The 56,542-nt window shown below is 68.6% G+C and carries 51 protein-coding genes (1 of these 51 only partly in view); 36 read left to right on the top strand and 15 right to left on the bottom strand.

Annotation, left to right across the window (positions count from 1 at the left end):
* The 3 genes from IEW34_RS03890 to IEW34_RS03880 form a co-directional block, all read left to right on the top strand.
* Window positions 1–229, top strand: the 3' portion of a protein-coding gene (locus IEW34_RS03890) for a VOC family protein (RefSeq protein WP_188607769.1). Its footprint begins 194 nt before the window's first position; only the last 229 of its 423 coding nucleotides appear in the window; its start codon lies off the left edge, out of view; its stop codon occupies window positions 227–229.
* Window positions 230–314: 85 nt separating this feature from the next.
* Window positions 315–1,715, top strand: coding sequence for a dihydrolipoyl dehydrogenase (gene lpdA, locus IEW34_RS03885; protein WP_188607768.1), 1,401 nt, complete (start codon window positions 315–317; stop codon window positions 1,713–1,715).
* A gap of 51 nt (window positions 1,716–1,766) precedes the next feature.
* Window positions 1,767–2,303, top strand: a complete 537-nt coding sequence (locus IEW34_RS03880; protein WP_188607767.1) for a hypothetical protein — start codon at window positions 1,767–1,769, stop codon at window positions 2,301–2,303.
* A gap of 38 nt (window positions 2,304–2,341) precedes the next feature.
* Here IEW34_RS03880 and IEW34_RS03875 read toward each other — a convergent pair whose 3' ends face one another.
* The gene (locus tag IEW34_RS03875; RefSeq protein ID WP_188607766.1) at window positions 2,342–3,280 is read right to left on the bottom strand and encodes a tyrosine recombinase XerC; all 939 of its coding nucleotides are present in this window, start codon (window positions 3,278–3,280) and stop codon (window positions 2,342–2,344) included.
* A 259-nt stretch (window positions 3,281–3,539) separates the two neighbouring features.
* On the opposite strand from IEW34_RS03875, the gene IEW34_RS03870 reads away from it, so the two are divergent.
* The 13 genes from IEW34_RS03870 to IEW34_RS03810 all read left to right on the top strand — a co-directional run bounded on the left by IEW34_RS03870 (window position 3,540) and on the right by IEW34_RS03810 (window position 16,438).
* Entirely contained in the window at window positions 3,540–5,759 is a 2,220-nt protein-coding gene (locus IEW34_RS03870; RefSeq protein ID WP_188607982.1) for a primosomal protein N', read from the top strand.
* Between the two features lie 329 nt (window positions 5,760–6,088).
* The gene (locus IEW34_RS03865) at window positions 6,089–6,664 is read left to right on the top strand and encodes a F0F1 ATP synthase subunit delta (RefSeq protein WP_188607765.1); all 576 of its coding nucleotides are present in this window, start codon (window positions 6,089–6,091) and stop codon (window positions 6,662–6,664) included.
* Window positions 6,664–8,193 (top strand): F0F1 ATP synthase subunit alpha, encoded by a 1,530-nt coding sequence (gene atpA / locus IEW34_RS03860; RefSeq protein WP_188607764.1) that lies wholly within the window; start codon window positions 6,664–6,666, stop codon window positions 8,191–8,193. The genes IEW34_RS03865 and atpA overlap by 1 nt, the downstream gene beginning before the upstream one ends.
* 100 nt (window positions 8,194–8,293) lie before the next feature.
* Window positions 8,294–9,181, top strand: coding sequence for a F0F1 ATP synthase subunit gamma (locus IEW34_RS03855; protein WP_188607763.1), 888 nt, complete (start codon window positions 8,294–8,296; stop codon window positions 9,179–9,181).
* Window positions 9,182–9,294: 113 nt separating this feature from the next.
* Window positions 9,295–9,708: an organic hydroperoxide resistance protein gene (locus IEW34_RS03850; RefSeq protein ID WP_188607762.1), complete on the top strand. Its 414-nt coding sequence runs from the start codon at window positions 9,295–9,297 to the stop codon at window positions 9,706–9,708.
* A gap of 35 nt (window positions 9,709–9,743) precedes the next feature.
* Window positions 9,744–11,192, top strand: a complete 1,449-nt coding sequence (gene atpD, locus IEW34_RS03845) for a F0F1 ATP synthase subunit beta (RefSeq protein ID WP_188607761.1) — start codon at window positions 9,744–9,746, stop codon at window positions 11,190–11,192.
* A gap of 258 nt (window positions 11,193–11,450) precedes the next feature.
* A complete protein-coding gene (locus IEW34_RS03840) occupies window positions 11,451–11,852 on the top strand; it encodes a F0F1 ATP synthase subunit epsilon (protein ID WP_188607760.1) in 402 nt (133 codons plus the stop codon).
* A gap of 134 nt (window positions 11,853–11,986) precedes the next feature.
* Complete coding sequence (locus IEW34_RS03835; RefSeq protein ID WP_188607759.1) at window positions 11,987–12,727, top strand: heme ABC transporter permease; 741 nt, start codon at window positions 11,987–11,989, stop codon at window positions 12,725–12,727.
* A complete protein-coding gene (gene ccmD / locus IEW34_RS03830; RefSeq protein ID WP_188607758.1) occupies window positions 12,724–12,945 on the top strand; it encodes a heme exporter protein CcmD in 222 nt (73 codons plus the stop codon). The genes IEW34_RS03835 and ccmD overlap by 4 nt, the downstream gene beginning before the upstream one ends.
* Window positions 12,942–13,565, top strand: a complete 624-nt coding sequence (locus IEW34_RS03825) for a DsbE family thiol:disulfide interchange protein (RefSeq protein ID WP_188607757.1) — start codon at window positions 12,942–12,944, stop codon at window positions 13,563–13,565. Before ccmD ends, IEW34_RS03825 begins: the two co-directional genes overlap by 4 nt.
* A 180-nt stretch (window positions 13,566–13,745) precedes the next feature.
* Entirely contained in the window at window positions 13,746–14,045 is a 300-nt protein-coding gene (locus tag IEW34_RS03820) for an HdeA/HdeB family chaperone (RefSeq protein WP_188607756.1), read from the top strand.
* A gap of 14 nt (window positions 14,046–14,059) precedes the next feature.
* Entirely contained in the window at window positions 14,060–14,353 is a 294-nt protein-coding gene (locus IEW34_RS03815; RefSeq protein WP_188607755.1) for an HdeA/HdeB family chaperone, read from the top strand.
* Between the two features lie 336 nt (window positions 14,354–14,689).
* Window positions 14,690–16,438 (top strand): N-acyl-D-amino-acid deacylase family protein, encoded by a 1,749-nt coding sequence (locus IEW34_RS03810; RefSeq protein ID WP_188607754.1) that lies wholly within the window; start codon window positions 14,690–14,692, stop codon window positions 16,436–16,438.
* Window positions 16,439–16,541: 103 nt separating this feature from the next.
* Here IEW34_RS03810 and IEW34_RS03805 read toward each other — a convergent pair whose 3' ends face one another.
* Window positions 16,542–17,027 (bottom strand): SRPBCC family protein, encoded by a 486-nt coding sequence (locus IEW34_RS03805; RefSeq protein WP_188607753.1) that lies wholly within the window; start codon window positions 17,025–17,027, stop codon window positions 16,542–16,544.
* 159 nt (window positions 17,028–17,186) lie between these two features.
* On the opposite strand from IEW34_RS03805, the gene bla reads away from it, so the two are divergent.
* Window positions 17,187–18,071 (top strand): class A beta-lactamase, encoded by an 885-nt coding sequence (bla, locus tag IEW34_RS03800; protein WP_188607752.1) that lies wholly within the window; start codon window positions 17,187–17,189, stop codon window positions 18,069–18,071.
* A gap of 120 nt (window positions 18,072–18,191) precedes the next feature.
* On the opposite strand, the gene IEW34_RS03795 is transcribed toward bla, so the two are convergent.
* On the bottom strand, window positions 18,192–18,884 hold the full coding sequence (locus IEW34_RS03795; protein WP_188607751.1) for a glutathione S-transferase family protein: 693 nt from the start codon (window positions 18,882–18,884) through the stop codon (window positions 18,192–18,194).
* A 323-nt stretch (window positions 18,885–19,207) separates the two neighbouring features.
* Here IEW34_RS03795 and IEW34_RS03790 point away from each other — a divergent pair, with 323 nt between their 5' ends.
* On the top strand, window positions 19,208–20,218 hold the full coding sequence (locus IEW34_RS03790) for a UDP-glucuronic acid decarboxylase family protein (RefSeq protein WP_188607750.1): 1,011 nt from the start codon (window positions 19,208–19,210) through the stop codon (window positions 20,216–20,218).
* Window positions 20,219–20,240: 22 nt separating this feature from the next.
* Window positions 20,241–21,251: a UDP-glucose 4-epimerase GalE gene (gene galE, locus IEW34_RS03785; protein WP_188607749.1), complete on the top strand. Its 1,011-nt coding sequence runs from the start codon at window positions 20,241–20,243 to the stop codon at window positions 21,249–21,251.
* A 41-nt stretch (window positions 21,252–21,292) separates the two neighbouring features.
* On the opposite strand, the gene IEW34_RS03780 is transcribed toward galE, so the two are convergent.
* Window positions 21,293–21,940: a class I SAM-dependent methyltransferase gene (locus IEW34_RS03780; protein WP_188607748.1), complete on the bottom strand. Its 648-nt coding sequence runs from the start codon at window positions 21,938–21,940 to the stop codon at window positions 21,293–21,295.
* A gap of 879 nt (window positions 21,941–22,819) precedes the next feature.
* Between IEW34_RS03780 and IEW34_RS03775 the strand changes: the two genes are divergently transcribed.
* The 3 genes from IEW34_RS03775 (at window position 22,820) to IEW34_RS03765 (ending at window position 29,248) form a co-directional block, all read left to right on the top strand.
* Complete coding sequence (locus tag IEW34_RS03775) at window positions 22,820–26,095, top strand: class I SAM-dependent methyltransferase (RefSeq protein WP_210324434.1); 3,276 nt, start codon at window positions 22,820–22,822, stop codon at window positions 26,093–26,095.
* Between the two features lie 278 nt (window positions 26,096–26,373).
* Window positions 26,374–27,045: a class I SAM-dependent methyltransferase gene (locus tag IEW34_RS03770; RefSeq protein ID WP_188607746.1), complete on the top strand. Its 672-nt coding sequence runs from the start codon at window positions 26,374–26,376 to the stop codon at window positions 27,043–27,045.
* Window positions 27,032–29,248, top strand: coding sequence for a glycosyltransferase (locus tag IEW34_RS03765; RefSeq protein WP_188607745.1), 2,217 nt, complete (start codon window positions 27,032–27,034; stop codon window positions 29,246–29,248). Before IEW34_RS03770 ends, IEW34_RS03765 begins: the two co-directional genes overlap by 14 nt.
* A gap of 17 nt (window positions 29,249–29,265) precedes the next feature.
* Here the strand turns inward: IEW34_RS03765 and IEW34_RS03760 are convergent, their stop codons facing one another.
* Window positions 29,266–30,933, bottom strand: a complete 1,668-nt coding sequence (locus IEW34_RS03760) for a class I SAM-dependent methyltransferase (protein ID WP_188607744.1) — start codon at window positions 30,931–30,933, stop codon at window positions 29,266–29,268.
* Between the two features lie 489 nt (window positions 30,934–31,422).
* On the opposite strand from IEW34_RS03760, the gene IEW34_RS30895 reads away from it, so the two are divergent.
* The 8 genes from IEW34_RS30895 (at window position 31,423) to IEW34_RS03720 (ending at window position 39,904) form a co-directional block, all read left to right on the top strand.
* A complete protein-coding gene (locus IEW34_RS30895) occupies window positions 31,423–32,592 on the top strand; it encodes a calcium-binding protein (RefSeq protein WP_188607743.1) in 1,170 nt (389 codons plus the stop codon).
* Between the two features lie 275 nt (window positions 32,593–32,867).
* Window positions 32,868–33,335, top strand: coding sequence for a hypothetical protein (locus tag IEW34_RS03750; protein ID WP_188607742.1), 468 nt, complete (start codon window positions 32,868–32,870; stop codon window positions 33,333–33,335).
* 20 nt (window positions 33,336–33,355) lie between these two features.
* Entirely contained in the window at window positions 33,356–35,350 is a 1,995-nt protein-coding gene (locus IEW34_RS03745) for a glycosyltransferase (protein WP_188607741.1), read from the top strand.
* Window positions 35,351–35,595: 245 nt separating this feature from the next.
* Window positions 35,596–35,985, top strand: coding sequence for a COG4315 family predicted lipoprotein (locus IEW34_RS03740; protein WP_188607740.1), 390 nt, complete (start codon window positions 35,596–35,598; stop codon window positions 35,983–35,985).
* 201 nt (window positions 35,986–36,186) lie between these two features.
* Window positions 36,187–36,696 (top strand): sigma-70 family RNA polymerase sigma factor, encoded by a 510-nt coding sequence (locus tag IEW34_RS03735; protein ID WP_188607739.1) that lies wholly within the window; start codon window positions 36,187–36,189, stop codon window positions 36,694–36,696.
* Window positions 36,693–37,493, top strand: a complete 801-nt coding sequence (locus tag IEW34_RS03730) for an anti-sigma factor family protein (protein WP_188607738.1) — start codon at window positions 36,693–36,695, stop codon at window positions 37,491–37,493. The genes IEW34_RS03735 and IEW34_RS03730 overlap by 4 nt, the downstream gene beginning before the upstream one ends.
* A gap of 68 nt (window positions 37,494–37,561) precedes the next feature.
* A complete protein-coding gene (locus IEW34_RS03725; RefSeq protein ID WP_188607737.1) occupies window positions 37,562–38,374 on the top strand; it encodes a helix-turn-helix domain-containing protein in 813 nt (270 codons plus the stop codon).
* Between the two features lie 132 nt (window positions 38,375–38,506).
* A complete protein-coding gene (locus tag IEW34_RS03720) occupies window positions 38,507–39,904 on the top strand; it encodes an MATE family efflux transporter (RefSeq protein WP_188607736.1) in 1,398 nt (465 codons plus the stop codon).
* On the opposite strand, the gene ubiG is transcribed toward IEW34_RS03720, so the two are convergent.
* Window positions 39,891–40,658 (bottom strand): bifunctional 2-polyprenyl-6-hydroxyphenol methylase/3-demethylubiquinol 3-O-methyltransferase UbiG, encoded by a 768-nt coding sequence (gene ubiG / locus IEW34_RS03715; protein ID WP_188607981.1) that lies wholly within the window; start codon window positions 40,656–40,658, stop codon window positions 39,891–39,893. The genes IEW34_RS03720 and ubiG overlap by 14 nt on opposite strands.
* Before the next feature lie 174 nt (window positions 40,659–40,832).
* Between ubiG and IEW34_RS03710 the strand changes: the two genes are divergently transcribed.
* Window positions 40,833–41,822: a lipid A biosynthesis lauroyl acyltransferase gene (locus tag IEW34_RS03710; RefSeq protein WP_280516255.1), complete on the top strand. Its 990-nt coding sequence runs from the start codon at window positions 40,833–40,835 to the stop codon at window positions 41,820–41,822.
* Between the two features lie 12 nt (window positions 41,823–41,834).
* Here IEW34_RS03710 and IEW34_RS03705 read toward each other — a convergent pair whose 3' ends face one another.
* The 7 genes from IEW34_RS03705 to thpR form a co-directional block, all read right to left on the bottom strand.
* The gene (locus IEW34_RS03705) at window positions 41,835–43,274 is read right to left on the bottom strand and encodes an aldehyde dehydrogenase family protein (protein WP_188607735.1); all 1,440 of its coding nucleotides are present in this window, start codon (window positions 43,272–43,274) and stop codon (window positions 41,835–41,837) included.
* A gap of 715 nt (window positions 43,275–43,989) precedes the next feature.
* Entirely contained in the window at window positions 43,990–44,142 is a 153-nt protein-coding gene (locus IEW34_RS30265) for a hypothetical protein (protein WP_210324433.1), read from the bottom strand.
* 31 nt (window positions 44,143–44,173) lie between these two features.
* The gene (locus tag IEW34_RS03700) at window positions 44,174–44,314 is read right to left on the bottom strand and encodes a hypothetical protein (RefSeq protein ID WP_188607734.1); all 141 of its coding nucleotides are present in this window, start codon (window positions 44,312–44,314) and stop codon (window positions 44,174–44,176) included.
* Between the two features lie 105 nt (window positions 44,315–44,419).
* Window positions 44,420–46,324 (bottom strand): molecular chaperone HtpG, encoded by a 1,905-nt coding sequence (gene htpG / locus IEW34_RS03695; protein WP_188607733.1) that lies wholly within the window; start codon window positions 46,322–46,324, stop codon window positions 44,420–44,422.
* Between the two features lie 378 nt (window positions 46,325–46,702).
* Window positions 46,703–47,272: an invasion associated locus B family protein gene (locus IEW34_RS03690; protein WP_244641743.1), complete on the bottom strand. Its 570-nt coding sequence runs from the start codon at window positions 47,270–47,272 to the stop codon at window positions 46,703–46,705.
* Between the two features lie 114 nt (window positions 47,273–47,386).
* Window positions 47,387–47,785, bottom strand: a complete 399-nt coding sequence (locus IEW34_RS03685; protein WP_244641741.1) for a YkvA family protein — start codon at window positions 47,783–47,785, stop codon at window positions 47,387–47,389.
* Window positions 47,786–47,883: 98 nt separating this feature from the next.
* A complete protein-coding gene (gene thpR / locus IEW34_RS03680; RefSeq protein WP_188607732.1) occupies window positions 47,884–48,417 on the bottom strand; it encodes an RNA 2',3'-cyclic phosphodiesterase in 534 nt (177 codons plus the stop codon).
* A gap of 257 nt (window positions 48,418–48,674) precedes the next feature.
* Between thpR and IEW34_RS03675 the strand changes: the two genes are divergently transcribed.
* The gene (locus IEW34_RS03675; RefSeq protein WP_188607731.1) at window positions 48,675–49,598 is read left to right on the top strand and encodes a protein-L-isoaspartate O-methyltransferase family protein; all 924 of its coding nucleotides are present in this window, start codon (window positions 48,675–48,677) and stop codon (window positions 49,596–49,598) included.
* A 19-nt stretch (window positions 49,599–49,617) separates the two neighbouring features.
* Here IEW34_RS03675 and IEW34_RS03670 read toward each other — a convergent pair whose 3' ends face one another.
* Window positions 49,618–50,235: an arylesterase gene (locus tag IEW34_RS03670; protein WP_244641739.1), complete on the bottom strand. Its 618-nt coding sequence runs from the start codon at window positions 50,233–50,235 to the stop codon at window positions 49,618–49,620.
* Window positions 50,236–50,440: 205 nt separating this feature from the next.
* Here IEW34_RS03670 and IEW34_RS03665 point away from each other — a divergent pair, with 205 nt between their 5' ends.
* The 3 genes from IEW34_RS03665 (at window position 50,441) to IEW34_RS03655 (ending at window position 54,922) form a co-directional block, all read left to right on the top strand.
* Entirely contained in the window at window positions 50,441–51,166 is a 726-nt protein-coding gene (locus IEW34_RS03665; RefSeq protein ID WP_244641786.1) for an ABC transporter ATP-binding protein, read from the top strand.
* On the top strand, window positions 51,163–53,748 hold the full coding sequence (locus IEW34_RS03660) for an ABC transporter permease (RefSeq protein WP_244641737.1): 2,586 nt from the start codon (window positions 51,163–51,165) through the stop codon (window positions 53,746–53,748). The genes IEW34_RS03665 and IEW34_RS03660 overlap by 4 nt, the downstream gene beginning before the upstream one ends.
* Before the next feature lie 391 nt (window positions 53,749–54,139).
* Window positions 54,140–54,922 (top strand): Bax inhibitor-1/YccA family protein, encoded by a 783-nt coding sequence (locus IEW34_RS03655; protein ID WP_188607729.1) that lies wholly within the window; start codon window positions 54,140–54,142, stop codon window positions 54,920–54,922.
* A gap of 111 nt (window positions 54,923–55,033) precedes the next feature.
* Here IEW34_RS03655 and IEW34_RS03650 read toward each other — a convergent pair whose 3' ends face one another.
* Window positions 55,034–55,447, bottom strand: a complete 414-nt coding sequence (locus tag IEW34_RS03650) for a DUF2794 domain-containing protein (RefSeq protein ID WP_188607728.1) — start codon at window positions 55,445–55,447, stop codon at window positions 55,034–55,036.
* A 725-nt stretch (window positions 55,448–56,172) separates the two neighbouring features.
* On the opposite strand from IEW34_RS03650, the gene IEW34_RS03645 reads away from it, so the two are divergent.
* Window positions 56,173–56,478, top strand: a complete 306-nt coding sequence (locus tag IEW34_RS03645) for a hypothetical protein (protein WP_188607998.1) — start codon at window positions 56,173–56,175, stop codon at window positions 56,476–56,478.
* Window positions 56,479–56,542 lie beyond the last annotated feature (64 nt).

Genomic DNA, 56,542 nt, shown 5'->3' with positions numbered 1-56,542 from the left:
GGAGTTCGGCCGCGACGTGCTCTCGCCGCCGAGCCTGGGCGGAGCCAGCATGGCCGTCGCCATCGCCGTGGCGCAGCCGGCCGACGTCGACGCCGCAATCGCGCGGGCCGAGACTGCGGGGGCCACCGTCGTCATGCCCGCTTGCGATGCGCCCTGGGGCGCGCGCTACGGGCGCCTGCGCGATCCCTTCGGCCACGTCTGGGAATTCAACGCGCCGCTTCCGTCCTGACCGATCCGTTCAGATTTGCCGTGTGCCGCAGGGTTCCGCCGGAAAACCGCGGGGCACCCCGAAACTTGCTTAGGAACAACCCTGCATGTCCTACGACCTCATCGTCATCGGCTCCGGGCCGGCCGGCTACGTATGCGCCATCCGCGCGGCCCAGCTCGGGCTCAAGACCGCCGTGGTCGAAAAGGAGAAGACCTTCGGCGGCACCTGCCTCAACATCGGCTGCATCCCGTCGAAGGCGCTGCTGCATGCCTCCGAGCTGTTCGAGGAAGCGGGCCACGGCTTTGCCGCCTTCGGCATCGGCGTCGGTACGCCGAAGCTGGACCTCAAGCAGATGATGGCCCACCGGGCCGAGACGGTGGCGGCCAACGTCAACGGCGTCGCCTTCCTGTTCAAGAAGAACAAGATCGACAGCCACATCGGCACGGGCCGGCTCACCGGGCCGGGCAGCGTCGAGGTGACGGCGGAGGACGGCACCAAGACCACCATCGAGGGCAAGGCGATCGTCATCGCCACCGGTTCGGAGGTGACCCCGCTCAAGGGCGTCGCCATCGACGAAAAGCGGATCGTATCGTCCACCGGCGCGCTCGAGCTCGACAAGGTGCCGGGCAAGCTGGTGGTGATCGGCGCCGGTGTCATCGGCCTGGAGCTCGGCTCGGTGTGGCGCCGTCTCGGCGCCGAGGTGGAGGTGATCGAGTTCCTCGACCGCATCCTGCCCGGCATGGACGCCGAGGTCGCCAAGCAGAGCCTGCGCCTGTTCCAGAAGCAGGGCATGAGCTTCCGCCTGTCGTCGAAGGTCACCGGCGCGGCGCCCACCGACACGGGCGTGACGCTGACTGTCGAGCCCGCCGCCGGCGGCGCGGCCGAGACCATCACGGCGGACATCGTGCTGCTCGCCATCGGCCGGCGGCCCTTCACCGCTGGGCTCGGCCTGGAGGAGGCCGGCGTCAAGCTCGATGGGCGCGGGCGGGTCGAGACCGACGCGCACTACCGCACCAGCGTGCCCGGCATCTATGCCATCGGCGACGTCGTCGCCGGGCCGATGCTGGCCCACAAGGGCGAGGACGAGGGCATGGCGGTGGCCGAGATCATCGCCGGCAAGGCGGGCCACGTGAACTACGAGGCCATCCCCGCCGTGGTCTACACCTATCCGGAGATCGCCTCCGTCGGCCGCTCCGAAGAGGAGCTGAAGGAAGCCGGCATCGCCTACAACGTCGGCCGCTTCCCGTTCACCGCCAACGGCCGCGCCCGCGCCAACCGTACCACCGAGGGCTTCGTCAAGGTGCTGGCGGACAAGGAGACGGACCGGGTGCTCGGCGTCCACATCGTCGGCGCCCAGGCCGGCGAGATGATCCACGAGGCTGTCGTGCTGATGGAGTTCCGCGGCTCGTCTGAGGACCTCGCCCGCTCCACCCACGCGCATCCGACCATGTCGGAAGCCGTGAAGGAGGCGGCCCTTGCCGTCGACAAGCGGGCGATCCACATCTGAGCGGCCGCCCGCCGCGTCGACCAGGCCGCGCGCGTGGTGCCGAGGTCAACGATGCGCCGTCTGCTCAAGCCGCTGTGGTTCCTGCTCGCGGTCCTCTTCCTGATCGAGGCCTGGTTCTGGGACCACCTCCAACCGGTGTTCGCCTGGATCGGGCGCGTCGTGCCCTGGCAGCGGGTGCGGCGTGCGCTCGAGGAGGCGGTACGCCACCTGCCGCCCTACGCGGCGCTGGTGCTGTTCGCCGTGCCGCTGGCGCTGGTGGAGCCGATGAAGCTGCTCGCCCTCTGGCACCTCGCCGAGGGGCGGCTCATCACCGCAGTGATAATCTTCGCGGTCGCACAAATCCTGGCGCTCGGTCTGAGCGTCTTCTTGTTCGACCTGGTGAAGCCGAAGCTGCTCAGCATCGCCTGGTTCGCGCGCCTCTACGCCTGGGTGATCCGGCTCAAGGACTGGGCTCACGCCCAGGTCGAGCCGGTCAAGCGCCAGCTCGCCGCGATGGTCCGCGCCCTGCGCCTCGACAGCGGCCGCTTCGCCCGCCGCTGGTCGCTGCTGCGCAAGCGCGCCCGTGCCGCCTCGGTGCGCAACTCTTAAGTTGGCCAGCGGATGGTCGGGTCGAGCCCGACCATCGCTCAAGACGGCGCGATGGCGCGCGGGTGCGCCTCGTCGTAGGCCTTGAGCAGGCGCGCGGCGTCGATCTTGGTGTAGCCCTGGGTCGTCGACAGCGAGGCATGGCCGAGCAGCTCCTGCACGCTGCGCAGGTCGGCGCCCTTGCCCAGGAGGTGCGTGGCAAAGGAGTGGCGGAGCGCATGCGGGGTGGCGCTGTCGGGCAGGCCGAGGGCGCCGCGCAAGGTCTCCATGGCGAGCTGGATGATGCGCGGCGATAGTGGGCCGCCGCGGGCGCCCACGAACAGCGGCCCGTCGGCCGGCAGCGGCCAGGGGCATTGGGCGACATAGTCGCCGACCCGGGCGGCGACCTGGGGCAGGATCGGCACGCTGCGCGTCTTGTTGCCTTTGCCGGTGACAGTGAGGCTGTCGGTGCCCGGCAGCGGTGCATCGCGCCGTCGGATCGATAGCGCCTCGCCGAGGCGTAGCCCCGCGCCGTAGAGCAGCGACAGCACGGCGGCATCGCGTGCCAGCACCCAGGACGGCCGGTCCTCGCCGGCGCGCGTCTCGCTTGTGCTCACCGCCCTGGCGGCTGCGGCCGAGACCGGCCGCGGCAGGTTGCGCGCCAGCTTGGGGCCGCGCACCGCGGCGATGGCGCTCGCCACGCCGAGCCCCTCGCGCTCGCAGAAGCGGGCGAAGGAGCGCAGCGCCGCAAGCTGGCGCATGAGCGAGCGGCCGTCGATGCCGTCGCGGCGCCGCGCGGCCAGGAAGGCGCGCACGTCAAGCGGCTTCAGCCCGATGAGAACGGCGAGCGACGGCGGCGCGCCCTGGTGCAGGGTGAGGAAGGCGAAGAATTGGCGCAGGTCCCGGCTGTAGGCCTCCAGCGTCAGCGGCGACAGCCGGCGCACCGTGGCGAGATGGTCGAGCCAGCGCTGGAACGCCTGGGCGAGATCGGCCTGGGTCATGGTGCCATTGTGCGGCGCAAGGCTTAATAGGGGGTGACGTTCCGGCTTGCTCGCTTTTGAGCGCGTCGCTCCCCAGCGTCATGGCCAGGCATGACCCGGCCAGCCATCTCACTGGAAACGCTACCATGCGTCCAGCCCTTGCGGGCTGAAGTCTGCCGCGTCGGTGGGTGGTCGGGTCAAGCCCGAACCATGACGTTGCGACGGTGGATCGTCACCCGGGCTCGCAGAGCCCCGAATCGATGTTATCTGCCGCCCGATGATGCAGCGACTAGACCGACCCGACGAGGCGGGCCGCACCGCGGCCGCGCCGGCTGGCGCGATCGCCGACGTGCTGGTGCCGCTCGCGCTCGACACCGCCTACTCCTACCGGGTGCCGCCTGGCCTGGCGCTGGCGCCCGGCGACGTGGTGCAGGTGCCACTCGGCCCGCGCGAGACGCTCGGCGTCGTCTGGAACCTGCGCGCCGGTGACGGCGCCAACCTCAAGGCGGTGAGCGGCTGCTTCGATGCGCCGGCGCTGCCGCCGGCGCTGCGCGAACTGCTCGACTGGATCGCTCGCTACACCCTGGCCCCGCGCGGCATGGTGCTGCGGCTGGCGCTACGCGACCCCGGCCGCGGCGGGCCGGAGCCGCTGCGGCTCGGCGTGCGGGCGACCGGGCGGCTGCCACGGCGCCTCACGCCGGCGCGCCGGCGGGTGCTCGCCGCGGCAGAGGGCGGCCTCCCCCATATCAAGCGCCAGCTCGCCGAGGCGGCCGCCGTCAGCGCCGCGGTGATCGACGGCCTCGTCGACGAAGGCTCCTTGGAGCCGGTGGTGCTGACGCCAGAGACGACGCCCCTCCCCGATCCCGACTTCGCCCCCACCGCGCTGTCGGTCGCGCAGCAGGAGGCCGCGGCGGCGCTGCGCCGATCCGTGGCCGCCGGCGGCTTCGGCGTCACCCTGCTCGAGGGCGTCACCGGCTCGGGCAAGACCGACGTCTATTTCGAGGCGGTGGCGGCGGCCCTGCAGGCCGGCCGCCAGGCGCTCATCCTGATGCCGGAGATCGCGCTCACCGGCCAGTTCCTGAGCCGCTTCGCGGCGCGCTTCGGGACGCCGCCGGCCGAGTGGCACTCCGGCGTCGGCGGGCGCCGCCGCGAGCGCATCCACGCCGGCGTGGCGAGCGGCGCGATTTCCGTGGTGGTCGGCGCCCGCTCGGCCCTGTTCCTGCCTTTTGACCGCCTGGGGGCCCTCGTCGTCGACGAGGAGCACGAGGCCGCCTACAAGCAGGAGGACGGGGTGCATTATCACGCCCGCGACATGGCCATCGTGCGCGGCCGCATCGAGGGCTTCCCGGTCGTGCTGGCGTCGGCGACGCCGTCCATCGAGACCCGCGTCAATGCGGAGCGCAGCCGCTTCGCCCGGCTGCTGCTGCCGGAGCGTTTCGGCCAGCGCGCCCTGCCGGCGGTGACCACCATCGACCTGCGCCGCGACCCGCCGGCGCGCGGACATTGGCTGTCGCCGGTACTGGTCGAGGCCGCCCAGGCGACGCTGGAGCGCGGCGAGCAGGTGCTGTTCTTCCTCAACCGCCGCGGCTACGCGCCGCTCACGCTCTGCCGGCGCTGCGGCCATCGCTTCCAATGCCCGAACTGCTCGGCCTGGCTGGTGGAGCACCGCTTCCGCCGGGCGCTGGTCTGCCACCATTGCGGTCACGCCGAGCGTCGTCCGGACAGCTGCCCAGCCTGCGCCGCGGCCGACACGCTGGTGCCGGCCGGGCCCGGAGTGGAACGGCTCGCCGAAGAGGTGGCCGAGCTGTTCCCGCAGGCCCGTTCCGTCGTTCTCTCCAGCGATTTTCCCGGCGGCACCGAGCGCCTGCGGCACGAGCTGGCGGCCGTTGCGGCGGGCGAATTTCCCATCGTCGTCGGTACCCAGCTCGTGGCCAAGGGCCACAACTTCCCGCACCTGACGCTGGTCGGCGTCGTGGACGCCGACGTCGGGCTCACCAGCGGCGATCCGCGCGGCAGCGAGCGCACCTTCCAGCTGCTCCAGCAGGTGACCGGCCGGGCCGGCCGCGGCGCCAGGGCCGGGCGGGCGTTGCTGCAGACCTATCAACCCGAGCATCCGGTCATCGCCGCCCTGGTCTCGGGCGAGGCCGAGCGCTTCTACGCCGAAGAGACGGCGGCGCGCCGCGCCGCGGGGCTGCCGCCGTTCGGCCGGCTGGCCTCGCTGATCGTCGCGGCACCCGATCGCGGCGAGGCCGAGGCGCACGCCCGCGCCCTGGTCCGCGCCGCCCAGGCCGTCGCAGGCTTTCCTGACGACGTTGTGGTGCTCGGCCCGGCCGAGGCGCCGCTGGCGCTGCTGCGCGGCCTCCACCGCTTCCGAATCCTGGTGAAGACGGCGCGGGCCACCGACATGCAGGGCTTCCTGCGTGCGGCGCTCGCCGGGGCACCGCGGCCGCCGCAGCGCATCCGCGTTACCGTCGACGTCGACCCGCAGAGCTTCTTCTGAACCGAGCGGCGGTGGGCGGCGCGCTGCGGCCAAACGCAGCATGCGCGCGGAATTTGCCGCCGCCCGGCGCGCCTCGACGCTCAGGGGCGCGCCGGGCGGTAAGGGGAATTGTGACGCCGGCCCGCGGCGCGCCGCAACGTGGCGCGACTGTGACCGTTTCGCGACTTTGCCGTGGGCTGCGCTGGTTGCGCACCCCCCATCACCATGCTAGGGAGCCGCCAATGGGTGGCGGCTGCCGCCCTGCTCCCTAAACCCTGTGCTCGCAAGACTTGGCGCATTGCACCCGGTGGTGTCTGCGCGACTGGCGAGGCTCAACGTGAGACGCCGAGGTGTCCGACAAAACTTCCTCGTCCGGTCCTGTATCAGGGGTCGCCAACCGTTTCGCGTCAGCGCTGCTGGAGACCGCGGATGAGTCCGGCCCCGGCGCCATCGATCAGGTGGAGCGCGATCTCGACCGGTTCAATGCGCTGATCGCCGAGAGCCCAGATCTCGCGCGCCTCGTCCGCAGCCCGGTCTTCAGTTCCGAGCAGCAGTTGGGCGCGATCAAGGCGATCCTCGACAAAGCCGGAATCGGCGGCCTTGCCGCCAACTTCCTCAAGCTCGTCGCCAGCAAGCGCCGCCTGTTCGCCGTGCAGCAGATGATCTCTGCCTACAAGGCGATGGTGGCCACCAAGCGTGGCCTGGTGCATGCCGAGGTCACCGTCGCGGAGGCGCCGTCGCCGCGGGTCGTCGACGACATCAAGGCGGCGCTCAAGGGCGTGGCCGGCGACAAAGTGGTGCTCGACGTCAAGGTCGACCCGTCGATCATCGGCGGGCTCATCGTCAAGCTCGGCAGCCGCATGATGGATGCCAGCCTCCGCACCAAACTCAATTCAATCCGCCTTGCGATGAAAGAGGTCGGCTGATGGACATTCGGGCCGCAGAAATTTCCGCCATCCTGAAGGAGCAGATCAAGAACTTCGGCCAGGAAGCGGATGTCACGGAAGTCGGGCAGGTGCTGTCCGTCGGCGACGGCATTGCTCGCTGCTTCGGGCTGGATCAGGTCCAGGCCGGCGAGATGGTGGAGTTCGAGTCGGGCGTGCGGGGCATGGCCCTCAACCTCGAGCTCGACAACGTCGGCGTCGTCGTGTTCGGCTCCGACCGTGAGATCGCCGAGGGCCAGACGGTCAAGCGCACCGGCGATATTGTCGACGTGCCGGTCGGCAAGGGCCTGCTCGGCCGCGTCGTCGACGCGCTGGGCAACCCGATCGACGGCAAGGGCCCGATCGCCGCGACCGAGCGCCGCCGCGTCGACGTCAAGGCGCCGGGCATCATCCCGCGCAAGTCGGTGCACGAGCCGATGGCCACCGGCCTCAAGGCTATCGACTCGCTGATCCCGATCGGCCGTGGCCAGCGTGAGCTGATCATTGGCGACCGCCAGACCGGCAAGACTGCGATCGCGCTCGACACCATCCTCAACCAGAAGCCGCTGAACCAGGGCGACGACGAGAAGCAGAAGCTCTACTGCGTCTACGTCGCCATCGGCCAGAAGCGCTCCACCGTCGCCCAGTTCGTGAAGGTGCTGGAGGAGAACGGCGCGCTGGAATACTCGATCGTCGTCGCCGCGACGGCGTCCGATCCGGCCCCCATGCAGTTCCTGGCGCCGTTCTCCGGCTGCGCCATGGGCGAGTTCTTCCGCGACAACGGCATGCACGCGGTCATCATCTACGACGACCTGTCGAAGCAGGCCGTCGCCTACCGCCAGATGTCGCTGCTGCTGCGCCGCCCGCCGGGCCGTGAAGCCTACCCGGGCGACGTGTTCTACCTGCACTCGCGCCTGCTCGAGCGCGCGGCCAAGATGAACGACGATCACGGGGCGGGCTCGCTGACGGCGCTGCCGGTCATCGAGACCCAGGCCAACGACGTTTCGGCCTACATTCCGACCAACGTGATCTCGATCACCGACGGCCAGATCTTCCTGGAGACCGACTTGTTCTTCCAGGGCATCCGCCCGGCCGTAAACGTCGGCCTCTCGGTGTCGCGCGTCGGCTCCTCGGCCCAGACCAAGGCGATGAAGAAGGTCGCCGGCAAGATCAAGGGCGAGCTCGCCCAGTATCGCGAGATGGCCGCCTTCGCCCAGTTCGGCTCGGACCTCGACGCCACCACCCAGCGCTTGCTCAATCGCGGCGCGCGACTGACCGAGCTGCTCAAGCAGCCGCAGTTCTCGCCGCTCAAGATGGAAGAGCAGGTGGCGGTGATCTACGCGGGCGTGAACGGCTACCTCGATGCGCTGCCGGCCGAGCGCGTGAAGGACTACGAGAGCGGCCTGCTCGGCGCCCTGCGGGCCCGTCATCCGGAGATCCTGGAGGCGATCCGCAGCTCGAAGGACCTGAACGACGACGTCGCCGGCAAGCTGAAGAGCGTCGTCGACGAGTTCACCAAGACGTTCGCCTGAGGCGTGCAGTCGTCAGGCGCGGGCCGATGGCCCGTGCCTTCGCCGTCCCGACCCCCACGGCGGACTGGTCGGGCGCGTCCGGGACGGACAGGGGCCCTGAATGCCGAGCTTGAAAGACCTTCGCAATCGCATCGCCTCGGTCAAGGCGACGCAGAAGATCACCAAGGCCATGCAGATGGTGGCCGCGGCGAAGCTGCGGCGCGCCCAGCAGGCCGCCGAGCAGGCCCGGCCGTTCGCCGAGCGCATGGGCCAGGTGCTCGGCAACCTGGCGCAGGGCGTCGCCGGCCAGCCCGGGGCGCCGCGCCTGCTCGCCGGCACCGGCTCCGACCAGACCCATCTGCTCATCGTCTGCACGGGCGAGCGCGGCCTCGCCGGCGCCTTCAACTCCGCCATCGTGCGCCTGGCGCGTGAACGCGCCCTCGCGCTCAAGGCGCAGGGCAAGACGGTAAAATTCTTCCTCGTCGGCAAGAAGGGCTACGACGCGCTGCGCCGCCAGTTCGAGACGGACATCGTCGAGCGCATCGAGCTGCGCAGCGTCAAGACCATCAGCTTCGATACGGCCGAGGACATCGCCCACAAGGTGCTGCGCATGTACGAGGAAGGCGCCTTCGACGTCGCCACCTTGTTCTTCTCGCACTTCGGCTCTGTCATCCAGCAGGTCCCCACAGCCCAGCAGGTCATCCCGGCGGAGGTGCCGGAGGGCGGCAACGGGGCCAGCGCGAGCCTCGGCGGTGCCGTGTACGAATACGAGCCGAGCGAGGAGGAGATCCTGGAGAGCCTGCTGCCGCGCAATGTCGCCGTGCAGATCCTCCATGCGCTGCTCGAGAACAACGCCTCCTTCTACGGCGCCCAGATGAGCGCCATGGACAATGCCACCCGCAACGCGGGCGACATGATCCGCAAGCAGACGCTGCTCTACAACCGGACGCGCCAGGCGATGATCACGAAGGAACTGATCGAGATCATCTCCGGTGCCGAGGCACTCTAGCCCCGGCTGACGTCTCTTCGCGTCATGTTGCTCTCAGGACTTGATTTGAGCCCGATCTTCTCCAAAAACCGGACTCGACTCTTTGGGGATATCCTCGAGCGCGGAGGTTCGTGATGACGGCGGCATACACGACGACGGCAACGGCGGAAGGCGGCCGGGATGGCCGCGCCGCACTCACCGAGGGCGGGCTGGCGCTCGCCTTCGCCATCCCCAAGGAGATGGGCGGGGCCGGCAACGGCAGCAACCCCGAGCAACTGTTCGCGCTCGGCTACGCCGCCTGCTTCAACTCGGCGCTGCTGTTCGTGGCACGCGCCAAGAAGGTGGACGTGAGCAAGGCCAAGGTGACGGCGCAGATCGGCATCGGGCCCAAGGCGGGCGGCGGCTTCCAGCTCGAAGCGGCGCTCAAGGTGCACATCCCGGGCGTGCCGACCGACGAGGCCAAGGCGCTCGTCGATGCGGCGCACCAGGTCTGCCCCTATTCCAACGCGACGCGCGGCAACATGCCGGTGTCGCTCGACATCATCTAACGGCGAGACCCGGACGGGGTCGGACGGGAGCTTCCATGGCCAACGGACTTTCACCCAACACCAACGGACGCATCACGCAGGTCATCGGCGCCATCGTCGACGTGCAGTTCGATGGGCACCTGCCCGAGATCCTGAACGCGCTCGAGACCACCAACCAGGGCAATCGCCTGGTGCTCGAAGTGGCGCAGCAGCTCGGCGAGAGCACCGTCCGCTGCATCGCCATGGACATCTCCGAGGGTCTCGTGCGCGGCCAGGAAGTGGCCGATACCGGCAAGCCGATTCAGGTGCCGGTGGGCCCGGGCACTCTCGGGCGCATCATGAACGTCATCGGCGAGCCGGTGGACGAGGCCGGGCCGATCGAGGCCGAGAGCCTGCGTGGCATTCACCAGGATGCACCCGCCTACACCGAGCAGTCCACGGAAGCGCAGATCCTGGTCACTGGCATCAAGGTCGTCGACCTGCTGGCCCCCTACGCCCGCGGCGGCAAGATCGGCCTGTTCGGCGGCGCCGGCGTCGGCAAGACCGTGCTGATCCAGGAGCTGATCAACAACATCGCCAAGGCCCACGGCGGCTACTCGGTGTTCGCCGGCGTCGGCGAGCGCACGCGCGAGGGCAACGACCTTTATCATGAGATGATCGAGTCGAAGGTCAACGTCGATCCGCACGAGAACAACGGCTCGACGAAGGGCTCCAAGTGCGCCCTGGTGTTCGGCCAGATGAACGAGCCGCCGGGTGCCCGCGCGCGCGTCGCGCTGACCGGCCTGACGGTCGCCGAGAACTTCCGCGACCAGGGCCAGGACGTGCTGTTCTTCGTCGACAACATCTTCCGCTTCACACAGGCGGGCTCGGAAATGTCGGCGCTGCTCGGCCGCATTCCGTCGGCGGTGGGCTATCAGCCGACGCTGGCCACCGACATGGGCGCGCTGCAGGAGCGCATCACCACCACCAACAAGGGTTCGATCACGTCCGTGCAGGCCATCTACGTGCCGGCCGACGACCTGACCGACCCGGCGCCGGCAACGTCGTTCGCCCACCTGGACGCCACGACCACGCTGTCGCGCTCGATCGCCGAGAAGGGCATCTACCCGGCGGTAGATCCGCTCGACTCGACCTCGCGCATGCTGTCGCCACTCATCGTCGGCGAGGAGCACTACGCCATCGCCCGCTCGGTGCAGCAGGTGCTTCAGAAGTACAAGTCGCTCCAAGACATCATCGCAATCCTGGGCATGGACGAACTGTCCGAGGACGACAAGCTGACGGTTGCCCGCGCCCGCAAGATCGAGCGCTTCCTCAGCCAGCCGTTCCATGTGGCCGAGGTGTTCACCGGCTCGCCCGGCCAGCTGGTCTCGCTCGAAGACACCATCAAGGGCTTCAAGGGGCTGGTCGAAGGCAAGTACGACCATCTGCCCGAGGCGGCCTTCTACATGGTCGGCACCATCGAGCAGGCGGTCGAGAAGGCCCAGCGCCTGGCCGCCGAGGCCTGAGAGGCCTCATAGCGGGGTGGTTCTTCGTCGAGGCATCGCCCCGTTCCAAGTCTTTGCCGTGAGCATGGTCTTGCCCAAGAACCGGTCTCCGCTTTTTGGCATCATGCTCTAGAATCCGGAGTGTCGCACTCCGGTCGGGCGGGTCCGCCCGGCTGGAGTGGACGCCAGGGTTGGCCGCCGCGGCCGCCCGCCGATTGACGATTGCGGCTGAGGGCGGGCACCGTGCGCGGCCGCTCGAGCCGCCTGGAGCAGGTCCCCATGCCCGAACCCTTTCCCTTCGAGCTCGTCGCGCCCGAACGGCTGCTGTTCTCGGGGCCCGTCGAGGCGGTCATCGTCCCGTCGGTCGAAGGCGACATGACGGTTCTCGCCCACCACGCGCCGGTGATGGCCGTGCTCAAGCCGGGCCTGATCACGGTGGAGGAGGGCGGCCGCGCCCAGCAGATCTTCGTGCGCGGCGGCTTTGCCGACATCCGCCCGGACGGGCTGACGATCCTGGCCGAGCATGCCGTGCCGCGCGAGGAACTGTCGCCCGCGATGCTCGACATCGCCATCCAGGACGCGCAGGAGGACGTGGACGACGCCACGACCGACCAGCAGCGTACGGTTGCGTTGCAGCGCCTCGGCCAGCTCAGGGAAGTGCGCGGCGTCCTCAACGTCTGAGCCCGCTACCGCGGCTTCGACGGACGCCAGACCCCGCCACGCGGCCATGATCCCACGGTCGATCGGCGCACACGTCCTGCCAGCGGCCGAAGGACATATTGTATGGCGCGGCGGCGCGATCTAGATCTGGCCGCATGATCCGCCTCGCCAATCCGACCCGCTTCATGGCCTTCGCCGGCGCCGTGCTGCCCTGGCTCGCCGCCGCGGCCGCCGCGAGCCTCGCCGTCGGGCTGTGGCTAGCGCTGATAGTGGCGCCGCCCGACTATCAGCAAGGCGAGACCGTGCGGATCATGTTCCTGCACGTGCCGGCCGCGTGGCTTGCGCTCATGATGTATTCGATCATGGCGCTGTCGGCGATCGGCACCCTGGTCTGGCGCCATCCGCTGGCAGACGTATCGCAGAAGGCGGCGGCGCCGATCGGGGCCGCCTTCACGCTCGTCTGCCTGGTCACCGGCTCGCTGTGGGGCAAGCCCATGTGGGGCACCTGGTGGGTGTGGGATGCCCGCCTCACCTCGGTGCTCGTGCTGCTCCTGATGTATTGCGGCATCCTGGCGCTGTGGGCGACGCTGGAGGAGCCGAACCGGGCGGCCCGCGCCGTGGCCATTCTGACCCTGGTCGGCTTCGTCAACATCCCGATCGTGAAGTTCTCCGTGGACTGGTGGAACACCCTGCACCAGCCGGCCTCGGTGCTGCGCGTGGGCGGGCCGACGATCGACCCCTCGATGCTGTGGCCGCTCCTCGTCATGGCCGTGGCCTTCACGCTGCTGGCGCTGGCGCTGCATCTGTCCGGCATGCGCACCGAGATCCTGCGCCGTCGCATCCGCACCCGCCGCATCCTGGCGGCAGAGCGGCTCGACCGCGGAGCGCCGGCGTGAGCGAGGCCGCCCACTGGGCCTATGTGGCCGCCGCTTACGCGGCCGGCCTCATCATCGTCGGCGCACTGGTCATCCATGCGGTCCTCGACGCGCGGGCCCAGCGCCGCACGCTGGCGCGCCTGGAGGCCCCGCCGCCGCCGCGCGGGGCCCGTGCGGGCACGCCGCGGACTCCGGCGTCCCCAACGCCCGCGGCCGGCAGCACGGAAGCGCGCCCGTGAGCGACAACCCGCAAGTCGATCCATCCGCCCCCGTCGAGGGACCCACCGCAGGGCCCCGCCGCCGCCTGGTGCTCATCCCGCTCCTTGTCTTCCTCGCGCTCGCGGCACTGCTGCTGGTGCGCCTCTTCGGCGGCGGCGACCCGTCGGCCGTGCCGTCGGCGCTGATCGGCAAGCCGGTACCAAGCTTCGATCTGCCGCCTCTGCCCGGGCTCGGCCAGGACGGCGCCGCGGTGCCCGGCCTCAAGGCTGCCGACCTCAAGGGCCACGTGACGGTCGTCAACGTCTGGGCCTCGTGGTGCGCGCCGTGCCGGATCGAGCACCCGCTACTGCTCCAACTGGCGCGCGATCCGCGCATCCGCCTGGTCGGCATCAACTACAAGGACACGCCCGAGAACGCGCGCCGCTTCCTGGGCCAGCTCGGCAATCCGTTCGCCGCCGTCGGGCAGGATCTGAGCGGGCGCACCGGCATCGACTGGGGCGTGTACGGCGTGCCGGAGACGTTCGTCGTCGATGCGAGCGGCATCATTCGCCACAAGCACGTCGGCCCCCTGACGCCGCAGTCGCTCAGCACGACCGTCGCGGCAGCCATCGGCGCCGCGCAGGATCCGCAGCCGCGGTGAACGTGCCCTCCGCGCGAGGGCCTGTCATCCGCGTGTAGCATTTGCGCGCCCTATGGACGGCGGCCCGAGCTGCGCAGAAGATGAGCCGGCGTAGGCGCACCCCGTTGCGCCCACCCCTGACCGCCTATAAGCGTAGCCTTGCCTGTTCAAACAGCCGCCAATTGCGCATCCGGAGGAGCGATGAGGTACCTGCAAGCCGCACTGATCACCGTGGGGCTCCTCGCCCCCGGCCTCGCCCAGGCGCAAGTCGCCATCGACATGTCACGCGTGACCTGTGGCCAGCTCCTGGCCCTGCCTGCGGACGATGCCCGCCTGTTCGGCGCCTGGATGGGCGGTTACTTCAGTCAGAAGCGCGGCTATGGCTCGGTCGACCTGGAGAACCATGCCAAGAGCGTCGCGAATGTCTCGGCATGGTGCGCGTCCAATCAGAACGCCACGGTCATGTCGGCCCTCGAGCGCTTCACCGCGCCGCGGCAATGAGTGGGGGTGATAGAATGACGTACAAAGCACTGATCGCCGCCGCAGCCTTTGGCATGGCGGGCGCAGCGCCGGCCAGCGCGCAGGTCGTGGTGGACATGACGCAGATCACCTGCGGCGAGTTCCTGAAGGCCACACCCGACCAGCAGGCCACGGTGGCCGCCTGGATGAGCGGCTATTTCAGCGCGTCGCGCAACATCGACATGGTCGATCTGCGCTATGTCGAGCGGAATGCGAAGGTCGTCGGCGGCTATTGCGAGAAGCATCAGAGCGAGCGCCTGCTGAGCGCCGTCGAAAAGAACGCCAAGTAGCGCGGCGCGCCCCGGCCCTTCCGCCGGCGCCGTTGCCGTCCTGCAAGCCCTGTGCGGGAACGGCTAGAGTATTTCCGCGTTTCTTCGAATCGCCGAAATGCTCTATCTGTTTGACTTGCCGCGTTTTTCTTCACGCAAACCGGCGGCCACTTCGCTCGAAACGCTCTAAGGCCGATGGGACTGCCCATCGGCCTTTTTCGCGGCCTCGCGACGGCGCGAGGCCGCCACCCGGTGGCTGCAGGCCTGTCCCGCCTCCCGCGCCCTTGACCTGCGCTCACCATAAAACCGATTATGGAGCGAAGGCGGCTGACAAAGCCTCCGCTGCGGGAGAGTTTAATGGCCAGGGAATTCGATTTGGTCATCCGTCACGGCACGGTGGTGGATGGCAGCGGCGCGCCCTCCTTCGAGGCCGACGTCGCCATCCGCGACGGGCGCATCGCCGCCATCGGGCGGGTGGCGGGAGCGGGTGTCGAGGAGATCGACGCCAAGGGCCAGCTCGTCACCCCCGGTTTCGTCGACATCCATACCCACTACGACGGCCAGGCCGTGTGGGACCGGCACCTGGCGCCGAGCGCCTGGCACGGGGCCACCACGGTGGTGATGGGCAACTGCGGCGTCGGCTTCGCTCCGGTGAAGCCCAACGACCGCGACAAGCTGATCGCGCTGATGGAGGGTGTGGAGGATATCCCCGCGCCCTGCCTCGCCGAAGGCCTTGACTTCAACTGGGAAAGCTTTGCCGACTATCTCGACGTCGTGGCGGCCCGCCGCCGGGACGTCAACGTCTGTGCCCAGCTGCCCCATGCCGCGGCGCGCGTCTACGTGATGGGCGAGCGGGCGCTCGCCCTCGAAAACGCCACGCCGGCCGACGTCGCGCGCATGCGCCAGATCGTGGCCGACGCGGTGCGCGCCGGCGCCTTCGGTGTCGCCACCTCGCGCACCATCAACCACAAGACGCTTGCCGGCGATCCGACGCCGACCCTGAGGGCACAGGAGGACGAGATCCTGGGGCTGGCCATGGGCCTGGCCGACGCGGGCAGCGGCAACCTCCAGCTGGTGTCCGACTTCAATCAGCCGGACGCCGAGAGCGAGTTCGCCATGCTCCGCCGGGTGGTCGAGCGCTCGGGGCGGCCCTGCCTGTTCTCGCTGGTGCAGCGCCACGACCGGCCCACGGAATATCGGACGCTGCTCGCCCTGGCGGACCAGGCGAGCCGCCAAGGCCACATCATGCGGCCGGTGTTCCCGCCGCGGCCGATCGGCATCCTGTTCGGCCTCAACGGCAGCCAGAACCCGTTCTCGGGCACGCCGAGCTACAAAGCGATCGCCGACAAGCCCCTGGCCGAGCGCGTCGCCATCATGCGCGATCCCGCGTTTCGCGCCCAGCTGTTGAGCGAGGATCCGCGCAAGGGCAGCAACTTCCCGCTGCTGCGGGCGCTCAACTATGGGCGGCTGTTCCCCCTGGGCGACAACCCCGACTACGAGCCGCCGCGCGAGAGTTCGATCGCCGCCATCGCCGAGCGGGAAGGCCGCACTCCGCCGGAGGTCGCCTACGACCTGCTGATCGCCAACGACGGCACCGATTTCCTGCTGTTCACCCTGGTGAACTATGCGGACTACTCGCTGGCGGCGAGCCGCGAGATGCTGGGGCACGCGAACGCCATCATGGGGCTGGGCGACGGCGGCGCCCACGTGGGCTTCATCTGCGACGGCAGCTTCCTCACTTACCTGCTGAGCTGGTGGGGTCGCGACCGGCCGAACGATCGGCTCGCCGTGGAGGAATGCGTGCGGCGGCTGACCAGCGATACCGCCGGCGCCATGGGGTTGCACGACCGCGGCCTGCTGCGCGTCGGCCTGCGCGCCGACGTCAACGTCATCGACTTCGGCCGCCTTGGCATCGAGAAGCCCTACATCAAGGCCGACCTGCCGGCCGGCGGTCGGCGGTTCCTGCAGAAGGCGCGCGGCTACACCGCCACGGTCGTTGCCGGCGAGGTCACTTACCGCGACGGCGAGGCGACCGGGGCGCTGCCGGGGGTGCTGGTGCGCGGACCCCAGTCGGCGCCGGTGCCACAGGGGGTCGCCGCGGAATAGTCCGCCCGGCCACCCCACGCGAGCGACAAGGTCGGGCCGCAGGGCGGCCCGACCTTCTGCGGGGATCCGGAGGTCGATGGACGGCCGGATCGACCCGGAGTCGTCACAGGCTTTGGGCGAGTGTCTCCAGCTGGCTCGCGCACTGGCCCCAGCCGTCGTGGAAGCCCATCTGCTCGTGCGTCTCGCGGTCCGCGACGCTCCAGTGGCGCGCCCGCGCGGTGTAGCGGGTGCCGCCGTCCTCGTCGGCCATCGTCAGCTCCACCACCATGAACGGCTTGTCCGACGGCTGCCAGGCGGCAACGAAGGCGTCGGTGAACACCAGGCGCTCGCCGGGCACCACCTCCAGGTAGAGGCCCCGATTAGGGAATTCGTCGCCATCCGGGCTGCGCATGACGACACGGCTGGTGCCGCCGGCGCGCACGTCGAGCTCGGCATCGGCCGTTGTCCACGGCAGCGGCGCAAACCATTGCTTGAGCAGCTCGGGCTCGGTCCAGCAGCGCCAGACGGCAGCGCGCGGGGCGGCGAGGCGCCTGTCGAGCACCAGCTCGCGGTCGTTGGCGGGGATGGCGGCGGGTGCCGTCGCGGTCATCTGTGTCTCCTTGGTGAGCCCGGTCGCGCCGGCCGGGCAGTCCGCGGCCGGATCGATCATGGGCTGAGGACGATCGCCGAGCGCGCGCGCCGACAAGAGGCCGCGCTTTCTGCCTCAACTGGCCATATATGGGTCGTGGATCCACGGAGGACGACGCGCTTGCTGACGAGACGGCAATTTGCGGCTGGTGCCGCCCTCGCCAGCGGCGCGGCCGCGGCGGCACCGGCTCTGGCCGAGACGGCGACGGCCGACCTGCTGACCGTCGAGCTGGAAGGACTCGAGCGCGGCAGCGGCGGCCGGCTCGGGGTTGCGCTGCTCGATACGGGGACGGGCCGCGTGGCAGGATACCGCCTCGACGAGCGCTTCCCCCTGTGCAGCACGTTCAAGGTGCTGGCTGCCGCCGCTGTGCTGGCGCGGGTCGACGGCGGCGTCGACGACCTCGACCGGCGCGTGGTGTTCCAGGCGGCCGACCTCGTCGATTACTCGCCGGTCACCAAGGAGCGCGTCGGCGGCGCCGGCATGACGCTTGAGGAATTGTGCGCGGCGGCCATGACGCTCAGCGACAACACCGCCGGCAACCTGCTGCTCGCCGCCATCGGCGGCCCGCCCGCGCTGAACCGCTACGTGCGCTCGCTCGGCGACGATCGCACGCGGCTCGACCGCATCGAGCCAGAGCTCAACGAGGCGCTGCCCGGCGACCCGCGCGACACCACCACGCCGGCCGCCATGGCGCGCAACCTGAACGCGCTGGTGTTCGGCCCCGCGCTCAAGCCCGCGTCGCGGGCCACGCTGACCGGATGGCTGGAGGCGAACAAGACCGGCGACACGCGGCTGCGTGCCGGCCTGCCGGCGGGCTGGCGCCTGGGCGACAAGACCGGCTCGGGCGAGCGCGGTACGGCTAACGACGTAGCGGTGGTCTGGCCGCCCGGCCGGCCGCCCATCGTCGTCGCCGCCTACCTGACCGGCGCCGGCGGCTCGGGCGACGAGCGCAGCGCCGTCATCGCTGGGGTGGGCCGCAGCATCGCCCGCGCTGTCGCGCCTTGAGCGGGATGACGTCGTTCAATCATCATCCCGCTCTAAGTCTTTGTTTGAGCATGATCTTATCCAAAAGCCGGTGCCGACTTTTTGGGATCGTGCTCCAGGCGGCAGCGCGATCGACGAGGCTCAGGCCGCCTTGACGCCGAGGTGGCGGAACATGTGGTTGCGCGCCTCCTCGTCCATCTCGGCCTTGAAGGCGTGCCGGTCCTTGAGCGCCTGCGCCGCCTGGGCGGCCGGCCGCGTGCCGATCTCGTCCATCAAGCGCTTCAGGTTGGGCAGGCCGGCCCAGGCGTCGTCGCCCAGGATGAACGGGACCATGCGGGCCCAGCCCCACACCGCCATGTCGACGATGGTGTAGCCGTCGCCCAGCATGTAGCGGTTCTGGGCCAGCCGCGCGTCGAGGATGCCGTAGTGGCGCTTGGCCTCGTAGATGTAGCGGTTGACGGCGTATTCCTTCGGCTCCGGCGCGAAATGCTTGAAGTGCACCGCCTGGCCCGAGTAGGGGCCGATGCCGGTCGCTACGAACATGAGCCACGAGAACAACTCCCCGCGCGCCGCGGGCGTGGCAGCGGGCATGAAGCGGCCGGTCTTTTCGCCGAGGTAGAGCAGGATGGCGTTAGAATCGAACACCGTCGCGCCGGTATCCTGGTCGACGATGACAGGCACCTTGGCGTTGGGGTTGAGGGTGGTGAAGGCCTCGGCGTGCTGCTCGCCCTTGCGCGTGTCGACCGGCCTGGCATCGTAGGGCAGCCCCATCTCCTCCAGGCACAAGACGATCTTCATCGGGTTCGGCGCCAGGCTGTAGTAGAAGGTGATCATTCGCATCTCCTTCACGAATGAATTCGTGGAGGCGCACGTTAGAGCATGCGGATCCGCTCTGAGAAGGCCATGCCGGGAGCGGCGAGCGCGCCGGCAGCCGCATTGACTTGCTACCGGCCTGTCGCTAGTGGCGTTCGATAGGGGGAAGGACGAGCTGTCCGGTAAACCTTAGGCCGCGCACGGATTTACCCGGGCGTTGCCGCTCCGGACCGAAAAGGGCGCGCCTCGTCCGATTGGATAGTGCCATTGCGACGTGAAATGCCCTAGGACGGTAAACGACACGTGGGGATTGCGCGGCGGAACGTCGTGCACGGGGAGGGACGATGCATCTGGAGCGCCGCGTTCTGGTCACGGGAGGCGCTGGCTTTCTCGGCTCGCACCTCTGCGAGAGGCTCGTCAGCGAGGGCTTCTACGTCATCTGCCTCGACAATTTCTTCACGGGCACGCACAAGAACATCGAGCACCTGATCGGCCATAAGTCTTTCGAGGTCCTGCGGCACGACATAACCCACCCGCTGTTCGTCGAGGTGGACGAGATCTACAACCTGGCGTGTCCGGCCTCCCCCGTGCACTATCAGCGCGATCCGGTGCAGACCACCAAGACCAGCGTGATCGGCTCGATCATCGTGCTGGGACTGGCCAAGCGCCTGCGTGCCAAGGTGTTCCAGGCGTCGACCAGCGAGGTCTACGGCGATCCCTCGGTCCATCCGCAGACCGAGGCCTATTGGGGCAACGTCAATCCCATCGGGCCACGCTCGTGCTACGACGAGGGCAAGCGCTGTGCCGAGACGCTGTTCTTCGACTACTGGCGCCAGCACCGCATTCCGATCAAAGTGGCCCGCATCTTCAACACCTATGGGCCCCGCACCCACCCCAACGACGGGCGCGTCGTCTCCAGCTTCATCGTCCAGGCGCTGATGGGCCGCGACATCACGGTGTTCGGCGAAGGCCAGCAGACCCGCTCGTTCTGCTATGTGGACGACCTGATCGAAGGCTTCGTTCGCCTGATGGCGACGGAGGAGCAGGTCACCGGACCGATCAACCTCGGCAACCCGAGCGAGTTCACCATCGTCGAGCTGGCGACGATGATCATCGACATCATCGGCTCGAAGTCGAAGATCGTGAATCGCCCGCTGCCGCAGGACGATCCCAAGCAGCGCAGGCCCGACATCTCCCAGGCGAGGGACGTGCTGGGCTGGGAGCCCGCGGTGCCGCTGCGCCGGGGTTTGGAGAAGACCATTCCATACTTCGAGCAGCTCATCGCCCGCTCCGGTCCGGACCGCATCGGCGGCTTCTCCTGGGCCGTCAACGGCTACGCTCCGCTCGCCCGCTGAAGCAAAGATGGAGACCGAGATCATGGCCAGCCAGAGCATCCTGGTCGTCGGCGGGGCGGGATACGTGGGCGGCCATACCTGCAAGGCGCTGGCCACAGCAGGTTTCCGTCCCGTCGTGTTCGACAATTTCACCACGGGCCACCGCGACTTCGTGCGGTGGGGCCCGGTGGTCGACGGCGATATCCGCGACGCGGTCGCGGTCGCCGACGCGATCAGGAGCCACGACATCGCGGCCGTGCTGCATTTTGCGGCCTGCGCCTACGTGGGCGAGTCGGTGACCGATCCCCAGAAATACTACGACAACAACGTCGCCGGCACGTTGTCGTTGCTGCGCGCCATGCTGAATGCCGGTTGTTCACGACTTGTCTTCTCCAGCACCTGTGCCATCTACGGTCAGCCCGACGAGGTACCGATCGGCGAGGCGACCGCGCCCAATCCGGTCAACCCCTATGGCGCTTCCAAGCTGATGGTGGAGCGCATCCTGAGCGACTACGCCCGCGCCTATGACATCCGTGCCATCGCGCTGCGCTACTTCAACGCCTGCGGCGCCGACCCGGACGGAGAGATCGGCGAGCTGCGCGATCCCGAGACGCATCTCATTCCGCGGGCGATGATGGCGCTGCAAGGCTACATCGACGACTTTCAGATCTTCGGTTCGGACTACTCGACCGCGGATGGCACCGCGGTGCGCGACTACATCCATGTCAGCGATCTCGCGGATGCACACGTCGCCGCCCTGCGCCGGCTGCTCGACGGCCAGGCCGGCGGCGCCTACAACCTGGGCACGGGCCAGGGCTTTTCCGTCAAGGAGGTGCTTGACGCGATCGCCGCGGAAGCCGGCGAGGCGCTGCCGGAGGCGCGCGGACCGCGCCGCGAAGGAGATCCCGCGGCCCTCATCGCCGACGCGCGGCAGGCGCAGGACGTGCTCGGCTTCAGCCCCAAGTATTCGGATCTTCCGACCATCGTGCGCACCGCTTGGGCCTGGCACCGTCGCGCCCATCCCCGGCGCAACGCGGAGCCGGAACAGCGATAGAAACGTTTAAAAACTGAAGTTGCCGTTAGCTATTCAACGGATCAGAGTCGCCGCAGGCCGACATCACAATACATGACGTAAGCAAGAGCAAAATAGATCATTTCCCAGCCGTGCTTGACCATGAACTCGTTCGTGGCCTGGATGACCCCGTAAGGTTCATTGCTCAGCCCGGTCTCGGCTGGAATATAGTCGTTCATCACGATCCAGCCGTCCGGTTTGACCTTCGGCAATATCGCTTCCAGATCGCGCCAGACACCCTCGTACGTATGGTCTGCGTCTACATAAAAGAGGTCGACGCTCGCGTCCGGCAGGGTCGAGATGACCGCCGCGCTGTCCCCTTTGAGCAAATGCACGAGACCCTGCTCGATCTCGGTCGAAAAACGCTTTCGATAAAATTCGGCATGGGTCAGATTACCGAAGTGATCGGTGATGGGAGCGCCCCAAAGCTCTGGAAGCTCATGCAGGTCGAAGCGGTCGATGGCCAGAAAGCGGCTCGGTCGACACGTCGTCAAAATGGCCTCCGAGAAGCCGCCGAGGGCAACGCCGACCTCGGCGATCACTGCGTTCTTCGGCCACAACGCCAAAGCCGCATTGCGATCAGATACGACCCGCGACCGGCGCAAGTGGCTCTCCGGCAAAACCGGGTAGCGCCGCAAATCGAGAACAGAATTGTCGGAAGACGTGCTCATGCGTCAGCTGCCCGTAGACCAGAGGAAGATCAACTATCAACCGCAAGCACAAATTTGCATAGGACCGGTAACCTTTCAAGACACGGAGATCGTGCCGTCACGCGCGGCCGTAGATCGCCGTCGGCGACGAATCGGTGGTTCGCAAAAGCCGCTCCACGAGCGCCAGGTCCAGCAACCGACCGATGTCCTTTCAACCGGTGCATATGACGGATGGATCTGCATGGCGCAACGATGCTGGAGCCGGTCAAATAGAGAAGAAATCCTTGGGTTAAGCTTGACGGGTCTTTGACGGAGTGTGACGTCCATGTTGATGCCGCTGCGACGGAAAATGTGGCCGTGCGACGCCCGCCGGGAGGCCGCGGCCGCCGCTCCGGGCCCGCTACTCACCGTGGGCGGCTTCTGCCGCGACGGCTCTGTCTAGACTGGTGGGATGGCAAGCGCGAGCGCAGGGGGGAGGCGCCCGGCCGGGTTGGGCGACGGGACGCGATTTCGCGCCTGATGCGCGCGGCGCCTCGATGATCGCAAATCCGGCTCGGCGCCCGGCTCGATCCTTCCCACCGCCGAGTGCCGGCGGCACTTAAAAACGCCGCGCTGGCTTTCCCTTGCCCCGGTCACGCCTCATGATAAGCACCATTGCGGACTTGCGTTTTCGGCCCCTGCGTGCGAGACGACGGCCGTATTCGCGCGAGCTGTTGGCCTGGGCGCCAGCGGCCATGGTCACGAAGTCGTCTCGAAGTATCCGACGATACGGGCCTAAGGTGTTAGTTGATCGAAATGTCGGAACAAGCTAATTTAGACATGGGCTCCGACGCTGGGAGGCAGCTCTCCGCATTCCCGCCTTGCCTCGATGCTGCATCGTTCTGGACGCCGCGGCGAATCGTGACGTCGGCTTGGCTCGAGCACGCGCCGTTTGCGTTCTGGCTGATCCACGCCCTGCGACCGAACGTCGTGGTCGAGCTCGGCACGCACAACGGCTTCTCATTCTTTTCATTCTGCCAAGCCGTCGAGCAGTTGGGGCTGCCGACCGCATGTTATGCCATCGATACCTGGCGTGGCGACGAGCATGCGGGATTTTACGGCGAGGATGTCTTTCATGATGTGAGTGCCACCAACGAGCGGTACTACTCTGGCTTTGCGCGTTTGCTGCGCTCCACGTTCGATGATGCTCTGCAGTATTTTGCCGACGGCTCTATTGATCTTTTGCACATCGACGGCGCGCACGATTACGAGTCAGTGAAGCACGATTACGAGACCTGGTTTCCCAAGCTTTCGTCAAGAGCGGTGGTGCTGTTCCACGACACCAACGTCAAGGAGCGGAATTTCGGGGTGTTTCGCCTCTGGTCCGAGCTGACCGAGCGGTATCCGTCATTCGAGTTTCTCCATGGCAACGGCCTCGGCGTTCTCGGGGTCGGCGAGGCGCTCGCACCTGCGGCGTGGCGGCTGCTCGCGAGCGACGAGGCCGACCGGCAGCTGGTTCGCGCCGCCTATGCCTCGTTGGGCGCCGCGATCACCAGCCGCCAGCATACCGACACCGCCAGACAGCAGGTCGATCAGCTGGAGGCCGCGCTGCGGGCTGCGGCGCAGCAGCGCGATGCGGCCGGGGCCGAGGTCGCGGCCCTCGCCGCCGACAACGCCGCGGCGAAGGCCGAGCTCGCGGCGCTATCTGCCCATCACGACACGGCGCGGCGGGAAAGCGTGCGCCTGAGCGAAGAGCTTGCGGCGTTGCAAGCGGAGGCGACGACGGCCGGCGAAGACAAGGCAAGGCTGAGCCGTGAGCTGGCTACCTTCCGCGACGCCGCGACCGCGGCCGAACGGGAGAGGCAACGGCTGAGGGGGGAGTTTTCCGGCCTGCGCCAAGCCTTCGACAGTGCGAAGGACGATGCGGATCAGCACCGCAGAGTCGCCTACGAGGCGTCTCACCAGCTGGCGCTCGTCACGGGCAGTACCTCGTGGCGCATAACCTATCCGCTGAGGCTTCAGCTCGAGCGCTTGCCGGGGTTGCGCCGCTTCGCGCGGCGCTCGGCGAAGCTCGCGTGGTGGACGGTCACGTTCCGGCTTCCCGCCAAGCTGCGGGAGCGGGCGCAGCAGCAGCAGGAGGCCTCGGCCGCCGTACGTCAGCTGCAAGCTGTTGCGTGGCCAGCCGCCGTGCTTCAGCCGCAGGCTGCTGTGTTGCCGGCAGCCACCGACAGGGAGCCGGGATCCGCGTCCCGCGGTGATGCGCTTGCCCACCGGGGCGCGGCGCACGCTCCAGTGGTGGTGTTCATCTCGGGAGAAGCGCACACGCCCGGCCATCTGTACCGCATCAGGCGGCCGGCGGAGGCCGCGCGAACAGCCGGGGCGCAGGTGTTCGAGATGCGGATCGAGGATGCCCGCCATCAGCTGCCCACCATCCGGAGCGCCGATCTCGTCATTCTGTGGCGGGCCGCCTGGGACGAGAAGGTGGAGGCGGTCGTGCGCGCGGCGCGCAGTGGAGGATCGAAGCTTGTCTTCGATATCGACGACCTCATGTTCGACCCGAGCCTCGCCAAGGTCGAGATTATCGACGGCATCCGCTCCATGGGGCTCAGCGAGGAGCCGGTGCGCCAGCATTACGAGCAGGTGCGGGCCACGCTGGGGCAGGCTGACTACTGCGTCGCGCCGACGGCGTTCCTCGCCCGCCGGCTGCGGCTGTGCGGCAAGCCGACCTTCCTGTTGCCGAACGGCTTCGACGAAAGCGTGCTCAATGCGTCTCGCCTGGCGGTGCGTCACCGCGCGCAGCAACCGACCGACAGCCTCGTGCGGATCGGCTACGCCACCGGAAGCAGGACCCACCAGAAGGACTTTGCCCAGGCGGCCGAGGCGGTTGCGGGTGTGCTGCGCGATCGGCCGCAATGCCGGCTCGTGCTGTTCCAGCACATGGGCGATCCGGTCATGCGGGTCGACGAATTCCCCGCCTTGACGGGCCTCGCGGAGCAGATCGAATGGCGCGAGATGGTGCCGCCCCCGCAACTGCCATCGGAGCTGGCACGCTTCGACGTCAACCTGGCGCCGCTGGAGGTAGGCAATCCGTTCTGCGAAGCAAAGAGTGAGCTGAAATACTTCGAGGCGGCGCTCGTCGGCGTTCCGACCGTTGCCTCGCCGACCGAGCCGTATCGCGCGGCCATTCGGGACGGCGAGACCGGCTGCCTCGCGCGGACCGCCGACGAATGGCGCGCCGCGCTTGTGCGGCTCGTCGACGACGCATCCATGCGGACCGCCATGGCGGAGGCGGCGTACTACGACGTGCTCGGCAAGTTCGGCCCCGAAGCCCGCGTCGAGGCGGTCGGCTCCATCATCGAGCAGATCGGCTTTGGCGGGCGTCGGGGGGCGCGGGCCTTCGAGCTGGAGCTGGAGCGTGCGGCGAGGCCGCCGCGGCCCCATCCGCACGTGCCGAGCCACGAAGTCCTGTTCAACGTGGATCAATTGGGCCTGGCCGAGGTGACCGTTGTCGTTCCGCTCTACAACTACGCCCATTTCGTACTCGAGGCGCTCGAGTCGGTGCGGGAGCAGACGCTGGCGGAGATCGACCTGATCGTCATCGACGATGCCTCGACGGACGACTCGCAGGCGATCGCCAAGTCCTGGCTTGCCGAGCATCATCAGCGCTTCAACCGGGCTATGCTGGTCCAGAATACGCCGAATGCGGGCTTGGCCTTTTCGCGCAACGTCGGCTTTGCCCTGGCCGAGACGGCGTATGTTCTACCGCTCGATGCCGACAACCGGCTGATGCCGCGCTGCGCCGAGCTGTGCCTGGGGGCGATCAAACGATCGGGCGCCTCCTATGTCTATCCTCAGATCCAGCACTTCGGCGACAGCCGCGATCAGATCGGGCTCGATCCCTATGAGCCGGTGCGCTTCGTGCCTGGCAACTACATCGACGCCATGGCGTTGGTCCGAAAGTCGGCCTGGGCGGCCGTCGGCGGCTACGAGCGCCAAGTCAAGTCGGGATGGGAGGACTTCGACTTCTGGTGCAAGATGGTCGAGCAGGGCGGCTTCGGCGAGCGGGCTCCCGAGGTTCTTGCGGGCTACCGCGTGCATGCCCACTCGATGCTTCACTACGAAACAAATCTGCCGGACAACAAGGTGCAATTGATCGATCAGATGCAGGCGCGACATCCCTGGCTCCAGCTGCGATAGCGGACGTCGTGCCTGAGGGGAGCCAAAGGCTCCGTCAGTTTGTTTTCATCTGGCGCAGATACTGTCCCCGGCGAGGTTGACGTGTCGGGGCCGCCATTGTGGCGGCCTCCCGGGCCCCCACCGCGGCCCGGGGCCCTGTGCAGACCGCCTCACGCTATTATGGATCAACCTTGGCCTGGGCCGCTGCTGCCGCCCAGCTCCCCTTGATGTTGGACTTGGGGATGCTATACGCCTGCCGAGGGCTGCATTCGACACAGTGCCGCAGGGGAGCGACCAAATTGGGCGTCAAGGCAAACAGCTATCAGCTCGCGCGCGTGGGACCCGTGCACTTCCAGCCCCTCCAATACGAGCTGGATCAGGTCAAACAATACTTCAGCGGCAAGGTGATGAACGCCGGTTGCGGCAACCGCGACCTGACGGGCATCATGAAGGACTACGGTGCGGTCGAGGTCATCAACTATGACATTGCGTCGACCATCCCCGGGGCCATTATTGGTTCGTTGGTAAATACGCCGTTCGAGGACAATACCTTCGACTCCATCATCTGCAACGCCGTGCTCGAACATGTACCGCGGATCGACGACGTCATGAAAGAGCTGGCGCGTACGCTGAAACCCGGAGGCTTCCTGGTGGTCGGTGTGCCCTATCTGCAGCCCTACCATCTCAGTCCGACGGACTTTCGGCGCTACACCCGTGATGGGCTGGTCGAGCTGGGCGAGCTGCACGGGTTGAATACCGTCGAGGTGCTCCCTGTCCACACAATTGCCCAGACCTTGGGCTGGATCGCCTGGGAATACGCCCAAGAGCGTGGCGGCGTGCGCCCCTATATCGTCTATCCCATCGTCTGGCTGGCGACGCGCCTGTTCCACCGGACCGACATGGCGCTGAAGAACAACGCCAATACGTTCCAGGCCGTGTTCACTAAGGCCGAGGCCAATGCCCGCGGCTGATCGGAGCAGGGCGCAGCCGGTGGTGCGGGATTTCGCGGCGTTCGCCGCGGCGACCGGCCCGCTCCCACGGACCTGCATTGTCACGGGCGAGCTGGTCGGGCCGTTCAAGAACGGCGGCTTGGGCACATCCATGACCGGGCTGGCGGAATTCCTGGCGGCGCATGACGCTGAGGTGACCGTGCTCTACACCGGCGAGGTGACGGGCAGTCTGGAGGAGTGGCGAGCCAAATATGCCGCCGCCGGGGTGACGTTGTGCGCTCTGGACGAGTTCGAGCGGCCGGCCCTCGTCGGGCCCCTGGCCGATATCGGCTGGACCAATGCCTGGCCGGTCTATAGGGCGCTCAAGTCCCTGAGCTTCGACGTCATCCATTTTAACGACACGGTTGGCGAAGGCGTCTACTGCCTGCTCGCCAAGCGGATGGGCCTCGCCTTCGGCGAGACGCTGCTCTGTCTGGCGCTCCACTCTCCGACAGAATGGATTCTCGAGGGCAATGGCCACCCGGCCAACTGGGCCGGCTTCTGCTTCTTCACCTCCTCGGAACGCCTGTCGATCCGCAACACGGACTTGCTGTGGGGGCCGAGCCGCTATCTCATCGATTGGCTGACTCACCGGCGCTACGACCTGCCGGAGCAGATCTTCAACCAGCAATACGTCATCCCGACCGACGACCTGTTTGGGCCGGGGCTGGAGAAGACCGCGCGGGCCGCGGCCGTGCCGGTGCCGGTGCCGCCGCGCCGGCCGAGGGAGATCGTCTTCTTCGGCCGCCTGGAGGAGCGCAAGGGCATCCGCCTTTTTGTCAACGCCATCACCAAGCTGGGCCCGGAGCTGGCGCGCCGCGGCGTGTCCGTCACCTTCATGGGCAAGCCGAGCTCGGTGAACGGCGTTCCGGCCGACGAGTTCCTGGCCACGCGGTCGGGCCAGTGGCCGTTCCAGTGGCGCATCGAGAGCGGCCTCGATCAGCGCCATGCCGTCGCCCATCTGCGCGAGGCGGACTGCGTCGCAGTCATGGCCTCGCCTGTCGACAACTCGCCATGCACCGTCTACGAGGCGCTGCAATTCGGCTTTCCCTTCATTGCGGCGCGGACTGGCGGCATTCCGGAGCTGGTGCATCCGGACGACCATGCGCTTCACCTCTTCGACTACAAGGTCGATGCGCTGTCAGCTCTCTTGCTCAAGGTGCTGGACGTCGGCATCGGCAATGCCCGCCACGCCGTCCCGGTCGCCACCAACCAGGCGTGCTGGCTGGGCATGCACCGCAGCTGGCGGCAGCTTCTGCCGCCGCCGCCAGCGCCGGCGCCCGAGCGCACTTGGGCCCTGGTCGTGGATGCCACGGCCGGCACCGATTTCGACCAGGTATCGGCGACGCTGGCGAGCGCGCGAGCCTGCCTCGACGGCTACGGCTGCAAGACCATCGTGGTGCAGCACGGGGTCGCTTCCGCATCGGCCAAATGGCCCGCAGGCATCGAGGTGATCGACGAGCTCGATGACACGATCGGCGGGGAACTGATCGGCCGACTGTCAGCCGCAGGCGCGGACACGGTCCTCCTGATCCGTGCCGGGATCACCATCGAGCAGGGAGCCCGCCCCATTCTCGAGCGTGCCTTGGCGGCCGGGCCCGAGGCCGTCATCCCCATGACCCATGTCGCGCCCGCGGCCGCGACCATGTTGATGATGCCCGGCAGTGCGGCGCTCACCATGTTGGAGGGGGAATACGACAGCGGCGCCGTGGCCCTCTCGTTGCCTCAGGCGCTTGATCGCCTGGGCGCACGCGTCGGGCAGCTCGATCGCGATCGGCCTTACTTCGGCGTTGTCGATGAGCTCCACGGTGCGGGCGGCGAAGTGTGGCCGGTGCCGGAGGTGTTGCTGACGGCGCAGGATGCATCCAGTGTTGTCGTGAGAGGACTCTTCGAGAGCCGGCGCAACCGCAGCTTCGCCACGATGGACGTGGCCGAGGTCTACCAAACGATGAGCGTCGGCCGGCATTTCTACCGTGCCGTGGTCCCCGTGAAGGTGCCGGCACCGCCGACGGCGCCGGCGGCTCCAGCTCCAGTTCCGGCCCCGGTTCCAGCTCCCGTGGGGCGTTCGGCGCCGGAATCGACGTCAAAGCTGGGAAAAACCGCCCACAAAATCCTCCTCACCGTTTATCCGAGCCGCGGGCAGGCGATGTTCGAGCAGCTCAGGCAGACCTTCAGGCGGCTTTGACGGCGGCAATATCGCCGTTATCCGTGGAGGCGCCGCGCCAGGCGGCCGACCAGTGTCCCGAGCACGCGTTCGGCTCGGGTGAGGCTGTCGCGCAGCTGTCCCGCCTCCTCCTCCAGGTGCCGGATGAGGCTGGCGTGTGCGTCGATCAGCGCGGCTTGACCCTTCGTCGTGGCCGCGAGCTCCTCGATCCGCCGTTCATGTTGCCGCCGCTCGCCCAGCAGCGCCTCCTGTGCCGAGCGGAGTTTGGTGATGATTGCCGCCTGTTGGTCCGCGATCTTCTTTTGCTCGACGAGGGTCCGCTCGAGCTGCGCCTTATCGTCCAGCAAGGTCTCGCGCACCGCCTGGAGTTGCGCCAGTTCGGCAACTTGGCGCTCCGTTACCCTTCCGTGTTCATCGACGGCTTGATGGAGCTGCTGCTTTTCGCCCTCGAGACGGCCGCGCACCGACCAGTGGTCCTCGATTTCCGCGACATAGCGGCTGGTGAGGACCCGGTAGTCGTTGTTCGATGCCTCGTAGGCAGCGACGCTGTCGCTCAGCTGTTTCACCCGCTCGCTGAGGCTGAAGTTCTCCGTCTCCACCCGGCTGCGTACGGACCAGTGATCTTGGATCTCCGCCGCATACCGCTCCGTGAGCGCCCGGTAGTCCTTGTTCGACGTCTCGTAAACCGCCACGCTCTCCGTGAGTTTGCGGACCTCCTGGGCGAGGCGCAGATTCTCTTGCTCCAGTCGCTCACGCACCGATCGATGCTCGGCGATCTCCGCGGGATAGCGTTCCGTGAGGCACAGATACTCTGCAACCGATGCTTCATCGGCTGAAGCGGACGCAGTGATCGATTCCAATTGCTTGAGGAGCTCAGCATCAGGCGCGTGACGCGCGGACAGCTGGCCGAGTTTGACCCGCAATTCGAGAAGCTTGCCTAGCAGTGCTTGGCGGTCCCCCGCCAAATGGGCAAATCCGGACGTCGGCCGCGGAGGAGCGGCAGGGATTGCGACTGCCTGCGCAATCGGGCGTGCCCGCTTCTCGAAGACAACCATGTTATGGAATACGTACGTTCCGAACAACGACGTGTTCCAAATACTTGCTGCCGGTTGCGCCGCATTCGCCGCAATGCCGGATCGGATCGTATGATATTGCTCGATAGCGTCTTCCCTGAAGAAGGTCGACTCCATGGCAATCGTGTTCGCGTAATCGAGGAAATCGCGGAACGGCAGTGTGCCTGAATTCCACTGCGGGAAGCGGGAGCAGGCGATATCCTCGACGAAGTATAGGCCGCCCATCGCCAGCCGCTGCATCACGTGCTCAAAGACGACGATTTGGTCCTCGAGAACGTGGCTGCCATCGTCGATGACAACGTCGACCTCACGCTCGGCGAAACGATCGACCACGGCGTCAAGGAATTGCCGGTCGGTCGCATCTCCGATCGCGATCGTCGCGCGTTCGAACCGATGCTCGATGAGGTCCGGCGTCTTCTCGATCCCGACAATGGTGGCGTTCGGAAGGTAGTCCTCCCACATCCGGAGCGAACCGCCCTTCCAGACGCCTATCTCAATCACCCGGAGCGGACGGTCGCGCAGCGGCTCGAGGAAACGCTCATAGATCTCGGTGTAGTGATGCGCCTCACCAAAGTCGCCGGGGTCGGTACCCTTATCCGTGCCGTGCCGATCCGCCAGCTCTGTCAGCGTCAAGCGTCTCATGATGTCCTCGGCGGAACCCGCACCGGGTTCCGCGGCGGCTGCGCCGGTATGGTCCCTGAACCACTAAGCGTCGGGTTGTGCCCCAGTTGATCGTGCGCCGCAAGGTCTCTGGGTCGGCTAAGAGCGTTGGCTGAGCAGGGCTGCGCGTGGTTCTGGCGGCGCCGAGACTAGGCTGACTCGATGCGCGAGACGGTGGTGCAGGACAGGAACGAGCAAGCATCTCGGAGCGGTCTTGGCGTCCATGAGTCCGCGCGTTTCGATTCCGATCGCGAAACTGTTGGTAGCGGATTTTCGGCAAGGCCGCCAAAGTACATGGCGGCGTGTACGTTGGCGCACGTCCACGAAGGTTTGTAGCGGACACACTAAAACACTGCCCTTTGGCAGGACCTCGGAACCGCAGAACGGAGCTGGCTGATAACTCGGTCACAGATCGGCCGTGCCGGCGTCGCTCCCCGAGGGTAGCAACTAGAGGAGGAGCTCATGACCTACTACGGTGGCGATGGTAACGACTATCAACACAACAACGCAAACTTCTATCAGTATGGCGGCGAGGGCGATGATCGCCTCGACAAAGACAATGGTAGCTTCGTTACCTATGGCGGCGGGGGCAACGACACGCTCTGGCAGGCCGGCTCGGGTTACATGGACGCCTTTGGCGGATATGGTAACGACTGGCTCCTGCTCTACGGCAACGCGTCGGGCTCCTACCTCTACGGCGAAGTCGGTAACGACGTCATCGATGGCGGTGGCGGCAGCGACTACATCGAAGGCGGCCAAGGTACGGATTCGCTGCGCGGCAATGCCGGCAGCGACACCATCTATGGCGGTGGCGGAGACGACACCAACACCAATATCACGGCCGGCGCCAATATAGCGGGCTGGAACGTGACGCGGGCCGGCGGCCTCTACGGTGGCGACGGCAACGACTATCTCGATGGCGGCCAAGGCAACGACTATCTCAGCGGCGATGCTGGCAATGATCGCATGCTGGGCGGCGACGACAACGACAGCCTGTATGGCGGTATCGGCGACGACTACATGGATGGCGGCGCGGGCAACGACTATCTGTCCGGCGCCGATGGAAACGACACTCTGATCGGCGGACCGGGGCTCGATTCGGCCTACGGCGGCAACGGTAACGATTTCGTCTATCTGACCGGCACCTCCGGTTCGCTGGGGGATGGCGGTGTCGGTAACGATCAGGTCTACGCGGCCGGCGGCGGCAACTTCAGCCTCTACGGCGGCAGCGGCGACGACACGGTCGGCTCCCAATCGGGCAACGACGCCCTTTACGGCGGGGATGGTGCCGACCTGCTGTACGGCTTCTTCGGCAACGACACGCTCTACGGCGGCTCGGGCGTCGACCGCATTATCGGCGGCGATGGCAATGACACGCTCTACGGCGGTGCTGACCAAGACTACTTCATCATGAACGAGGGCTTCGTCTCCGGCCAGCAGGACAGGATTCAGGACTTCCAGGACGGTATCGACCTGGTCGGCCTGCCGACCGGTGTGCAGGGCCAGATCGCCCTGTCGAACACCGGCGGCGGCGCGTTGCTCTCTTACGACTTCGGCAACGGCTCCTACAGCGTTCTGTTCGCGGGCGTAACCGCCGCCCAGGTGAGCGACCAGATCTACTACTACGGCTGAGCTCAGCCTCTAGGGGCAGGAGGGGCCGCTGCGGCGGCCCCTTTTTTTGGGCAGGGAAGGGGCTTCATCCTGAACCCCCGACGGCTACGGGCGCAGTCGCCCGAAGATTGCGATCTCAACTGACTCGCTATCCATAATTGTCTGAAGCGACATGATTTGTAGAAGAGCTGAATGCTGTTAAACGCGTACAGCCTCGGGAGCCACCGGGAAGCGCTCGGCATCGTATTGGCGGGCGCATTCGGTTGATCCCGACGGACGTGACCGGGGCAGATGCGATGCAAGAGACATTGACGGACCGGCCGGCCGTGGGGCCCACTGCGGGGCTGCGCGATCCGGCGGGGGACCCGAAGTCGGAGGTCGAAAGGCTCGCCGCCGAGCTCTCCGATCAAAGGCAGCACTACGAGGGCCTGCTGGCGCAGCTGTGGCAAGCCATAATCGATTTCCGCCGGGACCGTGCCTCGCTGACCGCGGAGATCGAGGCGCTGCGGCTTCGGGCCGAGAGCGCGAGCGCCGAATTCGGCCGGGACCGGGCCTTGCTGATCGCAGAGATCGAGGCGTTGCGTCACCGGGTCGATAGCGCCGACATGGCGCGGCACTCGGCCGAAGCCGGACAGGACCACGCCCGGGCGGCTCACACGCAAGCCGCCGATATTCTTCATGCGCTCTACAAGTCGACCTCCTGGCGCGCCACCCGGCCGATACGCGGCCTGAAGAAGCTGCTGGCTGGCCAGTGGCTCCGCTGATTCAACGTCCTCGCGCTCTCATGCGGATCTGCCTCGTATCGAACGAGATCCTCGGCGCTCACAAGAATGGCGGCATCGGTACCGCGACGTCGCATCTGGCTGTGCTGCTCGCCCAGGCAGGCCATGCGGTGACCCTGTTCTACGTCGGCCAATCGCCGCTGGTGGAGACCGACCGGTGGGCGGCCTACTATGCCGTCGCCAAGATAGAGCTCTGTCACTTCCCCGCCTCTCTCGCTCGGTTCGGCCCCTGGTGGATCAAGCAGCCCACCGAGGTCTTCGAGCAGCTTTCGCATCGGGACTTCGACGTCATTCTCTTCCAGGAATGGATGGCCTTCGGCCATGGCTGCATCGTCGCCAAGCGGTGCGGGCTGGCGTTCCAGCGGACGGCCCTGGCCGTCATCACCCATTCCAACACCGACTGGATCTATGAAGCGAACCGGCTTCCTTTGCCGTCGCACGAGCAGCTCGGCATCGCCTTCATGGAGCAGCAGGCGATCGAGCTGGCCGACGCGCTGGTCTCGCCATCGGCCTATCTGGCCGGCTGGATGCGGGACGCGCAATGGACGCTCCCCCGCGACGCGGCGGTCATTCCGTATTTTCTGGCTGCCCCGGAGCTGCTGGGGGCAGAGGCTGGCACCGACCAGCGGCGCGTGATCGAGCAACCCCGCCACATTGCATTCTTCGGCAGGCTCGAGGAGCGCAAGGGCGTCACCATCTTCCTGCAGGCGCTCGCCTCCGAGGCGCTCCGCGGCCGCAGGTTCAAGCTCACGTTCCTGGGCAAGCCGGGGACCGTCTCGGCCGAGACGGTCATGACTTTCATCGGCGAGAAGCGGCCCGATCTTCTGCCGCATGCCGAGATCAAGAGCGATCTGTCCTCGGACGAGGCGCAGGACTTCCTGCGCGAGAACGAGTGCATTGCGGTGATTCCCTCGCTCGTCGACAACTCACCTTGCGTTGTCTACGAGTCGCTGAAGCTCGGCCTGCCGTTCATTGCCGCTGGATCGGGAGGCATTCCCGAGCTGCTCAGCCCGGAGGATCACGCAAGATGCCTCTTCGAGCCGACGGCGACGTCTCTCGCAGCCAAGCTTGCCGAGGTTCTTTCGGCGGGCAGCTGGACTGCTGCCCGCCCCGCCTACGATCAGAAGACGGTGGCGACCACGTGGCTGGCGTGGTTCGAGCGCGTGCACGCGGCGGCTCTGGACGCGCGTTCCGCAGGGGCGGCCAGGAGCCCATCGGTCGGCAACTCGTCGCCGGCGGTCTCGATCGTCGTGGCGCACCGCGACCGGCCGGTACATCTGGAGCGGGTGCTCCGCTCCCTCGCGGCTCAGACCGAGCAGGATTTCGAGACGATCGTCGTCGACGACGGCAGCAGGACCCAGGCGGCTGCGGACTATCTGGCCCGGGCCGAACAGGGCGTCGGCGGCTTGCGGGTGCGCGTCATTCGGCAGGACAATCGTCAGGGGCCGGCGTGGAGCACGGGAGTCGGCGCCGCCGGCGGTGATCGCATCATTCTTCTGGACGACGACGACATCGCGTTTCCCAACCTGGTCGAAACCCTGCTGCGGGCGAGCCGGTGTTCGGGCGCCGACATCGTGACGGCTCAGATGCAGCGGTTCGAGCAGACGGATGGTCCGCCCGATCCGGCGGAGCTGATCTACGGCGAGCGCTGCGCTTTTTCGGGCGGGCCTGTCGCGCTCGGGCTATTCCGCAATTGCTTCGGCGACGCGGCCGCGATCTTCCGCCGGCCCGTCCTCGATCTCGCCGGCCTCCACGAACAGCCCGGGGGAACCCATGCGGACTGGCAGCTCCACTTGAGGGCGGTGCTCGCCGGTGCACGCCTGCTGTCCCTGCAGATCCCGTTGCTCTGGCAGCGGACCGACCCGGACGGCAAGATCGCCACAACCGACGCCTACGAGAATTGGAGGGCGGTCGCCTCCCTGTTCGAGGCGCGGATGGATCCCGCCATTCGAAAGCTCATCAGTGCTCTGGGTGCGCACGCGGCGCACGTCAAGTGAGGCGGCCCGAGCAGGGCGGCCCAGTATAGACGGGTACCGTCGCCGGCGATCGCCGCCACGACCGCTTCTGCTCGGCCGACCGCCGCTCCGCATCACCGCACCCGAACCGGCGGCAAAGTGCGCGCCGATGTCGACGCTGTTCGTCGCCCACCGCCGCCGCTGGCGTCCATCACAACTTCCGTGAGCACGGAATAGCGGCCTGCCGCCATCGTCTTCCATGCGCAGACATGCTCAGGGAGAGACCCATGCTGAATTCATTCGTCCGGCCGATGCTGCTGGCGCTTGCCGTCGTCGGCACGGCAACCGCCGCACTCGCCGCGCCCCCGCCCAAGATGGGCGAAACCGCCAAGGGCAAGGCGCTGGTCGATGCCAAAGGCATGACTCTCTACACTTTCGCCAAGGACTCGGACGGAAAGTCGGCCTGCAACGGCCCCTGCGCGACCAACTGGCCGCCGCTGATGGCCGACGCGGGCGCCAAGCCGGAAGCCGGCTACACGATCGTCACCAGGGACGACGGCTCCAAGCAATGGGCCTACAAGGGCAAGCCGCTGTACACCTGGGTCAAGGACAGCAAGCCCGGCGACATCACCGGCGACGGCTTCCTCAACGGTGCCTGGCACATCGCCGCGCCCTGAGCGCTGCCCGAGGCCGAGGGCGTGGCCGGCCCGCCCCGGCCTGCGCCCACCCCGGCAGTGACGCTAAAGCGCTCCGATTGAAAAAGGTGGAGCATTTCTCTGCGATTGGATGATGCTCATCCAGTGGCGAGATGCTCTCGCCGCTGAGCGGCTCCGCGCGGCGGGGGCGCGGGCAGCCCTTGGCCGCAAAGGTGAAGGCGCATGGCGCGCGATGACACCGCTGCCCTGCTGGAGCAGCAGATTCCGGCGCTGCGACGCTACGCCTATGCGCTCGTGCGCGACCCCGACGCGGCGGACGATTTGGTGCAGGACTGCCTCGAACGGGCGCTGTCGCGTTGGTCGCTGCGGCGGCCGGACGGGGAGCTGCGCGCCTGGCTCTTCGCCATCCTGCGCAACCTCTATCTCGACCGCTATCGGCAGCTCGTCCGCCGCGGTCGGCACGTGGAGCTGGATACCGACATGATGGCGCAGCCGGCGACCCAAGAGGCGGGTGCCGAGATGGGCGACGTGCTCGCCGCCCTCCAGCAGCTACCGGAGGAGCAGCAGAGCGTGCTGCTGCTCGTCGGCGTCGAGGATTTCTCCTACGAGGAGGCGGCCCGCGCCCTCGGACTTCCGGTCGGGACGGTGATGTCGCGGCTGTCGCGTGGCCGCAGCCGGCTCCGCGCGATCCTGGAGAACGGCCGCGGGCCGACCCTGCGGAGGGTGAAATGACGGCCGGCGAAGCGCCGATCGGCGAGGATGACCTGCAGGCCTGGATCGACGGCCGACTCCTGGGACCGCGGCTGGCACAGGTCGAAGCCTACCTCGACGAGCAGGGCGGCGTGCGCGAGCGGGCAGCCACGGACCGGCGCCTGCGCGAGGCGTTGCGGACGCGCCTCGCCGCCCGGGCGGCGGAGCCGATCCCCGCGCGGCTGCGCATCGCCCATCTCCGCGCCGCCCGCCACGCCGGCCGGCTGCGCCGGCTGCGCGCTGTGGCCGCGGCCGTCGGCCTCTTCGCGCTCGGCGGGGCAGCCGGCTGGGGCGCGGCGGCCTGGCGCGGCGCGCCGGGCGGAGCGCCGCAGCCGCCGTCCGCCGCCGTGGCCCGCGATGCCGCCCGGGCCTATCGGGTCTTCGTCGTCGAGGTGGCGCACCCGGTCGAGGTCGCCGCCAGCAACGAGAAGCACCTGCTGCAATGGCTGTCCAAGCGGCTCGGCCGCCCGTTGGCCGCGCCGGATCTCACCCGCTTCGGTTATCGGCTGATGGGCGGCCGTCTGCTGCCGGGCGGCGCGGGCGCGGCGGCCCAGCTCATGTACGAGGATGGCGGTGGCCGTCGGCTGACCGTCTACGCCCAGGCGGCCAAGGGCGATGAGACGGCGTTCCGCTTCCGCGAGGAGGGCGGGGCGGCGACGTTCGTCTGGATTGATCAGGGTTTCGGCTTTGCGGTGACGGCGAGCCTCGACCGCGACGAGCTGCTGCCCATCGCCGAGGCGATCTACAAGCAAGGGTGGCCGGAGCGGGCCCGGTCCTGATGGCCGGTACGAGCGCCATTACCCCGGGGGTAATTGGACGGGCGCGGGTGTCGCCCTAAGCTGCGCCCATGATCCAAACCCAACGCACCGTCGGTGACCATCTGCGCGATTGGCGGCAGCGGCGCCGGCTCAGCCAGCTGGACCTGGCGCTGGAGGCCGAAATCTCCACCAAGCACCTGAGCTTCCTGGAGACCGGGCGCTCGCAGCCTTCCCGCGACATGCTGCTGCTGCTCGCCGAGCACCTCGACATCCCGCTGCGCGAGAGGAACGTGCTCATGGTCGCCGCCGGCTTCGCCCCCGTCTTTCCCGAACGGGCGCTCGACGATCCGGCGCTGACCGCGGCACGAGCCGCGGTCGACCTCGTCCTCAGGGGCCACGAACCCTATCCGGCCCTGGCCATCGACCGGCACTGGACCATGCTGGCCGCCAACGGCGCGGTGGCACCGTTGATGGCCGGTGTAGCGCCGGCGCTGCTCAAGTCGCCGGTCAATGTCATGCGCCTGGCGTTGCATCCGGACGGGCTGGCGCCGCACACGGCCAATCTCCCGGAGTGGCGGGGCCACTTGCTCGCCCGCCTGCGCCACCAGGTCGAGGTCTCGGCCGATCCGGTCCTGATCGAGCTGCTCAGCGAACTCAAGGCCTATCCCACATCCAGCTTTTCAAGTCCGCGCCTGCCGCCGCCCGAGGTCGACCACGCGAGCGTCGTGGTGCCTTTTCAGCTCGTCGTCGACGGCACGGTGCTGGCGTTCATCAGCACCACGACCGTGTTCGGCACGCCCGTCGACATCACCCTGGCCGAGCTCGCGCTCGAGACCTTCTTTCCCGCCGACGCCGCCACGGCGGACGTGCTCAAACGGATGGGCGAGGCCCGCGCCCGCTGAGAGGGGCGCCTGCGGCGGCGGCGCTGGCCTCCGGCGTCGGCTTGGCGCTTAATGGGGCAAGGGCTTGCCTTGCGGAGACGTTCCTGGGCTGCCGATCGCTCGCACAGAGTTACAGCCGACTCGAGGCCGCCCATGACCACCGCCCTGTCCGAGACGCTGGTCGACCCGGCGGTGCCGGGCGCCGCGCCAGCCCGGATGGTGCTCGACGAACGTACCCGCCGGCTGCTGGAGCGACCGGTGCTGCCGACGCTCGTGCGTCTGGCCGCCCCCAATGTCTTCGAGGCGGCGGCGCGCATCGCCTTCATCACGGCCGATGCCTTCTTCGTCGCCTGGCTCGGCAACGATGTGCTGGCCGGGGTCTCGGTGGTGTTCCCGTTGCTCACCCTGATGCAGACGATCACGGCGGCGGGCCTGGGCGCCGGCGTCGCCGCCTCGGTGGGCGTGGCGCTCGGTGCCGGGGACCGGGAGCGGGCGCGCTCGCTCGCCGGAACGGCCATGGGCCTGGCGCTCGCGGGTGCCGCCCTCTCCAGCGTGATCCTGGTGCTCGCCGGGCCATCGCTCTACCGGGCAATGGGGCTTTCCGGTGCAGCCCTGGCCGCCGCCAGCGAGTATGGCGCCATCGTCTTTGGCGGCTGCGTCACCGTGTGGCTGATGAATACGCTCGCCAACATCTCGCGCGGGGCCGGCAACATGCTGATCCCGGCCTCCGCCATCCTCATCGGCGAGGTCTTCCACCTGCTGCTGTCGCCCGCGTTGATCGTGGGCTGGGGTCCGTTCCCGCGCATGGGCGTGGCGGGCGCCGGGGTCGCCGTGCTGGCGGCCTACGGTGTCGGCGCGCTGGTCATCGGCAGCTACCTTGTCTCGCGCCGGGCGCTGGTGCGGCTCGATGGGCGCCACCTGCGCATTCGCCGTGTCGAGGCGGCCGCCATCCTGCGCATCGGCCTGCTCGCCTCGGGCGCCATGGTGGTGTTCCAGGCGAGCGCCTTCCTCGTCACCGGGCTCGTCGGTCGCCTCGGCAGCGAGGCGATCGCCGCCTACGGCGCCGCCTCCCGGCTCGAGCTGCTGCAGGCGCCGGTCACCTTCGCCTTCGCCTCGGCGGTGATCACCATGGTGGCCACGGCCATCGGCGCCGGCGACCGGCGGCGCGCCCGCCAGGCGGCGTTGACCGGCATGGCGGTTGCCGCCGCCATCGGCGTGGTGTTCAGCGCCGTGGCCTTCCGGGGCGAGATGTGGATGGCGATCTTCACCAGCGATCCGGCCATCGCCGCCCAAGGCGCGCTCTACCTGCTGTGCCTGGCGCCGCTGTTTCCCATCATCGGCGCCGGCATCGCCGCCTATTTCGCTACTCAGGCCATCGGCGAAGTGGCGCGGCCATTCGCCTGCATCGCCCTGCGTTTCGTCATCGCCGTCGTCGGCGGGCTGGTCGGTCTCAGCCTCTATCCGGGGGTGCTGTCGATCTACCTCGCCAGCGCCCTGGCGGCGCTGGTGAGCAGTCTCGGCCTGATCGCCGTTGCCCTCAGGCGCTTCTGACCGAGCGGCTGCCGCCCCGCACCGCCGTCAGCATGTAGTTGACCGCCATGTCGGCGGAGAGCCGCCAGCGGTCGGCAAGGGGATCGAAGGCGACGCCGGTCCGTGCATCGACGGCGAGGCCCGCCTGGTCGATGGCTCGCGTGAGCTCGGCCGGGGTGACGAAGCGGTTCCAGTCGTGGGTGCCGCGCGGCAGCCAGCGCAGCACGTATTCGGCCCCGACGATGGCGAGCGCGAACGACTTCATGGTGCGGTTGAGGGTGGCCATGACGAGGAGCCCGCCGGGCTTCACCGCGTCGCAGCAGCCCTGCACGAACCGCGGCACGCTGGGCACATGCTCAACCACCTCCATGGCGGTGACGATGTCGAAGCGCTCGCCTACGTCCTCCACCGCCTCATCGGTGTAGGCGATGGCGAGCCCGCCGGCCGCCGCGTGGCCGCGGGCCACGGCGATGTTCGCCGGCGCCGGATCGATGCCCTTCACGGTGGCTCCGAGCCGCGCCAACGGCTCGGCCAGCATGCCGGCGCCGCAGCCCACGTCGAGCACGGTCAGGCCGTCGAGCGGCGCCTCCGCCCGCGGGTCGCGCCCGAAGCGGGCGCAGGCCTCGTCGCGAACGAAGGCGAGCCGCATCGGGTTCATGCGGTGCAGCGGCTTCATCGGGCCCTGCGGATCCCACCAGTCGCGTGCCAGGCGGTCGAAACGGGCGACCTCGGCAGGATCGGCGCGGCGATCTCGGGACGGCTCGCTGTGCTGCATCGACCCCTGCTCCTCGTCCTGACGCTTCATCCGGCTCATATCACGTCCCGCCGCATTTCCCGATCCGCCTTGATCGTCCGCGCGGATAGAATCGCTCCAGGGTCTTGACCCCGATCTCCGCATCCCCGATGCAGCCCCAGCCTTTCGTTGTCCCCAGTCCTGCCGGTCGAGTAGTTGCGCCCCCGTTCCCTCCTCCACCGCGTCAGCGAGCGCATCGCCGACGTGACCATGATCGGCGTCGTGCGCGCCGTCTTTGCCATCCTGCGCCTCATCGGCCCGGACCGCTCGAGCGCGGCCGGCGGCGCGCTCGGCCGCCTCATCGGCCCGCTGCTGCCGGTGCACAAGGTCGCGCTGGCCAATCTGCGCGCGGCCTTTCCCGAGAAGAGCGAGGCGGAGCGCCGCGCCATCGCCAAGGGCTCCTGGGAGAATCTGGGAAGGACGGGCGCCGAATACGCCCATCTCAGCCAGATCTTCGACTATGACCATCTCGACCCCAAGCCGGACGGGCGCATCCAGGTCGAAGGCATCGAGCACTTCATCGCGCTGCGCGACGATGGCCGGCCCGGGCTGGTGTTCTCCTCGCACCTGGCCAACTGGGAGCTGCCGGCCATCTGCGCCGCGCGCTACGACCTCGACGTGACGGCAGTGTTCCGGGCGCCGAACGATCCGGCCGTGGCCCACGCGGTGCAGGAGGTGCGCAGCCAGACCATGGGCGGCCTGGAGGCAGCACGCCCGGGCGCGGCCTTCGCAATGGTCGAGGCGCTGGAAAAGGGTGGCCACCTCGGCATGCTCATCGACCAGCACTTCACCCGCGGCGTGGTGGCGCCGTTCTTCGGCCGGCCGGCGCTGACCAATCCGATCATGGGCAAGTTCGCCCGCCGCTTCGAATGTCCGGTGCACGGGGTCCGTGTCGTGCGCACCGGCGGCGCGCGCTTCAGGCTGGAGCTGACGCCGCCGCTGGAGCTGCCGCGCGACGCGGGCGGCGAGATCGACGTCCAGGGCGCCATGGCGATGATGACGGCCGTCGTCGAGGACTGGGTGCGCGAGCGCCCCGACCAATGGCTGTGGATGCATCGGCGCTGGCGGCCGGAGTTCATAAAGCCGGCACCGGCCAAGGAAAAGCCCGGTGCTGGCGCACCGGGCTTCGATCGTCCGCCGTCCTGACGCGAGCGAGCCTTACTCGGCTGCTGCCTGCTTGGGCATACCGAGCACCGCCTTCACCTCGAGGAACTCGCCGAAGGCGTGGTCACCCCACTCGCGGCCGTTGCCGGACATCTTGTAGCCGCCGAACGGGGCCATCAGATCCGGGTTGGCGCCGTTGAGGCTTACCTGGCCGGCGCGCAGCTGCTTGGCCACGTCGAGTACCTTGCCGGTATCGGTGCCGGACACGTAGGCGGCGAGGCCGTACTCCGTGTCGTTGCCGACGTCCACCGCCTGCTCGACGCTGTCATAGCCGAGGATCGAGACCACCGGTCCGAAGATCTCCTCCTTGGCGATGGTCATCTCGTTGGTGACGTTGGCGAACACGGTCGGCTTGACGTAGTAGCCCTTGTCCAGGCCCTCGGGCTTGCCGGTGCCGCCGGCGACCAGGGTGGCGCCCTCGTCGATGCCCTTCTGGATCAGGCCCTGGATCTTGGTCCACTGGGTCTCCGACACCACCGGGCCCATGGCGACGTTGCCGCTGGGGTCGCCGACGATGGTGGCTTCCGCCGCCGCCCGGGCGATGGCGATCACGTCCTCCATCTTCTTGCCCGGCACGAGCATGCGCGTCGGCGCATTGCACGACTGACCGGAGTTCAGCATCACCGCCTTGACGCCGCCGGTCACCGCCGAATTGAGATCCGCGTCCTCCAGGATGATGTTGGGGCTCTTCCCGCCCAGTTCCTGGTGCACGCGCTTCACCGTCGGCGCCGCGTTGCGCGCCACCTCGATGCCGGCGCGCGTCGAGCCGGTGAACGACACCATGTCGACCTCCGGGTGCGAGCTGATTGCCGCGCCCACGGTCGGCCCGTCGCCGTTGATGAGGTTGAAGACGCCCGCCGGTACACCCGCGGCCTCGAGGATCTCGGCGAAGATATAGGCCGAGAACGGCGCGATCTCCGACGGCTTCAGGATCATGGTGCAGCCGGTGGCGAGCGCCGGCGCGACCTTGCAGGAGATCTGGTTCACCGGCCAGTTCCATGGCGTGATGAAGCCGCACACGCCGATCGGCTCCTTGAGGAGCAGCGTCGTGCCGCGCGGCTCCTCGAACTTGTAGCTCTTGAGCACGGCCGCAGCCGTCTGCAGGTGGGCGGCGCCCATGGCGGCTTGGGCCCGCTGGGCGAGCCACACGGGAGCGCCCATCTCCTCGGTGATCGCCTTCGCCATGTCCTCATGGCGCTTCTTGTATTCGGCGACAATGCTCTCCAGGAGCTCGATGCGCTCCTCGCGGCTGGTGCGGGAGAAGGACTTGAAGGCCTTGCGCGCGGCCTTCGCCGCACGGTCGACGTCGGCCGCCGTGCCGAGCGCGATGCGTCCGGCAACGGCTTCGGTGGCCGGATTGATCACGTCGAGGGTTTTGGCCTGGCCCGGCTCGACCCATGACCCGTCGATGTAGAACTTGGTGTAATCGCGCATCTGGCATCCTCCATCATCGGTCCGTCGGTTTCGCTGTCCGGCGGTCGTCGGCGCCGCTGCGGCGCCACAACCTGTCGGCGCGCAGCCGTTCGCGGCTGCGTTCGAGGGGCCGGCCGTGGAGGGTTATCTCATTGTCGTCGCACCGAGGGAAGGCCCGTGCGGCACCGCCTGTCGCCCCCATTGGCCCGGTTGCCGGACCAAAAGGCCGCAGGCGCGGCAAAGGGCCCGCCGCCTGCCGCGGACCTGCCGTCAGCGGCGGTAGACGCCCACGCGCATGCCGAGCACGCGCAGCCTGAAGCCCACGAGCCTGACGGCGATGGCGGCCCGGGCCTTGAGCGGCAGGGAGATGCGAGGCGTATCGTGGTTCATGGTGGTCGAAGTCTCCGGCGCCCCGCGCGGCCGTGCGCCACGGGGAAGATGGTGATCGGGTGATCGAGGAAGCGGCCACCCCATCCGGATCCCCGGACCATGTGCGCCAGCTGGGTGTCAAACGCGCTTCGCGGCGGGCTGGTCTCACCCAGGCTGCGAAAGCGCCGCTCCAGATCCGAGGAACGGGAGCGTTTCACGGTCGGATGGGCGCATCCGACGGAGACAGCCTCTAGCACGAAGCCGGCGCTTTCGGGGCGAAAACGCACCCGATACCCGCCGGGCGAGCCCTAGACATGCGGTGGTCGGCAGGTTGTGAAACGCCCGTGCCGGCCCCGCGGTGCGGCGGTCAGGCCAGGGCGATGACGACGACGAGCACCACGGTAAGGCCGCTGAGCCAGGCCAGCACGAGCCCCATGTCCATCGATGCGAGGCTGCGCCGAGGCGCCAGCCGATGGGGATGTTTCAACCGCTCCACCTCCGTTCCGGACAAGTGTTGCACGGGCGAGCACCGTGGCGGCGATGCGCCAGCCTCAGATGCCGGCACCGCGCATGGCATTGGCGGCGATCAGCGCTGCGGCCTTCAGCGACCAGCCGATCGGCATGGCGACCAGCGACGCGGGATAGGAGGCGCCTCGCAGATCGGAAGTACTCCCGATCCGGACATGCGCCATCCGGCCGAGAATGGGCTTCGAGCGACCGTCCCGCTCTAAGTCGCTGCCATGAGCATGATCTCTTCCAAGGTCCGGCGTCCCCCTTCTTGGGATCATGCTCCGGCCCTAGCTCAGCCCGCGGCGGATCAGCCGGCCGAGCCGGTCGGAGAAGCCGCGCGTGTCCGCCGGCGGAACCCCGTCGAGAATACGGGCTTCATCGAGCAGTATCCGTGCGGCGTCCCGGCGGAAGTCCGCCTCGTCCTCGCCGAGGGCCGCCAGCGCCGCCACCAGTTCGTGGCCCGGGTTGATCTCGAGGATGGGCTTCACCTCGCTCTTCAGCTGGCCGGCGCCGGCCAGCAGCTTCTCGAGCTGGCGATCGGGGCCGTGCTCGGGAGCGGTCAGGCAGACCATGCTGTCGGTGAGGCGGTCGGAGGCGCGCACGTCGGCGACCACGTCGCCGAGCGTCTCCTTGACGAAGGTGATAAAGCGCGTCACCGGCTCGCTCGCGGCCGCCGCGGGCTGGTGCGCCTCGTCGAGCAGCGGCACCAGCGCCAGATCGGCGCCGCCCTGGGTGACCGACTTGAACGGCTTGCCCTCGACGTCCGGCGCCGCCGTCACCCAGAAGCTGTCGATCGGCTCGGCCAGCAGCAGCACCTCGACGCCGCGGGCGCGGAAGCCCTCGAGCTGAGGCGAGGCCTCCAGGCGCGCCTGATCGTCGCCGGCGATGTAGTAGACGGCGGTCTGGTTCGGCCTGAGGGCGGCCGTATACTCCTTCAGCGTGCGCCATTCGCCGGGTGCGGCCGTGGTCTTGAAGCGGGCAAGGCCGAGCAACTGCTCACGGCGCTCGAAATCCTCGTAGAGGCCCTCCTTCAGCACCGAGCCGAACGTGTCCCAGATCTTGGTGTAGGCCTCCTTGTCGCTCTCGGCGAGCTTCTCCAGGTCGCCCAGCACGCGGCCGGTCACGCCCTTGCCGACCGCCTTCAGCAGCGTGCTTTCCTGGATCATCTCGCGGGAGATGTTGAGCGGCAGATCGGCGGAATCGACGATGCCCCGCACGAAGCGCAGGTAGCGCGGCAGGATGTCCGCATCGGCGGTGATGAAGACGCGCTTGACGTAGAGCTTGACGCGTCCCTTGCGGTCGGCGTCGAACAGGTCGAAGGGCCGCGCGCTCGGCACGAAGACCAGCGCGGTATACTCGTGCCGCCCCTCGGCCCGCATGTGCACGATCAGCGCCGGTTCGTCGAGGTTGTAGCTGACGCTCTTGTAGAAGTCGGCGTATTCCTCGGGCCCGATCTCGCTCTTGGACCGTGTCCACAGGGCCGCGCCGTCCACGATCTCCTCGGGCTCGGCGCCGGGCTTGTCGATCACCGAAATCGGCACCGGCACGTGCCCGGACTGGGTGCGGACCAGATTCTCGATCTTGTAGCGGTCGGTGTAGGTCTTGGCGTCGGCGAGCAGATGCAGGGTGACGCGCGTGCCCCGCTCCGGCGCCGTCTGCGCGCTCGCGGCCTCGATGGTGTAGGCGCCCTGGCCGTCCGACGACCAGCGCGTGGCGGCGTCTGTGCCCGCGCGCCGGGAGATCACCTCGACGCGATCGGCGACCATGAAGGCGGAGTAGAAGCCGACGCCGAACTGGCCGATGAGCTGGGCGCCAGCCTTGCTCTCGCCGGCATCCTGGGCCTTGGCGGCCTCGATGCGCTCCAAAAACGCCTTGGTGCCGGAGCGGGCGATGGTGCCGAGCGCCTCGACCATCTCGTCCGCGGTCATGCCGATGCCGTTGTCCTCGACGGCGAGCGTGCCGGCTTCGGCGTCGAGGGCGATGGTGATGCGGGCCTTGGCATCGCCGCCCAGGAGTTCCGGCGTGCCGATCGCCTCGTAGCGAAGCTTCTCGCAGGCGTCGGCGGCGTTGGAGATCAGCTCGCGCAGGAAGACGTCCTTCTCGGAATAGACCGAGTGCACCATCAGGTGCAGTAGCTTGGCGACATCAGCTTCAAAGGCGCGGCTCTCGGGCGCGGATGCTTCGGCGGTCATGGAACGCAAACCCTCTCATCCCAAAGCATATCCCGATCCGCTTGAGCATCGGCGCGGGACATGCTCCAACTTTCTTAGATCTGGGGCGCTTCTTCTGCGACGGAGACGTCACCCGTCGCAGAAGAAGCGACTCGGAGATCGGCGACCACCAGATGGCGGAAGGTGGCTGGGATTTCAAGCACGCGGCGCGCCTCGACAACTGCCGCTGGCGCGCGGGCAGGCCGCTGGACGTGCGGCCGGGGGACTAGAGCATTTCCGCGTTTCTCCGAATCGCGGAAATGCCTATCTATTTGTTTTGTCGCATTTTCTTCACGCGAACCGGCGTCCACTTCGCTCGAAAATGCTCTAGTCGTTCGCCACCGGGTGCGGGCGGCCGCGTCAGGAGCATTCCTTGCGGGCGCGCTCCAGCGCCTGGGTGAAGCCGCGCAGGGAGTATTCGTCGGAGAGCTTGTTGCCGCGCGCCGACTGCACCTTCAGGATGAGCTTCTCGCCCTTGCTCATGGCCGCGACGACAGGGCTCTCCTGGGCCGGATCCTTGATCCAGCCGTTGGCGCCCTTGGTGACGACCGCAAAGCCCGTGCCGTCGACGACCGCTTCCGCGTCGGTGCTGTCCTTGGCGCCGAAGCCGAGCACCCAGCTCACCTCGTTGCGCACGCCGTCGGCGGGCCGCATGGACACGAAGAGATACGCCGGGTCGCGGTTGAGCTGCTTGGGCAGCCGCTCCTTCGGTTGCGAGAGGGCGTAGCAGACCTTGTTCCTGCCCTGTGAGGCGTAGGCGCCCCAGTCGCCGAACGCGCCGATCTGCTGGCCGCCGCCGGGCGCGGCGGGCTTCCCCGTCGCAGGCTTGCTGGCCGGCCGGGCCGTGGCGGGAAGGGTGAGAAGGGACGCGGACAGCACCATGCCGGCGCAGGCCAGCGCGCGAAAAGCGACCGAGCTGGGGCGAATCATGGCGTGATCATAGTTCCTTGCGGTGAGACAGGAAGGGGCCGGCACGGCCGCCCCGTTTGCCGCACGAGAACATGAAACCGTTAAGATTCCGAATCCCGGCCGCCGCGCCTGCCCTCACGCGTGGGCGGCGCGATCCTCGCCGTCGAGCGCCACCTTCGCCTTGCGGCGGTGGGCGGGCGTGATGGCGTTGGAGACCGCCGCGAGCGCGAGCGCGAGGACAGCGGCATCGTCGGTGAAGCCGACCAGGGGCAGGAAATCCGAGACAGCGTCGACCGGCAGGATGAAATAGGCGAGCGCGCCGAACAGGATCATGCGCACGCGCGGCGGCGTCGCCGGATCGGTCGCGCAATAGAACGCCGACACCAGGTCCTCGGCGAACGGTACGTTGCGGGCCACCCGCTTCAGCGCGGTCCAGAAGGTCTTCCGAACATGCGCCTCGTCGCCGGACGCGCCCTGGGCGGCGTGCCGCATGGCGCGCATCTCCTCCGGCGTGAACGGCTCGGCAATCCCCATCGTCTTCTCCGCGTCGCGGTCCCCCCATCCTACGCGCGGGGGCGGCCGGCGCTCAAGACATGGTGCAGCTTCGGCCCGTCGCAAGCCAAGGGCGGGGCTCAGCCGAGAGGGTAGGCCGCCTCGATCACGTAGGGCCCGCCGCCCACCGAGTCGCGCGAGGAGAACAGCACGAAGCGGTAGGCGGTGAAGCGCATGGTCGGAAACGCGCCGCGCAGGGCGAGATAGTCGGCGACATCCATGGGCGAGGCGTCGCGCAGGCGGGCCAGCGTCACGTGCGGCGTGAACTTGCGCCCCTCGGGCGGAATGCCGGCGCTGCGCACCCTGCGCTCCTGGTCGGCCTGCAGCTCGGCGAGGGCCGCGGTCGGCGCCACGCGCGCGATCACCGCCCGCGGGCGGCCGCCGCCGAACGCCGACAGACTGTCCAGCGTCACCGCCACCGGCTCCCGGTGCACCTCCCCGAGCGCGGCATCGATGTCGCGCGCCGTGGCGTGGTCGATATCGCCGATGAACCGCAGGGTGATGTGGTAGTTCTGCTGGTCGATCCAGCGCGCGCCGGGCAGGCCGCCGCGCATGCGGGCGAGCGCGTCGCTCATGTCGGAAGGGATCTCGAGGCCGGTGAACAGACGGGGCATCGTTCTCCTCCTTGCCGCCGGCCGGCCGGCGCCACGACGACGACGGGACAACCACGAAGCGTGCCAAATGTGGCTCGAATCAGTCGATGTCCGGTGGGGCAGTCCTTACAATGACACCATGACGGCCATCCGAAACGGGGCGCCAATTGCCGCGATCCATGCTCTTGCGGTGGTCGTGGATCCTCATCCGGGCACCGGCGCCCGGGCGGCGGCTCCCGGGTCCGGCAAAGTCCTCGAGCCGACGAAGGATCGCAGCCATGCCGATCGCCGCGCTTCCGCCGCATGACGCACCGTTCACGCCGGCCGAGCTCGCGCTGGCGCGGCGGGCCTACGCGCGGCAGATGCTGGCGATCGCCGGTATCGAGAATGCGGCGATCGCGCGGGGCTTGGCGGCCGTGTCGCGGGAGGCCTTCGTCGGCGATCCGCCGTGGCGCGTCTCGACGGCGTTCGGCACCGATCAGCCGCTCGCGGGCACCGATCCCGTCGTGCTGTACCAGGATGTGGTCGTCGCCCTCGACGCGGCCCGCGGGGTGAACAACGGCAGCCCGTCGCTGCACGCCAAGTTGTTGGACGCGCTCGGTCCGCGCGCCGGCGACCACGTCGTTCATATCGGCGCCGGCACGGGCTATTACAGCGCGATCCTGGCCGAGCTGGTCGGGCCGGCCGGCCAGGTTACCGCGGTCGAGGTCGACCCCGCATTGGCCCGGCGCGCCACGGCGGCGCTGTCCGGCCGCACCAACGTGCGGGTCGTCTGCGGCGACGGGGCGGTGTGGCCGCAGACGCCGGTCGACGGCATCTACGTAAACTTCGGCGTGATCCGGCCGGCCGACCCTTGGATCGAACATCTGGTACCCGATGGCCGGCTGGTGTTCTGGCTGGGCGGTCCCGGTCCCGAGCGGCCGGCCATGGGAGGCCGCCACAGCGATCGCGGCGCCGCCCTGTGCGTTCAGCGGCAGGCCCGCGGGCGGGCGGCACGGGCGGTGAGTCCAGCCTATTTCGTTTGCGCCGAGGGCGGCTTGGCCGCGCACGACGAGGCGCAGATCGCCGCTTTGGCCCGGGCGTTCGGCGGGGGCGGGCTCGACCGCGTGCGGAGCCTGGTCTGGAAGCGACCGATCCGACCCGATCGCTGCTGGTTCGCGGGCAACGACTGGGCGCTCAGCACCGAGGTGCCCACCCCTTGAGTGCCATGGCGACGCCCCTTCAGCCTTGGCGCGGCAGGCCGCCGAGGAAGCGCTCCACCGTCGGCAGGATGCGCTCGACGATGGTCCGGACGCCCGCCGCATTGGGGTGCAGCCCGTCGGGCAGCAGGAGCTCACGGTCGCCGGCGACGCCGTCCAGGAAGAACGGGTAGAGCATCAGCTGGTAGCGCTTGGCCAGATCGGTGTAGATGCCCTCGAATTGTGCAGCGTAGGGGCCGCCGAGATTGGGCGCCGCGCGCATGCCGGTGAGCAGCACGGGGATGCCGCGCTCCTTGAGCTTGGCGATGATGCCCTCGAGCGCCGTGCGCGGCACCGCCGGGTCGATGCCGCGCAGCATGTCGTTGGCGCCGAGCTCCAGGATCACCGCCTGGGTGCCGTCCGGCACCGACCAGTCGAGCCGTGCCAGCCCGCCGGAGGTGGTGTCCCCCGACACGCCCGCATTGGCGATGGTGACGTTGTGGCCCTTCGCCGCCAGGGCCTTCTGCAGCACCGCCGGAAAGGCATCGGGCTGCGGCAGGCCGAAGCCCGCAGTCAGGCTGTCGCCGAGCGCGACGACGCGCAGCGGCGCCGAGCCGGGCCCCGGCTCGGCGCCGGCGGGTCGGGAGACGATTGACGACATGACGCACGCAACCACCATCGCGGCGATGGTGACCACGCGCTTAAGATGCGACGGGCCAGCGGTCGAGCGCTTGGGCGGCGGGGCGGGCTGCGGCAAAGCGACCGGCCGTTGGCCGGCTGCGCGCGGCTCCCCATATGCGTCGCGGCGACAGACGAGAGCGGACAAGGACATGGAGCGATCCGTGGGCGGCAAATCCGGCCCCGATATGGCGATCTCGCTTGCGGATGTGCAACTGTCGCTGGGGGCTGGCGCCGCCCGCGTGCACATCCTGCGCGGTATCTCCCTCGACATTGCCGCCGGCGAGGCCGTCGGTCTGGTCGGTCCCTCCGGTTCCGGCAAATCCACCTTGCTGATGACGCTCGCCGGCCTCGAGCGGCCCGACAAGGGCCGCGTCAGGCTGGCGGGGCAGGATCTCGGCGCCCTAGACGAGGACGGGCTCGCCCGCTTTCGCGGCCGTCACGTCGGCATCGTCTTCCAGTCGTTCCACCTGGTGCCCACCATGACGGCGCTGGAGAACGTGGCGCTGCCGCTGGAGCTGGCGGGGGCCGAGGACGCCTTCGCGCGGGCCGAGGCGGAGCTCGCGGCCGTCGGGCTGCGCGAGCGCGCCGGGCACTATCCGGCCCAGCTGTCGGGCGGCGAGCAGCAGCGCGTGGCGGTGGCCCGGGCCATCGTCGCCGGCCCCGCCGTGCTGGTGGCCGACGAGCCGACCGGCAATCTGGACGAACGCACCGGGGCGGGCATCGTCGACCTGCTCTTCGGCTTGCGGCGCGACCGCGGTGCCACCCTCGTGCTCGTGACGCACGATCTCGGTCTGGCGCGGCGCTGCGACCGGGTGGTGCGGCTGCGCTCCGGCCGCATCGTCACGGACGCGGAGGCCGATACGCCCCCGTCCATTCCGGCCACGCCCGCGCTCGGGGCCGCAGCCCCATGACGGAAGTCACCGCGGCCGGCGCGATGCCGGCAGGGGGCCGGCGCTGGCGCGGTCCGTTGGTGCTGCGGCTCGCGCTGCGCGAACTGCGCGGCGGCCTCAGGGGCTTCGGCATCTTCCTCGCGTGCCTGATTCTGGGGGTCACCGCCATCGCCGGTGTCGCTAGCGTCTCGCGCAGCCTGAGCGACGGGCTTGCCCGCGAGGGGCGCCGCATCCTCGGCGGCGATGTCGCCGTCAGCCTGCTGCAGCGCCCGGCGACCCCCGAGGAGCGACGCTTTCTCGACAGTGCCGGGTTCGTGGCCGCGGTCGCCAACCTGCGCGCCATGGCGACCGGTGCCGGCGGCGCCGCGCTCGTCGAGCTCAAGGCAGTGGACGGCGCCTACCCCCTGGTCGGAGCGGTCGAGACCAAGCCGGAGGCGCCGCTGGCGAGCCTGCTCGCGGCCCACGACGGCACCTTCGGCGCGGTGGCCGATCCAGCCCTCTTCGCACGGCTTAATCTCGCGGTCGGCGACCGCGTCAGCATCGGCAACGCCACGATCGAGCTCAAGGCCGAGCTCGCCGGCGAGCCCGACAAGCTGTCGGGCGGTGTCGGCTTCGGCCCGCGCCTGATCCTCTCGCAGCAGGCACTCGCCGCCACGGGGTTGATCCAGCCGGGCAGCCTGGTGCGCTGGACCTATCAGGTCGTGCTGCCGCCGGCGCGCGCCGGCGACGCGGGGCTCGCCCGCAGCATCGACGAGCTGGAGCAGGCCTTCCCCAAGGCCGGCTGGCAGATCCGCTCGCGCGTCAGCGCGGCGCCGCAGTTCGAGCGCAACGTCGAGCGCTTCACGCAATTCCTGACGCTGGTGGGGCTGACGGCGCTGGTCGTGGGCGGCGTCGGTATCGCCAATGCAGTGCGCGGCTTCGTCGAGCGACAGCAGCCGACGATCGCCACCATGAAGAGCCTCGGCGCGCCGGGCCGGCGCGTCGTCGCCATCTACCTCACGCAGATCATGATCATCGCGGCGCTCGGGGTGCTCATCGGACTGGCGTTCGGCGCCGCCTTTCCGTTCGTCGCCGTTGCGCTCGCCGGCTCCATCCTGCCGATCCCGGTGCAGCCGACGCTTGCGCTCTCCGAGCTCGCCGTCGCCGCGGTCTACGGTCTGCTCACTGCCTTCGTCTTCGCCATCGGGCCGCTCGGCCGCGCCCACGACGTGCCCGTGTCCGGCCTGTTCCGCGATCTGGTCGCGCCGAGCCGCGCGTGGCCCCGGCCGGTCTACCTTGCGGCCCTCGCCGTGGCTCTCGCGACGCTGATCGCTGTTGCCGTCGGCTTCGCCTACGAGCGGCGCATCGCCATGATCTACGTGGCTGCCGCGGCGGCCGCCTTCCTGATGTTGCGGGCGGTGGCGCAGGGCCTGATGGCGCTGGCGCGGCGGCTGCCGCGGCCCCGCGCCTTCGTGCCGCGCCTCGCGCTCGCCAACATCCATCGGCCCGGTGCGCTGACGCCGTCGCTGGTGCTGTCGCTCGGTTTGGGGGTGACGCTGCTCGTCACCCTGGCGCTCATCGACGCCAACATCCGCCAGCAGCTGACGCGGACCCTGCCGGCCCAGGCGCCGGATTTCTACTTTCTCGACGTGCCGAGCAGCCGCGCCGCCGAGTTTGCCGCCTTCGTCGCCCGCGAGGCGCCGAGCGGGCGCTTCGAGACCGTGCCGATGATGCGCGGTCGCCTGGTGTCGCTGAAGGGCATCCCGGTCGACAAGCTCTCGGTGGCCCAGGACGTCGCCTGGGTGCTGGAGGGCGATCGCGGCATCACCTATGCGGCCGAGCTGCCCGAGGGCTCGCGGGTGACCGCAGGTGAATGGTGGCCCTCCGACCATGCGGGGCCGCCGCTGGTGTCCTTCGATGCGGAGGTCGCCAGGGGGCTCGGCCTCGCGGTCGGCGATGCGGTCGTCGTCAATGTGCTCGGCCGCGACGTCAAGGCGACAGTGGGCAACCTGCGGACGGTCGAGTGGCGCTCGCTCGGCATCAATTTCGTCATGGTGTTCTCGCCCGACAGCTTCCGCGGTGCGCCGCACACCGACCTCGCCACGCTGCGGCTGGCGCCGGGGGCCGGCGCGGCCGCGGAGGCGCAGGTGGTGCGCGCGGCGGCCCAGGCGTTTCCCATGGTCTCCAGCGTGCGCGTCAAGGACGCCCTGGCCGCCATCGACGACATCGTCAGCGAGCTGGCGCTGGCCATCCGCGGCGCTAGCTCCATCGCCCTGCTGGCGAGCGTGCTGGTGCTGGCGGGCGCCCTGGCCGCCGGCCACCGCGCCCGCCTCTATGACGCGGTGGTGCTGAAAACCCTGGGGGCGACACGCGCGCGCCTGATGGCGGCCTACGCCCTGGAATACGGCGCGCTCGGGCTCGCCGCCGCCGTGTTTGGCCTGGCTGCCGGCACGCTCGGCGCCGCCGTCATCGTGACCCAGGTGATGAAGCTCGCCTTCGTCTTCTCCTGGCCGGGGCCGCTGTTCGCCGCGGTGCTCGCCGTCGTGGTGACGGTGGGGCTCGGCCTCATGGGCACCTGGCGCGTGCTGGGCCAGCCGCCGGCACCGCACCTGCGCAACCTCTGAGGCGCCCGTCGGACGCCGAGGCTCCCGGTCCGGCAAGGGCCGTGCAGCGCACCCGGTCCAACGACACCAAGTTCAAAGACACCAAGTTCAACGAAAAATAGCCGATCCGCGCATCAGGTTGTCTTGGGTGCTTCGACGGGGAAGCGGCGACGCAAAGCCGACTTGCGGTGGCGGCGGGAAACACAAACGCGACCGTGCCGGCCCGCTGTTGCAGGCCGCGAGTCCGGAGCTCAGCTTTTTATCGGGTCCGGCCCGGCGCGGCGGCAGTGTTACCGAAGATTAATCGACCTCCGCCGTCTTTCTCTTGTAAGCTATCCCATATCGGACCATATTTGTGACGATGCCGGGAGAGGGCATCGAGGGGACTATCCAACCGTCTCGAGAGGAATTGATGTCAGACTGGAATCGCGGCGCCCCTGGCTATGGCCCGGGCTACGCTCAGACCGGGACCGTCGCGCTCGATCAGGGCCTGCGGTCCTACATGCTTGGCGTGTACAACAACATGGTGGTGGGCCTGGCCATCACCGGCCTGGCGGCGATCGGCACGTACATGCTGTCGGTGACGGGCGATCCGTCGAATGCGGTGGCGCGGGTCGGCAGCCTGATGCTGACCGAGTTCGGCCGCACGCTGTTCGTGAGCCCGCTGAAGTGGGTCGTCATGCTCGCCCCCCTCGGCTTCGTGTTCTTCCTGAGCGCCAGGATGGACCGGATGTCGGTGCAGACGGCGCGGCTCACCTTCTTCGCCTTCGCGGCGCTGATGGGCCTGTCGCTCTCCTCCATCTTCCTGGTGTACACGCATGCCTCGATCGGCCGCGTGTTCTTCATCACGGCGGCGGCGTTCGGTGGCCTGAGCCTCTATGGCTACACCACCAAGCGTGACCTGTCGGCCATGGGCTCGTTCCTGGTGATGGGCCTGATCGGCCTGATCATCGCCTCGCTGGTGAACCTGTTCCTGGCCTCCAGCGCCTTGCAGTTCGCCATCTCGGTGATCGGCGTGCTGGTGTTCGCCGGCCTGACCGCGTGGGACACGCAGCGCATCAAGGAGATGTACTACGAGGGCGACAGCCACGAGACGGCGGCCCGCAAGTCGATCCACGGCGCGCTGTCGCTGTACCTCGACTTCATCAACATGTTCACGATGCTGCTGTCGCTCTTCGGCCAGCGCAACAACTGATCGGCAACCGCCTGATCTCAGACGAAGGCCCCGGGCGACCGGGGCCTTTTTCGTATCTTGCGCCGACCGCGGTGATGGGGCATTCGCCCAACCGCGCACCGCCTCGCCGGCTCAGCCGCCCACCAGGCGCAGCGGCGCCTCGAGCACCTGCAGTACGCGCGACAGCTCGTGACCACGTTTGAGGATCAGCCCGGTGGCGCTCACCACCGCGTAGACGCCCTGGCGCTTGGCCAGCCGGGGGACCTTTTCGATGCGATAGAGCGGCATCTCCGACGAGCGGCGAAACACCGAGAACACCGCCCGGTCGCGGAGGAAGTCGATGGCGTAGTCGCGCCACTCGCCTTCGGCGACGCGGCGTCCATAGAGGTTCAACAGTTGGCTGAGCTCGCGGCGGTCGAACGAGACTTGCAGGGGATCGGGAGGCCGTTGGCCGGTCCCTACGACGGGCGGTGATGCGCGCCGAAGCTCGACCACCGCGTGATGTGCCGGCGCCTCCCCGGCGGCCCCTCCGTCACCCTCGCTCATCGCGCCTCCTACCGGATCCAGATTCGAAGACTCCGGGCATGTCCGCTCGATCCGCTTCGATCTGGTCGAGCACAGCCGTAGGGGGTTCGCCTCGATCTGCCGGGGCGGGGCCCAACTCCGCGATCCGGTGCGTCTCGCCACGGCCGGCACTGCCGCCGACTGCGGACGTGCCGTCTCGCCACAGCTTCGAGCCCAAGGTCATGCAGCCGTCATGATGGAGCGCCGGCGGCCGGCGCGCAAGGGAATCGGGACGCGCGATGCTGTCGGTGCGCGGCCGCGCCGACAGAAACAAAGAATCTCACTTTCGCCTAAAACGCGCCTTCCGACAGCCCCAGTGGGGCGCGACAAGACCGATGTTGCCTCGACGGCCTGGTCGCTTGTCGCTGCGGATCGTCAGCCCCCCAGCCCCCTGCGGCTTCCGGCGGCCAGGCCTCGGGCAACGCTTCTCTCTCCACGCCAGATCCCAAGGACAGGGCCGCCTCCGCGGCCCTTTTTGTCATGCGTCGGCGGCGCTCGACGGTTTGGCCCGAACGCTTTCCCATTGCGTGGAGCCACTCCTTCCGACGAGAAAGAGCTGCAGCCGCCGGGCCCGCCGACTGTGGCGCGGCAGCAGCAGGGAACCGGGACCACCGCATATCCGTTTATTGTGATGCGGCAGGAGCTTGTACTCGGCCATCGATTGCATCATGTAAGCTGAAGCGGACAGCCAGCCGGTGGGGGATCCTATGCGATACGCCTTCGTTACAGTGACGGCCCTCGCCCTGGCGGGGATGACTCTCGCGACCGTCGCCGAAGCACGCGAGGCCAAGCGTACGCCGCAGCGCTACCGCGAAATCACCGTGACGGGCCGCAGCTTCCTAGATCCCGGGCCGGTGGTGCCGGTCGGCTCGACCAACAGATATGTCACCGCCGGCCAGTATTACGCGGTGCGCCCGAACTTCGCCGGGCCGCAGCAGCAGTCGCCGCTGCCGCAGATGCCCTTCGACGTGCCGGGCCGCCCGTTCTCGCCGCCAGCGGCGCTGACGCCGTAACCTTCTCCGGCGCACGTCATGGCCGGGCTGGGCTCGGCCATCGATCCGCTGTCCGAATCTCGCT

The organism is Chelatococcus reniformis (genome assembly GCF_014640075.1).
Taxonomy (GTDB): domain Bacteria; phylum Pseudomonadota; class Alphaproteobacteria; order Rhizobiales; family Beijerinckiaceae; genus Camelimonas; species Camelimonas reniformis.
This window is presented reverse-complemented; position numbering and strand designations above follow the sequence as displayed.

What these genes read in the sequence shown, in the direction of transcription:
- lpdA (WP_188607768.1), top strand. Translation starts at nt 315, where the DNA reads ATGTCCTACGACCTCATCGTCATCGGCTCCGGGCCGGCCGGCTACGTA.
- IEW34_RS03880 (WP_188607767.1), top strand. Translation starts at nt 1,767, where the DNA reads ATGCGCCGTCTGCTCAAGCCGCTGTGGTTCCTGCTCGCGGTCCTCTTC.
- IEW34_RS03875 (WP_188607766.1), bottom strand. Translation starts at nt 3,280, where the DNA reads ATGACCCAGGCCGATCTCGCCCAGGCGTTCCAGCGCTGGCTCGACCAT.
- IEW34_RS03870 (WP_188607982.1), top strand. Translation starts at nt 3,540, where the DNA reads ATGCAGCGACTAGACCGACCCGACGAGGCGGGCCGCACCGCGGCCGCG.
- atpA (WP_188607764.1), top strand. Translation starts at nt 6,664, where the DNA reads ATGGACATTCGGGCCGCAGAAATTTCCGCCATCCTGAAGGAGCAGATC.
- IEW34_RS03855 (WP_188607763.1), top strand. Translation starts at nt 8,294, where the DNA reads ATGCCGAGCTTGAAAGACCTTCGCAATCGCATCGCCTCGGTCAAGGCG.
- IEW34_RS03850 (WP_188607762.1), top strand. Translation starts at nt 9,295, where the DNA reads ATGACGGCGGCATACACGACGACGGCAACGGCGGAAGGCGGCCGGGAT.
- atpD (WP_188607761.1), top strand. Translation starts at nt 9,744, where the DNA reads ATGGCCAACGGACTTTCACCCAACACCAACGGACGCATCACGCAGGTC.
- IEW34_RS03840 (WP_188607760.1), top strand. Translation starts at nt 11,451, where the DNA reads ATGCCCGAACCCTTTCCCTTCGAGCTCGTCGCGCCCGAACGGCTGCTG.
- IEW34_RS03835 (WP_188607759.1), top strand. Translation starts at nt 11,987, where the DNA reads ATGATCCGCCTCGCCAATCCGACCCGCTTCATGGCCTTCGCCGGCGCC.
- IEW34_RS03820 (WP_188607756.1), top strand. Translation starts at nt 13,746, where the DNA reads ATGAGGTACCTGCAAGCCGCACTGATCACCGTGGGGCTCCTCGCCCCC.
- IEW34_RS03815 (WP_188607755.1), top strand. Translation starts at nt 14,060, where the DNA reads ATGACGTACAAAGCACTGATCGCCGCCGCAGCCTTTGGCATGGCGGGC.
- IEW34_RS03810 (WP_188607754.1), top strand. Translation starts at nt 14,690, where the DNA reads ATGGCCAGGGAATTCGATTTGGTCATCCGTCACGGCACGGTGGTGGAT.
- IEW34_RS03805 (WP_188607753.1), bottom strand. Translation starts at nt 17,027, where the DNA reads ATGACCGCGACGGCACCCGCCGCCATCCCCGCCAACGACCGCGAGCTG.
- IEW34_RS03795 (WP_188607751.1), bottom strand. Translation starts at nt 18,884, where the DNA reads ATGATCACCTTCTACTACAGCCTGGCGCCGAACCCGATGAAGATCGTC.
- IEW34_RS03790 (WP_188607750.1), top strand. Translation starts at nt 19,208, where the DNA reads ATGCATCTGGAGCGCCGCGTTCTGGTCACGGGAGGCGCTGGCTTTCTC.
- galE (WP_188607749.1), top strand. Translation starts at nt 20,241, where the DNA reads ATGGCCAGCCAGAGCATCCTGGTCGTCGGCGGGGCGGGATACGTGGGC.
- IEW34_RS03780 (WP_188607748.1), bottom strand. Translation starts at nt 21,940, where the DNA reads ATGAGCACGTCTTCCGACAATTCTGTTCTCGATTTGCGGCGCTACCCG.
- IEW34_RS03765 (WP_188607745.1), top strand. Translation starts at nt 27,032, where the DNA reads ATGCCCGCGGCTGATCGGAGCAGGGCGCAGCCGGTGGTGCGGGATTTC.
- IEW34_RS30895 (WP_188607743.1), top strand. Translation starts at nt 31,423, where the DNA reads ATGACCTACTACGGTGGCGATGGTAACGACTATCAACACAACAACGCA.
- IEW34_RS03750 (WP_188607742.1), top strand. Translation starts at nt 32,868, where the DNA reads ATGCAAGAGACATTGACGGACCGGCCGGCCGTGGGGCCCACTGCGGGG.
- IEW34_RS03745 (WP_188607741.1), top strand. Translation starts at nt 33,356, where the DNA reads ATGCGGATCTGCCTCGTATCGAACGAGATCCTCGGCGCTCACAAGAAT.
- IEW34_RS03740 (WP_188607740.1), top strand. Translation starts at nt 35,596, where the DNA reads ATGCTGAATTCATTCGTCCGGCCGATGCTGCTGGCGCTTGCCGTCGTC.
- IEW34_RS03735 (WP_188607739.1), top strand. Translation starts at nt 36,187, where the DNA reads ATGGCGCGCGATGACACCGCTGCCCTGCTGGAGCAGCAGATTCCGGCG.
- IEW34_RS03730 (WP_188607738.1), top strand. Translation starts at nt 36,693, where the DNA reads ATGACGGCCGGCGAAGCGCCGATCGGCGAGGATGACCTGCAGGCCTGG.
- IEW34_RS03725 (WP_188607737.1), top strand. Translation starts at nt 37,562, where the DNA reads ATGATCCAAACCCAACGCACCGTCGGTGACCATCTGCGCGATTGGCGG.
- IEW34_RS03720 (WP_188607736.1), top strand. Translation starts at nt 38,507, where the DNA reads ATGACCACCGCCCTGTCCGAGACGCTGGTCGACCCGGCGGTGCCGGGC.
- ubiG (WP_188607981.1), bottom strand. Translation starts at nt 40,658, where the DNA reads ATGCAGCACAGCGAGCCGTCCCGAGATCGCCGCGCCGATCCTGCCGAG.
- IEW34_RS03705 (WP_188607735.1), bottom strand. Translation starts at nt 43,274, where the DNA reads ATGCGCGATTACACCAAGTTCTACATCGACGGGTCATGGGTCGAGCCG.
- IEW34_RS03700 (WP_188607734.1), bottom strand. Translation starts at nt 44,314, where the DNA reads ATGGCGCATGTCCGGATCGGGAGTACTTCCGATCTGCGAGGCGCCTCC.
- htpG (WP_188607733.1), bottom strand. Translation starts at nt 46,324, where the DNA reads ATGACCGCCGAAGCATCCGCGCCCGAGAGCCGCGCCTTTGAAGCTGAT.
- IEW34_RS03690 (WP_244641743.1), bottom strand. Translation starts at nt 47,272, where the DNA reads ATGATTCGCCCCAGCTCGGTCGCTTTTCGCGCGCTGGCCTGCGCCGGC.
- IEW34_RS03685 (WP_244641741.1), bottom strand. Translation starts at nt 47,785, where the DNA reads ATGGGGATTGCCGAGCCGTTCACGCCGGAGGAGATGCGCGCCATGCGG.
- thpR (WP_188607732.1), bottom strand. Translation starts at nt 48,417, where the DNA reads ATGCCCCGTCTGTTCACCGGCCTCGAGATCCCTTCCGACATGAGCGAC.
- IEW34_RS03675 (WP_188607731.1), top strand. Translation starts at nt 48,675, where the DNA reads ATGCCGATCGCCGCGCTTCCGCCGCATGACGCACCGTTCACGCCGGCC.
- IEW34_RS03670 (WP_244641739.1), bottom strand. Translation starts at nt 50,235, where the DNA reads ATGTCGTCAATCGTCTCCCGACCCGCCGGCGCCGAGCCGGGGCCCGGC.
- IEW34_RS03665 (WP_244641786.1), top strand. Translation starts at nt 50,441, where the DNA reads ATGGCGATCTCGCTTGCGGATGTGCAACTGTCGCTGGGGGCTGGCGCC.
- IEW34_RS03660 (WP_244641737.1), top strand. Translation starts at nt 51,163, where the DNA reads ATGACGGAAGTCACCGCGGCCGGCGCGATGCCGGCAGGGGGCCGGCGC.
- IEW34_RS03655 (WP_188607729.1), top strand. Translation starts at nt 54,140, where the DNA reads ATGTCAGACTGGAATCGCGGCGCCCCTGGCTATGGCCCGGGCTACGCT.
- IEW34_RS03650 (WP_188607728.1), bottom strand. Translation starts at nt 55,447, where the DNA reads ATGAGCGAGGGTGACGGAGGGGCCGCCGGGGAGGCGCCGGCACATCAC.
- IEW34_RS03645 (WP_188607998.1), top strand. Translation starts at nt 56,173, where the DNA reads ATGCGATACGCCTTCGTTACAGTGACGGCCCTCGCCCTGGCGGGGATG.